General features: G+C 70.3%; 52 protein-coding genes and 1 tRNA gene (2 of these 53 cut by a window edge). 46 read left to right on the top strand and 7 right to left on the bottom strand.

Annotated features, from left to right (window positions below; all coding sequences use genetic code 11):
* Together ABZ457_RS04415 and ABZ457_RS04410 are read left to right on the top strand one after the other, a co-directional pair.
* Positions 1-765 carry the 3' portion of an MFS transporter gene (locus ABZ457_RS04415; RefSeq protein WP_359153785.1) on the top strand. 693 nt of this gene lie to the left of the window's left edge, so 765 of the gene's 1,458 nt are visible here — the last part of the coding sequence; its start codon lies off the left edge, out of view; its stop codon occupies positions 763-765.
* Between the two features lie 413 nt (positions 766-1,178).
* Complete coding sequence (locus tag ABZ457_RS04410; RefSeq protein ID WP_359153718.1) at positions 1,179-2,234, top strand: UDP-N-acetylmuramate dehydrogenase; 1,056 nt, start codon at positions 1,179-1,181, stop codon at positions 2,232-2,234.
* 13 nt (positions 2,235-2,247) lie between these two features.
* Here the strand turns inward: ABZ457_RS04410 and ABZ457_RS04405 are convergent, their stop codons facing one another.
* Together ABZ457_RS04405 and ABZ457_RS04400 are read right to left on the bottom strand one after the other, a co-directional pair.
* Entirely contained in the window at positions 2,248-3,285 is a 1,038-nt protein-coding gene (locus tag ABZ457_RS04405) for an adenosine deaminase (protein WP_359153716.1), read from the bottom strand.
* Positions 3,286-3,452: 167 nt separating this feature from the next.
* Positions 3,453-4,679, bottom strand: coding sequence for a pyridoxal phosphate-dependent aminotransferase (locus ABZ457_RS04400; RefSeq protein ID WP_359153714.1), 1,227 nt, complete (start codon positions 4,677-4,679; stop codon positions 3,453-3,455).
* A 218-nt stretch (positions 4,680-4,897) separates the two neighbouring features.
* Here ABZ457_RS04400 and ABZ457_RS04395 point away from each other — a divergent pair.
* The 15 genes from ABZ457_RS04395 (at position 4,898) to ABZ457_RS04325 (ending at position 23,774) form a co-directional block, all read left to right on the top strand.
* A tRNA-Trp gene (locus ABZ457_RS04395) sits at positions 4,898-4,970 on the top strand.
* Positions 4,971-5,079: 109 nt separating this feature from the next.
* Positions 5,080-5,364, top strand: a complete 285-nt coding sequence (gene secE / locus ABZ457_RS04390; RefSeq protein ID WP_359153712.1) for a preprotein translocase subunit SecE — start codon at positions 5,080-5,082, stop codon at positions 5,362-5,364.
* A gap of 74 nt (positions 5,365-5,438) precedes the next feature.
* The gene (gene nusG / locus ABZ457_RS04385) at positions 5,439-6,341 is read left to right on the top strand and encodes a transcription termination/antitermination protein NusG (protein ID WP_359153710.1); all 903 of its coding nucleotides are present in this window, start codon (positions 5,439-5,441) and stop codon (positions 6,339-6,341) included.
* 182 nt (positions 6,342-6,523) lie between these two features.
* Positions 6,524-6,958, top strand: a complete 435-nt coding sequence (gene rplK / locus ABZ457_RS04380; protein WP_018847523.1) for a 50S ribosomal protein L11 — start codon at positions 6,524-6,526, stop codon at positions 6,956-6,958.
* 104 nt (positions 6,959-7,062) lie between these two features.
* Complete coding sequence (gene rplA / locus ABZ457_RS04375) at positions 7,063-7,791, top strand: 50S ribosomal protein L1 (protein WP_359153707.1); 729 nt, start codon at positions 7,063-7,065, stop codon at positions 7,789-7,791.
* A 152-nt stretch (positions 7,792-7,943) separates the two neighbouring features.
* Entirely contained in the window at positions 7,944-8,930 is a 987-nt protein-coding gene (locus tag ABZ457_RS04370; RefSeq protein ID WP_359153705.1) for a hypothetical protein, read from the top strand.
* A gap of 308 nt (positions 8,931-9,238) precedes the next feature.
* The gene (gene rplJ / locus ABZ457_RS04365; RefSeq protein ID WP_018847520.1) at positions 9,239-9,772 is read left to right on the top strand and encodes a 50S ribosomal protein L10; all 534 of its coding nucleotides are present in this window, start codon (positions 9,239-9,241) and stop codon (positions 9,770-9,772) included.
* A gap of 111 nt (positions 9,773-9,883) precedes the next feature.
* Positions 9,884-10,270 carry a 50S ribosomal protein L7/L12 gene (gene rplL / locus ABZ457_RS04360; protein ID WP_018847519.1) on the top strand — a complete coding sequence of 129 codons (387 nt, stop codon included), beginning with the start codon at positions 9,884-9,886 and terminating at the stop codon, positions 10,268-10,270.
* Between the two features lie 552 nt (positions 10,271-10,822).
* The gene (rpoB, locus tag ABZ457_RS04355; RefSeq protein ID WP_359153702.1) at positions 10,823-14,308 is read left to right on the top strand and encodes a DNA-directed RNA polymerase subunit beta; all 3,486 of its coding nucleotides are present in this window, start codon (positions 10,823-10,825) and stop codon (positions 14,306-14,308) included.
* Positions 14,309-14,430: 122 nt separating this feature from the next.
* Complete coding sequence (locus tag ABZ457_RS04350; protein WP_359153700.1) at positions 14,431-18,333, top strand: DNA-directed RNA polymerase subunit beta'; 3,903 nt, start codon at positions 14,431-14,433, stop codon at positions 18,331-18,333.
* Positions 18,334-18,605: 272 nt separating this feature from the next.
* Positions 18,606-18,977 (top strand): 30S ribosomal protein S12, encoded by a 372-nt coding sequence (rpsL, locus tag ABZ457_RS04345; RefSeq protein WP_003948652.1) that lies wholly within the window; start codon positions 18,606-18,608, stop codon positions 18,975-18,977.
* A 2-nt stretch (positions 18,978-18,979) separates the two neighbouring features.
* Entirely contained in the window at positions 18,980-19,450 is a 471-nt protein-coding gene (gene rpsG / locus ABZ457_RS04340; RefSeq protein WP_006347241.1) for a 30S ribosomal protein S7, read from the top strand.
* 39 nt (positions 19,451-19,489) lie between these two features.
* Complete coding sequence (fusA, locus tag ABZ457_RS04335) at positions 19,490-21,616, top strand: elongation factor G (protein WP_359153697.1); 2,127 nt, start codon at positions 19,490-19,492, stop codon at positions 21,614-21,616.
* Positions 21,617-21,769: 153 nt separating this feature from the next.
* Positions 21,770-22,963 carry an elongation factor Tu gene (gene tuf / locus ABZ457_RS04330; protein WP_359153695.1) on the top strand — a complete coding sequence of 398 codons (1,194 nt, stop codon included), beginning with the start codon at positions 21,770-21,772 and terminating at the stop codon, positions 22,961-22,963.
* Between the two features lie 100 nt (positions 22,964-23,063).
* A complete protein-coding gene (locus ABZ457_RS04325) occupies positions 23,064-23,774 on the top strand; it encodes a response regulator transcription factor (protein ID WP_359153693.1) in 711 nt (236 codons plus the stop codon).
* 189 nt (positions 23,775-23,963) lie between these two features.
* Here ABZ457_RS04325 and ABZ457_RS04320 read toward each other — a convergent pair whose 3' ends face one another.
* From ABZ457_RS04320 to ABZ457_RS04310, 3 genes are all read right to left on the bottom strand, one after another.
* Positions 23,964-24,686 carry a trypsin-like serine protease gene (locus ABZ457_RS04320; RefSeq protein WP_359153691.1) on the bottom strand — a complete coding sequence of 241 codons (723 nt, stop codon included), beginning with the start codon at positions 24,684-24,686 and terminating at the stop codon, positions 23,964-23,966.
* Positions 24,687-24,962: 276 nt separating this feature from the next.
* On the bottom strand, positions 24,963-27,089 hold the full coding sequence (locus ABZ457_RS04315; protein ID WP_359153783.1) for a PIG-L family deacetylase: 2,127 nt from the start codon (positions 27,087-27,089) through the stop codon (positions 24,963-24,965).
* Between the two features lie 766 nt (positions 27,090-27,855).
* Positions 27,856-29,022, bottom strand: coding sequence for a histidine kinase (locus tag ABZ457_RS04310; protein ID WP_359153689.1), 1,167 nt, complete (start codon positions 29,020-29,022; stop codon positions 27,856-27,858).
* 411 nt (positions 29,023-29,433) lie between these two features.
* On the opposite strand from ABZ457_RS04310, the gene ABZ457_RS04305 reads away from it, so the two are divergent.
* The 3 genes from ABZ457_RS04305 (at position 29,434) to ABZ457_RS04295 (ending at position 38,703) form a co-directional block, all read left to right on the top strand.
* Positions 29,434-35,637 carry an RHS repeat-associated core domain-containing protein gene (locus ABZ457_RS04305; protein WP_359153781.1) on the top strand — a complete coding sequence of 2,068 codons (6,204 nt, stop codon included), beginning with the start codon at positions 29,434-29,436 and terminating at the stop codon, positions 35,635-35,637.
* Between the two features lie 34 nt (positions 35,638-35,671).
* A complete protein-coding gene (locus tag ABZ457_RS04300) occupies positions 35,672-35,848 on the top strand; it encodes a hypothetical protein (protein ID WP_359153687.1) in 177 nt (58 codons plus the stop codon).
* A gap of 260 nt (positions 35,849-36,108) precedes the next feature.
* Positions 36,109-38,703, top strand: a complete 2,595-nt coding sequence (locus tag ABZ457_RS04295) for an N-acetylmuramoyl-L-alanine amidase (RefSeq protein WP_359153685.1) — start codon at positions 36,109-36,111, stop codon at positions 38,701-38,703.
* 49 nt (positions 38,704-38,752) lie between these two features.
* Here the strand turns inward: ABZ457_RS04295 and ABZ457_RS04290 are convergent, their stop codons facing one another.
* Both ABZ457_RS04290 and ABZ457_RS04285 read right to left on the bottom strand, forming a co-directional pair.
* Positions 38,753-41,251, bottom strand: a complete 2,499-nt coding sequence (locus tag ABZ457_RS04290) for an RNA repair domain-containing protein (RefSeq protein ID WP_359153683.1) — start codon at positions 41,249-41,251, stop codon at positions 38,753-38,755.
* 2 nt (positions 41,252-41,253) lie between these two features.
* The gene (locus ABZ457_RS04285) at positions 41,254-42,969 is read right to left on the bottom strand and encodes an RNA ligase family protein (RefSeq protein ID WP_359153681.1); all 1,716 of its coding nucleotides are present in this window, start codon (positions 42,967-42,969) and stop codon (positions 41,254-41,256) included.
* A gap of 149 nt (positions 42,970-43,118) precedes the next feature.
* Between ABZ457_RS04285 and ABZ457_RS04280 the strand changes: the two genes are divergently transcribed.
* From ABZ457_RS04280 to infA, 26 genes are all read left to right on the top strand, one after another.
* Positions 43,119-43,838 (top strand): YoaK family protein, encoded by a 720-nt coding sequence (locus tag ABZ457_RS04280; RefSeq protein WP_359153679.1) that lies wholly within the window; start codon positions 43,119-43,121, stop codon positions 43,836-43,838.
* Positions 43,839-44,292: 454 nt separating this feature from the next.
* Positions 44,293-44,601, top strand: coding sequence for a 30S ribosomal protein S10 (rpsJ, locus tag ABZ457_RS04275; RefSeq protein ID WP_003948644.1), 309 nt, complete (start codon positions 44,293-44,295; stop codon positions 44,599-44,601).
* Positions 44,602-44,615: 14 nt separating this feature from the next.
* Positions 44,616-45,260 carry a 50S ribosomal protein L3 gene (gene rplC / locus ABZ457_RS04270; RefSeq protein ID WP_018847505.1) on the top strand — a complete coding sequence of 215 codons (645 nt, stop codon included), beginning with the start codon at positions 44,616-44,618 and terminating at the stop codon, positions 45,258-45,260.
* Positions 45,261-45,268: 8 nt separating this feature from the next.
* Positions 45,269-45,922 (top strand): 50S ribosomal protein L4, encoded by a 654-nt coding sequence (rplD, locus tag ABZ457_RS04265; protein ID WP_018847504.1) that lies wholly within the window; start codon positions 45,269-45,271, stop codon positions 45,920-45,922.
* Positions 45,922-46,245: a 50S ribosomal protein L23 gene (rplW, locus tag ABZ457_RS04260; RefSeq protein ID WP_359153676.1), complete on the top strand. Its 324-nt coding sequence runs from the start codon at positions 45,922-45,924 to the stop codon at positions 46,243-46,245. The genes rplD and rplW overlap by 1 nt, the downstream gene beginning before the upstream one ends.
* Before the next feature lie 42 nt (positions 46,246-46,287).
* Positions 46,288-47,124 carry a 50S ribosomal protein L2 gene (gene rplB / locus ABZ457_RS04255; protein ID WP_018847502.1) on the top strand — a complete coding sequence of 279 codons (837 nt, stop codon included), beginning with the start codon at positions 46,288-46,290 and terminating at the stop codon, positions 47,122-47,124.
* A 12-nt stretch (positions 47,125-47,136) separates the two neighbouring features.
* Positions 47,137-47,418, top strand: coding sequence for a 30S ribosomal protein S19 (rpsS, locus tag ABZ457_RS04250; RefSeq protein ID WP_017949661.1), 282 nt, complete (start codon positions 47,137-47,139; stop codon positions 47,416-47,418).
* A 42-nt stretch (positions 47,419-47,460) separates the two neighbouring features.
* Positions 47,461-47,808: a 50S ribosomal protein L22 gene (gene rplV, locus ABZ457_RS04245; RefSeq protein ID WP_026277599.1), complete on the top strand. Its 348-nt coding sequence runs from the start codon at positions 47,461-47,463 to the stop codon at positions 47,806-47,808.
* Entirely contained in the window at positions 47,808-48,638 is an 831-nt protein-coding gene (rpsC, locus tag ABZ457_RS04240; RefSeq protein ID WP_018847500.1) for a 30S ribosomal protein S3, read from the top strand. Before rplV ends, rpsC begins: the two co-directional genes overlap by 1 nt.
* 5 nt (positions 48,639-48,643) lie before the next feature.
* A complete protein-coding gene (gene rplP / locus ABZ457_RS04235; RefSeq protein WP_005313579.1) occupies positions 48,644-49,063 on the top strand; it encodes a 50S ribosomal protein L16 in 420 nt (139 codons plus the stop codon).
* Positions 49,063-49,287 carry a 50S ribosomal protein L29 gene (gene rpmC / locus ABZ457_RS04230; RefSeq protein WP_017949657.1) on the top strand — a complete coding sequence of 75 codons (225 nt, stop codon included), beginning with the start codon at positions 49,063-49,065 and terminating at the stop codon, positions 49,285-49,287. The genes rplP and rpmC overlap by 1 nt, the downstream gene beginning before the upstream one ends.
* On the top strand, positions 49,287-49,571 hold the full coding sequence (gene rpsQ, locus ABZ457_RS04225; RefSeq protein ID WP_018847499.1) for a 30S ribosomal protein S17: 285 nt from the start codon (positions 49,287-49,289) through the stop codon (positions 49,569-49,571). The genes rpmC and rpsQ overlap by 1 nt, the downstream gene beginning before the upstream one ends.
* Positions 49,572-49,677: 106 nt before the next feature.
* Positions 49,678-50,046 carry a 50S ribosomal protein L14 gene (gene rplN / locus ABZ457_RS04220; protein ID WP_003956455.1) on the top strand — a complete coding sequence of 123 codons (369 nt, stop codon included), beginning with the start codon at positions 49,678-49,680 and terminating at the stop codon, positions 50,044-50,046.
* Positions 50,047-50,048: 2 nt separating this feature from the next.
* Positions 50,049-50,372 (top strand): 50S ribosomal protein L24, encoded by a 324-nt coding sequence (rplX, locus tag ABZ457_RS04215; RefSeq protein ID WP_018847498.1) that lies wholly within the window; start codon positions 50,049-50,051, stop codon positions 50,370-50,372.
* A complete protein-coding gene (rplE, locus tag ABZ457_RS04210; protein WP_018847497.1) occupies positions 50,372-50,929 on the top strand; it encodes a 50S ribosomal protein L5 in 558 nt (185 codons plus the stop codon). Before rplX ends, rplE begins: the two co-directional genes overlap by 1 nt.
* 5 nt (positions 50,930-50,934) lie before the next feature.
* A complete protein-coding gene (locus ABZ457_RS04205; protein WP_003956452.1) occupies positions 50,935-51,120 on the top strand; it encodes a type Z 30S ribosomal protein S14 in 186 nt (61 codons plus the stop codon).
* A gap of 210 nt (positions 51,121-51,330) precedes the next feature.
* Positions 51,331-51,729, top strand: coding sequence for a 30S ribosomal protein S8 (rpsH, locus tag ABZ457_RS04200; RefSeq protein WP_018847496.1), 399 nt, complete (start codon positions 51,331-51,333; stop codon positions 51,727-51,729).
* Positions 51,730-51,750: 21 nt separating this feature from the next.
* Complete coding sequence (gene rplF / locus ABZ457_RS04195; RefSeq protein WP_019888764.1) at positions 51,751-52,290, top strand: 50S ribosomal protein L6; 540 nt, start codon at positions 51,751-51,753, stop codon at positions 52,288-52,290.
* A 3-nt stretch (positions 52,291-52,293) separates the two neighbouring features.
* Positions 52,294-52,677 carry a 50S ribosomal protein L18 gene (gene rplR / locus ABZ457_RS04190; protein ID WP_018847494.1) on the top strand — a complete coding sequence of 128 codons (384 nt, stop codon included), beginning with the start codon at positions 52,294-52,296 and terminating at the stop codon, positions 52,675-52,677.
* Positions 52,678-52,722: 45 nt separating this feature from the next.
* On the top strand, positions 52,723-53,328 hold the full coding sequence (gene rpsE, locus ABZ457_RS04185) for a 30S ribosomal protein S5 (protein WP_018847493.1): 606 nt from the start codon (positions 52,723-52,725) through the stop codon (positions 53,326-53,328).
* A complete protein-coding gene (rpmD, locus tag ABZ457_RS04180) occupies positions 53,328-53,510 on the top strand; it encodes a 50S ribosomal protein L30 (RefSeq protein ID WP_005313525.1) in 183 nt (60 codons plus the stop codon). Before rpsE ends, rpmD begins: the two co-directional genes overlap by 1 nt.
* Before the next feature lies 1 nt (position 53,511).
* Positions 53,512-53,967 (top strand): 50S ribosomal protein L15, encoded by a 456-nt coding sequence (gene rplO, locus ABZ457_RS04175; RefSeq protein WP_018847492.1) that lies wholly within the window; start codon positions 53,512-53,514, stop codon positions 53,965-53,967.
* Between the two features lie 223 nt (positions 53,968-54,190).
* Positions 54,191-55,510, top strand: coding sequence for a preprotein translocase subunit SecY (gene secY, locus ABZ457_RS04170; RefSeq protein ID WP_359153667.1), 1,320 nt, complete (start codon positions 54,191-54,193; stop codon positions 55,508-55,510).
* Entirely contained in the window at positions 55,510-56,169 is a 660-nt protein-coding gene (locus ABZ457_RS04165) for an adenylate kinase (RefSeq protein WP_359153665.1), read from the top strand. The genes secY and ABZ457_RS04165 overlap by 1 nt, the downstream gene beginning before the upstream one ends.
* Before the next feature lie 112 nt (positions 56,170-56,281).
* Positions 56,282-57,124, top strand: coding sequence for a type I methionyl aminopeptidase (gene map, locus ABZ457_RS04160; RefSeq protein WP_359153663.1), 843 nt, complete (start codon positions 56,282-56,284; stop codon positions 57,122-57,124).
* A gap of 190 nt (positions 57,125-57,314) precedes the next feature.
* Positions 57,315-57,321: the start of a translation initiation factor IF-1 gene (gene infA / locus ABZ457_RS04155; RefSeq protein WP_003956442.1), read on the top strand. The gene runs 215 nt beyond the window's last position; 7 of the gene's 222 nt are visible here — the first part of the coding sequence; the start codon lies at positions 57,315-57,317; its stop codon lies off the right edge, out of view.

Here is a 57,321-nt window from a genome sequence, read left to right as displayed (position 1 = left end):
GGCACCGTCCTCCTCCTCGCGTACGGGTGGCACGGCACCGTGGCCCGCGCGCCGATGCTGCCGATGCGGCTCTTCCGCGACCGCGGCTTCTTCGGCATCAACATCGCCAGCCTGCTGATGTTCCTGGGCATGTTCGGCTCGATCTTCCTGCTGAGCCAGTTCCTTCAGGGCGTCCTGGGCTACTCGCCCACCGAGGCGGGGCTGCGGATGCTGCCCTGGACGGGGATGCCGCTGCTGGTCGCGCCCTTCGCGGGCTGGCTCTCCGACCGGATCGGCGGCCGCCCGGTGGTCGCCACCGGACTCGCCTTCCAGGCGCTGGGGCTCGCCCTGTTCGCGATCGTCCTGGAGCCCGGCGTCTCCTACGCGGCGCAGCTGCCCGGCCTGATCCTCGGCGGCATCGGCATGGCGCTCTACTTCGCCCCGGCGGCCAGCGTGGTGATGTCCAGCGTCCGCCCCGCCGAACAGGGCATCGCCTCCGGCGCCAACAACGCCCTGCGCGAGGTCGGCGGCGCGCTCGGCGTCGCGGTGATGGGCGCGGTGTTCGCCGCGCGGGGCGGCTACGAGACCCCGCAGACCTTCAGCGACGGCACCGTCCCCGCGCTGTGGACGGGCGCGGCGGTGGTGGCCGTCGCCGCGCTGGTGGCCCTGCTGATCCCGGGCCGCCGGGCGGCGGCGGGCACGCATCCCGCCGAGCACGCGGCCGCGCCCGGGGCCCCGGCCGCGGCCGCGGCTCCGGAGCGGCCGGCCCGCTCGGCGGCCGTCTGAGCCCGGGGGCGCGCCCGGCCTGCCGCGCCCGTCCCGGGTTCCGCGCCGGGCCCGGCCGCGGCCCCGCCGGGCTCGCCCGGACCGGGCACGCCCGGGGCTCGGCCCGGGGGCCGTCGGGCCCTGGCGAGACCGCCTGCCCCGGACCGGCACGGGAGGCTGTGGTCCGGCGACGGCCGGCCGCGCTCCGGTCCCTCGCCCGCGCCGCTGGACCGGCCCCGGACTGGGTCCTGGGTACATGCCCCCTCCCGGGCTCCGGCATGTGCGGGGCCCCGCCCGCCCAGGGGCCCTGCCCGGACGCCCGGCCACGGTCCGCGCGGCCCACCCCCGGGCTCCCGCTCCGGGGCCGGGGGCGGGTCGACCGCCCCCCGCCCCGCGGCCCGGGGCTGGGCCGCGCGGACCGTAGTCTTGTCCCCGTGCAGGTACTCCACGACGCCCCCCTCGCCCCCCTGACCACCTTCCGGCTCGGCGGGCCCGCCGCGCGGTTGGTGGTCGCCACCACCGACGACGAGGTCGTCGCCGCGGTCAGGGAGGCGGACGACGCCGGGACGCCGTTGCTGATCATCGGCGGCGGCAGCAACCTCGTCATCGGCGACAAGGGCTTCGACGGCACCGCCCTGCGCATCGCCACCACCGGCTTCGCCCTCGACGGCACCCGGCTGGAGCTGGCCGCGGGCGAGGTCTGGACCGACGCCGTCACCCGCACCGTCGAGGCCGGTCTCGCCGGTGTCGAGTGCCTCGCCGGCATCCCCGGCTCCGCCGGCGCCACGCCCATCCAGAACGTCGGCGCCTACGGCCAGGAGGTCTCCGAGACCGTCACGGAGGTCGTCGCCTACGACCGCGTGGCCCGCGAGACCGTGACCCTCTCCAACGAGGAGTGCGCCTTCTCCTACCGGCACAGCCGCTTCAAGGAGCACCCCGAGCGCTATGTCGTCCTGCGCGTCCGCTTCGGGCTGGAGGACGCGGGCGGGCTCTCCGCCCCCCTGCGCTACGCGGAGACCGCGCGCGCCCTCGGCGTCGGGACGGGCGAGCGTGTCCCGGTCGGCGACGCCCGCGCCAAGGTCCTCGCGCTGCGCGCCGGCAAGGGCATGGTCCTCGACCCCGAGGACCACGACACCTGGTCGGCCGGGTCCTTCTTCACCAACCCGATCCTGGACGCCGCCGCGTACGCCGTCTTCCTCGACCGGGTCCGCGACCGCCTCGGCGACGGCGTCGCCCCGCCCGCGTACCCCGCGGGGGACGGGCTGACCAAGACCTCCGCCGCCTGGCTGATCGACAAGGCCGGCTTCACCAAGGGCTACGGCAACGGGCCCGCCCGGATCTCCGGCAAGCACACCCTCGCCCTCACCAACCGGGGCGAGGCGACCACCGAGGACCTGCTGGCCCTCGCCCGCGAGGTGGTGGAGGGCGTGCGCGAGGCCTTCGGCGTCACCCTGGTCAACGAGCCCGTGACCGTCGGCGTCACCCTCTGACGGAACCGCCGGTTCAGGCCGGGACCGGCGCCGGCGCGGCCAGCCAGTCGTCCACGCCCGCCAGCAGCTTCGCCCGGACGTCCTCCGGCGCCGCCGACCCCCGCACCGACTGCCGGGCCAGCTCCGCCAGTTCCGCGTCCGTGAAGCCGTGGTGGGTCCGGGCCAGCTCGTACTGGGCGGCGAGCCGGGAGCCGAAGAGCAGGGGGTCGTCGGCGCCCAGGGCCATCGGGACCCCCGCGTCGTACAGGGTCCGCAGCGGCACGTCCTCCGGCTTCTCGTACACCCCGAGCGCCACGTTGGACGCCGGGCAGACCTCGCAGGTGATCTGGCGTTCGGCCAGCTTGCGCAGCAGCCGGGGGTCCTCCGCCGCGCGCACCCCGTGCCCGATCCGGGCCGCGTGCAGATCGTCGAGGCAGTCGCGCACCGAGGCCGGGCCGGTCAGCTCGCCGCCGTGCGGGGCCGCCAGCAGACCGCCCTCCCGGGCGATGGCGAAGGCGCGGTCGAAGTCCCGTGCCAGGCCCCGGCGCTCGTCGTTGGAGAGCCCGAAGCCGACGATGCCCCGGTCCGCGTAGCGCACGGCCAGCCGGGCCAGGGTCCGCGCGTCCAGCGGATGCTTCATCCGGTTCGCCGCGACCAGCACCCGCATCCCGAGGCCCGTCTCCCGGGAGGCGGAGTCCACCGCGTCGAGGATGATCTCCAGCGCCGGGATCAGCCCGCCCAGCCGGGGCGCGTACGAGGTCGGGTCCACCTGGATCTCCAGCCAGCCGGACCCGTCCCTGATGTCCTCCTCGGCCGCCTCGCGCACCAGGCGCACGATGTCCTCCGGCTCGCGCAGGCAGGACCGGGCCATGTCGTACAGCCGCTGGAAGCGGAACCAGCCCCGTTCGTCCGTGGCCCGCAGCTTCGGCGGCTCCCCGCCGGTCAGCGCCTCCGGCAGGTGGACGCCGTACTTGTCCGCGAGTTCGAGGAGGGTGGCGGGGCGCATGGACCCGGTGAAGTGCAGGTGCAGATGGGCCTTCGGGAGAAGAGAGAGATCGCGTACGTGCTCCATCGGTAGATCCTGCCTCAGCGGACGCCGGACCGGCAGGGGGTTTCCCCGATCGGGCGCTTGCCCGAACGCACGACGGACCCCGGCACCCCGCGCACCGGCCCCGGGGACGCGGACGGCGCCCGCCCCGGAGACCGGAACGGGCGCCGCCACCGCGCGGGGGCCGAGGGCTACGCCTTCGCCTCCGCCAGCAGCTTCTGGATCCGGGAGACGCCCTCGACCAGGTCCTCGTCGCCGAGCGCGTACGACAGGCGCAGATAGCCGGGGGTGCCGAACGCCTCGCCGGGCACGACCGCGACCTCGACCTCGTCCAGGATCAGCGCCGCCAGCTCCACGGAGGTCTCCGGGCGCTGCCCCCGGATCTCCTTGCCCAGCAGGCCCTTCACCGACGGATAGGCGTAGAACGCGCCCTCCGGGACCGGGCAGACGACGCCGTCGATCTCGTTGAGCATCTTCACGATCGTCTGGCGGCGGCGGTCGAACGCCTTCCGCATCTCCGCCACCGCGTCCAGGTCGCCCGAGACGGCGGCCAGCGCCGCGATCTGGGCGACGTTGGAGACATTGGAGGTGGCGTGCGACTGGAGGTTGGTCGCGGCCTTGACCACGTCCTTCGGGCCGATGATCCACCCCACGCGCCAGCCGGTCATCGCGTACGTCTTCGCCACGCCGTTGACGACGACGCACTTCTCGCGCAGCGCCGGGACCAGCTGCGGGAGGGAGGTGAAGCTCGCGTCGCCGTAGACCAGGTGCTCGTAGATCTCGTCGGTGAGGACCCACAGACCGTGCTCGGCCGCCCACTCGCCGATGGCCCGGGCGTCGGCCTCGCTGTAGACGGCGCCGGTCGGGTTGGACGGGGAGACGAAGAGGACGACCTTGGTCTTCTCCGTGCGCGCGGCCTCCAGCTGCTCCACCGAGACCCGGTAGCCGGTGGTCTCGTCGGCGACGACCTCGACCGGCACACCGCCCGCGAGGCGGATCGACTCGGGGTAGGTGGTCCAGTACGGCGCGGGGACGATGACCTCGTCGCCCGGGTCGAGGATCGCGGCGAACGCCTCGTAGATGGCCTGCTTGCCGCCGTTGGTCACCAGGATCTGCGCGGGGTCGACCTCGTAGCCGGAGTCCCGCAGGGTCTTCTCGGCGATCGCCTTCTTCAGCTCCGGCAGACCGCCGGCCGGGGTGTAGCGGTGGTACTTCGGGTTGCGGCACGCCTCGACGGCCGCCTCGACGATGTAGTCGGGCGTCGGGAAGTCGGGCTCACCCGCGCCGAAGCCGATCACCGGACGCCCGGCGGCCTTGAGGGCCTTGGCCTTGGCGTCCACGGCGAGGGTCGCGGACTCGGAGATCGCGCCGATGCGGGCGGAGACCCGGCGCTCGGTGGGAGAGGTTGCAGCGCTCATGCGGCCCATGCTCCCAGACCGCGAAGAGGCGCGGCACACAGGTTTCGAAGAGCGGACAAGAGTGGTCGGAAAGGGACCCCCGCCCCCGCCGCGCGGGATCGTGTTCGACGCCGGGCCTGCGACCACGTACACTCAACCGTCGTTGGCCTTCACCAGCCACATCCACACCGGGCACTTAGTGCATCCGGCCGGATGCGGTAGGTTGGGGGACGCAACAAAGGGTCGTAGCTCAATTGGTAGAGCACTGGTCTCCAAAACCAGCGGTTGGGGGTTCAAGTCCCTCCGGCCCTGCTACACACACCTATCGCCAGGATGTGTGCGCATGTACGTACTTCCATGCATAGCCGTGCGGCTCCACCGGGCGCGGCACGGCCACGACCCGGGAATCAGGTGAGAGATCGTGACGGACGCCGTGGGCTCCATCGACATGCCTGATGCCGAGGACGAGTCGCCGGACTCGAAGAAGCCCCGCAAGGGTGGCAAGCGCGGCAAGAAGGGCCCGCTCGGCCGCCTCGGGCTGTTCTACCGCCAGATCGTCGCGGAACTGCGGAAGGTCGTCTGGCCGACGCGCAGTCAGCTCACGACCTACACCACCGTGGTGATCATCTTCGTTGTCATCATGATCGGCTTCGTGCTCGTGATTGACTTTGGCTTCCAGGAAGCAGTCAAGTACGTCTTCGGCTGATCCGCGGAGGGCGCCGGCACTCGGCGCCCCTTTCGCATGTTCCACCCATCTGTATCCAGGAAGAAGCAGCCACCGTGTCTGACCCGAACCTGAACGACGCCGCACAGTCCGGCGAGAGCTTCGAGTCCCGCGAGGACGAGCTCGACATCGTCGAGGCGTCGGACGCGGTGGAGCCGGACCAGGCCGAGGCCGCCGATCTCGCCGCGGGCGAGCCGGCCGAGGAGGCCGCGCTGCACGTCGAGGACGAGGCCGGCACCGAGCTCGCGGACGCCGAAGAAGCCGCCGAGGCCGTGGAAGCCGAGGCCGACGCGGAGGCCGAGGTCGAGGAGACCGAGGCGGACGCGGAGCCCGAGGCCCCGGTCGACCCGGTCGCCGCGCTCCGCGACGAACTGCGTGGCCTGCCCGGCGAGTGGTACGTCATCCACACCTACGCGGGCTACGAGAAGCGCGTGAAGGCCAACCTGGAGCAGCGCGCCGTCTCGCTCAACGTCGAGGACTTCATCTACCAGGCCGAGGTCCCCGAGGAAGAGATCGTCCAGATCAAGAACGGCGAGCGCAAGAACGTCCGGCAGAACAAGCTGCCCGGCTATGTGCTCGTCCGCATGGACCTGACGAACGAGTCCTGGGGCGTCGTCCGCAACACCCCCGGTGTCACCGGCTTCGTGGGCAACGCCTACGACCCGTATCCGCTGACCCTGGACGAGATCGTGAAGATGCTCGCCCCGGAGGCCGAGGAGAAGGCGGCCCGCGAGGCGGCCGAGGCCGAGGGCAAGCCGGCGCCCGCCCGCAAGGTCGAGGTGCAGGTGCTGGACTTCGAGGTCGGCGACTCGGTCACCGTCACCGACGGCCCGTTCGCGACCCTCCAGGCCACGATCAACGAGATCAACGCCGACTCGAAGAAGGTCAAGGGCCTTGTCGAGATCTTCGGCCGCGAGACCCCGGTCGAGCTGAGCTTCGACCAGATCCAGAAGAACTGAGTCTTCAGAACTGAGTCTTTCTGGACGCAACGCTTCCGAACAGGTCAGACCCCCTGCTGAAGGCGGTCTGACCTGCTCGGTTTTTGGCCGCGCATCGATACCCGTTATCGTTGTGCGGTATGCCTCCATCCGGATGATCGGTTGGCAGGCGGATCACTCTCACTAGGACCCGGAGAGAGCACATGCCTCCCAAGAAGAAGAAGGTCACGGGGCTCATCAAGCTCCAGATCCAGGCCGGCGCGGCCAACCCGGCTCCGCCGGTCGGCCCCGCGCTCGGTCAGCACGGCGTCAACATCATGGAGTTCTGCAAGGCCTACAACGCCGCGACCGAGTCGCAGCGTGGCATGGTCGTGCCGGTGGAGATCACGGTCTACGAGGACCGTTCCTTCACCTTCGTGACCAAGACTCCGCCGGCCGCCAAGCTGATCCTCAAGGCCGCGGGTGTGAACAAGGGCTCCAGCGAGCCGCACAAGACCAAGGTCGGCAAGCTGACGCGGGACCAGATCCGCGACATCGCCAGCACCAAGATGCCGGACCTGAGCGCCAACGACCTCGACGCCGCCGAGAAGATCATCGCCGGCACCGCCCGTTCCATGGGCATCACGGTCGAGGGCTGACGCTCCCCGTTCACCCCCTCAGTGGCAGGGCCGGCGCGGCCCGGACCACGACTCCACACCTGCCAAGCGGCGACGCCGCCTGGTGTTACTCCACAGGAGAAGCAGTGAAGCGCAGCAAGGCCCTCCGCGGCGCGGACGCCAAGATCGACCGGGAGCGGAACTACGCCCCGCTCGAGGCCGTCCGTCTCGCCAAGGACACCGCCACCACCAAGTTCGACGGCACCGTCGAGGTCGCCTTCCGCCTGGGCGTCGACCCGCGCAAGGCCGACCAGATGGTCCGCGGCACCGTCAACCTTCCGCACGGCACCGGCAAGACCGCCCGGGTCCTGGTCTTCGCGACCGGTGACCGTGCTGCGGCCGCGGAAGCCGCTGGCGCCGACATCGTCGGCTCCGACGAACTGATCGACGAGATCTCCAAGGGCCAGCGCCTGAACGAGTTCGACGCGGTCGTCGCCACCCCGGACCTCATGGGCAAGGTCGGCCGCCTCGGCCGCGTGCTCGGTCCGCGTGGCCTGATGCCGAACCCGAAGACCGGCACCGTCACCATGGACGTCGCCAAGGCCGTCAACGAGATCAAGGGCGGCAAGATCGAGTTCCGCGTCGACAAGCACTCGAACCTGCACTTCATCATCGGCAAGGTCTCCTTCGACGAGACGAAGCTGGTCGAGAACTACGCGGCGGCGCTGGAGGAGATCCTCCGTCTGAAGCCGTCTGCCGCCAAGGGCCGCTACATCAAGAAGGCGACCCTGACCACGACGATGGGCCCCGGCATCCCGCTGGACTCCAACCGCACCCGCAACCTCCTCGTCGAGGAGGACCCGGCCGCCGTCTGAGAGTTGACGGCAGCCGCGGGTGACCGCGTCTGAACACACCCGCCCCCACGGCCCGTTCGGGTCGTGGGGGCGGGTTTTTCGTGACGTGTGGTGTCGGCGGCACGGGTTACCGTTCAAGAGAGAGCAAAAAGACGAACAGGGGTGGGATCACGATGTCGGCAATCAGGCGCACAGGTGTTCGGCGGGCGGGGCTCGGGCGGATAGGCGTCTCGGTGGCGGTGCTCGCGGTGGTCGCGGGCGCCGCGGGCTGTCAGGGCGGCGACGAGAACGCGGCGGGGGTCCCGGCGGCCACGGGCAAGCTCCAGTCCCGCGAGGCGGCCACCAAGACCCTCAAGGCGGCCTACGAGCGCACCGCGGAGGCCAAGTCGGCGAAGGTCAGCATGAAGATGAGCATGCCGGCCGGTATCCCGGGTGCCGACGTGGGCGACATGCGCATCAGCGGCGTCATGGGCTGGGACCCGGCCCTGATGGACATGACGGTCGAGGGGGACGCCTTCGAGGCCGAGCCGGACGGTCCGCAGAAGATGCGGATGGTCATGCGCGACGACGTCATGTACATGGACATGGGGGCGGCCGCCGCGGCCGAGATGGACGGCAAGCGCTGGATGAAGATGGACCTCGGCGCCATCGCGGAGCAGGCCGGGGACGAAGAGCTCAAGAAGCAGATGACCGGCGGCCTGGAGAACATGAACCAGGACCCGGCCCAGCAGCTCGCCCTCCTGCTGGACTCGCCGAACCTCAAGCACGTCGGCCCGCAGAAGGTCAACGGCGTGGACACCCAGCACTACAAGGGCTCGCTGACCCTCCAGGAGATGATCGACGCCAACGAGTCCCTGGTCCTCTCCGACGAGGAGCGCAAGACGCTCCTGGAGGGCGCCGAGAAGGCCGGCATCGAGGGCTACGACGTCGAGGTGTGGGTGGACGAGAAGGGCTACCCGTCCCGGATGGACGTGGGCATCAACAGCGCGCAGGGCGAGATCTCCCTGGTGGCCGACTACACGGACTACGGCGCCAAGGCCGAGGTCGAGGCCCCGCCGGCGAGCGACACCGTCGACCTGATGGAGATGCTCGGCGACCTGGAGGGCGCGCTCAAGGAGGGCGCCGGGGGCCCCGAGGAGGGCGCGGACCCGGCGGTCTGACGACCTGTCCCATGAGCCTGCCGTGAGCCGGATCCGGCCCTCCGGGGCCGGATTTGCCTCGCGGGGAACCGTTCCCGTACTCTTCCGGGGAAGCCAAAGACCGCTGGTCGTTGCCGTGCTCTCCTTCCGGAGATCCGGTGGCCGAAGGATCCGCTCAGCAGCGGACGACCCGCGCAGGTGACTCTGGAGAGAGCTCCCGGACGGTTCCGTCCGGTCGAGCGAAGCCCCGTGCGCCTGCGCCCGGGGCGTTTCGTTTTGTTCAGCCCCTTCTGAGCGGTCCTCATCACCCGGAAGGAGGCCGACGCTCTATGGCAAGGCCCGACAAGGCTGCCGCGGTGGCCGAGCTCGCGGAGCAGTTCCGCAGCTCGAACGCCGCCGTGCTGACCGAGTACCGGGGTCTCACCGTGGCACAGCTCAAGGAGCTGCGCCGTTCCCTCGGTGAGAACACCCAGTACGCCGTGGTGAAGAACACGCTGACCAAGATTGCGGCCCGTGAGGCCGGGATCGACTCGCTCGAGGACCAGCTTTTCGCCGGTCCGACGGCGGTCGCCTTCGTCACCGGTGACCCGGTGGAGTCGGCGAAGGGTCTTCGTGACTTCGCCAAGGACAACCCCAACCTGATCATCAAGGGCGGTGTCCTTGAGGGTAAGGCGCTGTCCGCCGATGACATCAAGAAGCTCGCGGACCTCGAGTCCCGCGAGGTTCTGCTCAGCAAGCTGGCGGGTGCCATGAAGGGCAAGCAGTCCCAGACTGCCGCGCTCTTCCAGGCGCTTCCCTCGAAGTTCGTCCGCACCGCGGAGGCGCTTCGTGCCAAGCAGGCCGAGCAGGGCGGTGCCGAGTAATTCGGCTCGCGCATTGACCGCCGCTCGCTGAGCGACGGTCGCAGCGGGCCGAAAGTACGCCCGCCTCACCAGTACCCCCGGCACCAGCCGAATAGTGGAAGGACCGCCATCATGGCGAAGCTCTCTCAGGAAGACCTGCTCGCGCAGTTCGAGGAGATGACCCTCATCGAGCTCTCCGAGTTCGTGAAGGCGTTCGAGGAGAAGTTCGACGTCACCGCCGCCGCCCCGGTCGCCGTGGCCGGCGTCGCGGGCCCGGGTGCCCCGGCCGCCGAGGCCGTCGAGGAGAAGGACGAGTTCGACGTCATCCTCACCGGCGCCGGCGACAAGAAGATCCAGGTCATCAAGGTCGTGCGTGAGCTGACCTCCCTGGGTCTGAAGGAGGCCAAGGACCTCGTCGACGGCACCCCGAAGCCGGTCCTCGAGAAGGCCAACAAGGAAGCCGCTGACAAGGCGAAGGAGGCCCTTGAGGCCGCCGGCGCCTCCGTCGAGGTCAAGTGACCTCGCGAGTCCGCTGACTCCCGCGTGTAACGCGCGCGCACTGAAGGGCGATCACCCAATGGGTGGTCGCCCTTCGGCGTGCCCGGGGCGGGTGCCTTGAACCCGGCCCGGCGGCAGGTATGGTGATCTTCGCCGTGCGCCCCTCACGGCGGCCCGCGGGGCTCCCGGAGCAGCAGCTCAGGGACAGGGGGCCTTGACGAACCGCACGCAGCGCGCAATTCTCAGGACGCGTCGTCACAACGATCCGTATCCGAGGCATGGATCGGCGACCGAACGGGCAGTATCGATGTGCGCCTCACGGCGCACGGGGTTCGCGGAGATGAGAACAACGAGGGTCTCGAGGGTCTCGAAAACCCGCACTGGACATCAGTGTGCCAAGTGGCTACACTGACCCTTTGCGCTGCCTGTTAGCTGCCTCCTGCCCGTCACCAGGGGCATGCCCATACCTGAGCATCGGTTGAAGAATCCCCTTTGAGCTGGGATTCCTCCCTCCGTGCACAGGATGGGACCGGTACGCGCGTAGTGAGTCCGAGCCCTCGGAAGGACCCCCTCTTGGCCGCCTCGCGCAACGCCTCGACCGCGAATACGAACAACGGCGCCAGCACCGCCCCGCTGCGCATCTCCTTTGCAAAGATCAAGGAGCCCCTCGAGGTTCCGAACCTCCTTGCGCTCCAGACCGAGAGCTTCGACTGGCTGCTCGGCAATGCCGCATGGAAGGCTCGTGTCGAGGCGGCTCTCGAAAGCGGACAGGACGTCCCCACGAAGTCCGGTCTGGAGGAGATCTTCGAGGAGATCTCCCCGATCGAGGACTTCTCCGGGTCGATGTCGCTGACCTTCCGCGACCACCGCTTCGAGCCCCCGAAGAACTCCATCGACGAGTGCAAGGACCGCGACTTCACGTACGCGGCCCCGCTCTTCGTCACCGCCGAGTTCACGAACAACGAGACCGGCGAGATCAAGTCCCAGACGGTCTTCATGGGCGACTTCCCGCTCATGACCAACAAGGGCACCTTCGTGATCAACGGCACCGAGCGTGTCGTGGTCTCGCAGCTCGTGCGCTCGCCGGGCGTCTACTTCGACTCCTCCATCGACAAGACGTCCGACAAGGACATCTTCACCGCCAAGATCATCCCGTCCCGGGGTGCCTGGCTGGAGATGGAGATCGACAAGCGCGACATGGTCGGTGTCCGCATCGACCGCAAGCGCAAGCAGTCCGTCACCGTCCTCCTCAAGGCGCTCGGCTGGACGACCGAGCAGATCCTGGAGGAGTTCGGCGAGTACGAGTCCATGCGCGCCACCCTGGAGAAGGACCACACCCAGGGCCAGGACGACGCGCTGCTCGACATCTACCGCAAGCTCCGTCCGGGCGAGCCGCCGACCCGTGAGGCCGCTCAGACGCTGCTGGAGAACCTCTACTTCAACCCGAAGCGCTACGACCTCGCCAAGGTCGGCCGCTACAAGGTGAACAAGAAGCTCGGCGCGGACGAGCCGCTGGACGCCGGCGTGCTCACCACCGACGACGTCATCGCGACCATCAAGTACCTGGTCAAGCTGCACGCCGGTGAGACCGAGACGGTCGGCGAGAACGGCACCCAGATCGTCGTCGAGACCGACGACATCGACCACTTCGGCAACCGCCGTCTGCGCAACGTCGGCGAGCTCATCCAGAACCAGGTCCGCACGGGTCTGGCGCGGATGGAGCGCGTCGTGCGCGAGCGCATGACCACGCAGGACGTCGAGGCGATCACGCCGCAGACCCTGATCAACATCCGGCCGGTCGTCGCCTCCATCAAGGAGTTCTTCGGCACCAGCCAGCTGTCGCAGTTCATGGACCAGAACAACCCGCTGTCGGGTCTCACCCACAAGCGCCGCCTGTCGGCGCTCGGTCCGGGTGGTCTCTCCCGTGAGCGGGCCGGCTTCGAGGTCCGTGACGTGCACCCCTCGCACTACGGCCGCATGTGCCCGATCGAGACCCCCGAAGGCCCGAACATCGGTCTGATCGGCTCGCTCGCCTCCTACGGCCGGGTCAACGCCTTCGGTTTCGTCGAGACCCCGTACCGCAAGGTCACCGACGGCCAGGTCACCGACGAGGTCGACTACCTGACCGCCGACGAGGAGGACCGCTTCGTCATCGCCCAGGCGAACGCGACCCTCAACGACGACCTGCGCTTCACCGAGTCCCGCATCCTGGTCCGCCGCCGCGGCGGCGAGGTCGACTACGTGCCCCCGGCCGAGGTCGACTACATGGACGTCTCGCCGCGCCAGATGGTGTCGGTCGCGACCGCCATGATCCCGTTCCTGGAGCACGACGACGCCAACCGCGCCCTCATGGGCGCGAACATGATGCGCCAGGCCGTTCCGCTCATCAAGGCGGAGGCGCCGCTCGTCGGCACCGGCATGGAGTACCGCTGCGCCACCGACGCCGGTGACGTCATCAAGGCGGAGAAGGACGGTGTGATCCAGGAGGTCTCGGCCGACTACATCACCGTCGCCAACGACGACGGCACGTACACCACGTACCGCGTCGCCAAGTTCTCCCGCTCCAACCAGGGCACCTCCGTCAACCAGAAGGTGATCGTCTCCGAGGGCGACCGCGTCATCGAGGGCCAGGTCCTCGCCGACGGTCCCGCCACGGAGAACGGCGAGATGGCGCTCGGCAAGAACCTGCTCGTCGCGTTCATGCCGTGGGAGGGCCACAACTACGAGGACGCGATCATCCTGTCGCAGCGCCTCGTGCAGGACGACGTCCTCTCCTCGATCCACATCGAGGAGCACGAGGTCGACGCCCGTGACACCAAGCTGGGCCCCGAGGAGATCACCCGGGACATCCCGAACGTCTCCGAGGAGGTCCTCGCCGACCTCGACGAGCGCGGCATCATCCGCATCGGTGCCGAGGTCGTCGCCGGCGACATCCTGGTCGGCAAGGTCACGCCCAAGGGCGAGACCGAGCTGACCCCGGAGGAGCGCCTGCTCCGCGCGATCTTCGGTGAGAAGGCGCGCGAGGTCCGCGACACCTCGCTGAAGGTGCCGCACGGCGAGACCGGCAAGGTCATCGGCGTGCGCGTCTTCGACCGCGAGGAGGGCGACGAGCTGCCCCCGGGCGTCAACCAGCTCGTCCGCGTCTACGTGGCCCAGAAGCGCAAGATCACCGACGGTGACAAGCTCGCCGGCCGCCACGGCAACAAGGGCGTCATCTCCAAGATCCTGCCGATCGAGGACATGCCGTTCCTGGAGGACGGCACCCCGGTGGACATCATCCTCAACCCGCTGGGTGTCCCGTCCCGAATGAACCCGGGACAGGTCCTGGAGATCCACCTCGGCTGGCTCGCCAGCCGCGGCTGGGACGTCTCCGGCCTCGCGGACGAGTGGGCGCAGCGCCTCCAGGCGATCGGCGCCGACGACGTCGCCCCCGGCACCAACGTCGCGACCCCGGTCTTCGACGGTGCCCGCGAGGACGAGCTGGCCGGCCTGCTCCAGCACACCATCCCCAACCGGGACGGTGAGCGGATGGTGCTGCCGACCGGTAAGGCCCGGCTGTTCGACGGCCGCTCCGGCGAGCCGTTCCCGGACCCGATCTCCGTCGGGTACATGTACATCCTCAAGCTCCACCACCTGGTCGACGACAAGCTCCACGCCCGTTCGACCGGTCCGTACTCGATGATCACCCAGCAGCCGCTGGGTGGTAAGGCCCAGTTCGGTGGCCAGCGATTCGGCGAGATGGAGGTGTGGGCGCTGGAGGCGTACGGCGCCGCCTACGCGCTCCAGGAGCTGCTGACGATCAAGTCCGACGACGTGACCGGCCGCGTGAAGGTCTACGAGGCCATCGTCAAGGGCGAGAACATCCCCGAGCCCGGCATTCCCGAGTCCTTCAAGGTGCTCATCAAGGAAATGCAGTCGCTCTGCCTCAACGTGGAGGTGCTGTCCTCGGACGGCATGTCCATCGAGATGCGCGACACGGACGAGGACGTCTTCCGCGCTGCGGAGGAGCTCGGTATCGACCTGTCCCGGCGCGAGCCGAGCAGCGTCGAAGAGGTCTGACGGGCCCGGCGGGGGAGCCATCCGGCTCCCCCGCTGTCCCCGGGACCGTACAGACCACTGATACAGAGCCCGTTTTCCGCTGACGCGGAGGGCACAACCCCGAAAGAGGGATTGACGAAAAAGTGCTCGACGTCAACTTCTTCGACGAGCTGCGGATCGGCCTGGCCACCGCGGACGACATCCGGACCTGGTCCCACGGCGAGGTCAAGAAGCCGGAGACCATCAACTACCGCACCCTGAAGCCCGAGAAGGACGGACTCTTCTGCGAGAAGATCTTCGGTCCGACCCGGGACTGGGAGTGCTACTGCGGCAAGTACAAGCGCGTCCGCTTCAAGGGCATCATCTGTGAGCGCTGTGGCGTCGAGGTCACCCGCGCCAAGGTGCGCCGCGAGCGGATGGGCCACATCGAGCTGGCCGCTCCCGTCACCCACATCTGGTACTTCAAGGGCGTCCCGTCCCGGCTGGGCTACCTGCTGGACCTGGCCCCGAAGGACCTTGAGAAGGTCATCTACTTCGCCGCGTACATGATCACGTACGTGGACGAGGAGCGCCGCACGCGCGATCTGCCGTCGCTGGAGGCCCATGTCTCCGTCGAGCGCCAGCAGATCGAGAACCGCCGCGACGCCGACCTGGAGGCCCGCGCCAAGAAGCTCGAGACGGACCTCGCCGAGCTGGAGGCCGAGGGCGCCAAGGCCGATGTGCGCCGCAAGGTGCGCGAGGGCGCCGAGCGCGAGATGAAGCAGCTCCGCGACCGCGCCCAGCGCGAGATCGACCGCCTCGACGAGGTGTGGAACCGCTTCAAGAACCTCAAGGTCCAGGACCTGGAGGGCGACGAGCTGCTCTACCGCGAGCTGCGCGACCGCTTCGGCACCTACTTCGACGGCTCGATGGGCGCCGCCGCGCTGCAGAAGCGCCTGGAGTCCTTCGACCTCGACGAGGAGGCCGAGCGCCTCCGCGAGATCATCCGCACCGGCAAGGGCCAGAAGAAGACCCGTGCGCTCAAGCGCCTCAAGGTCGTCTCCGCCTTCCTGCAGACCAGCAACAGCCCCAAGGGCATGGTGCTGGACTGCGTCCCGGTGATCCCGCCGGACCTGCGTCCGATGGTGCAGCTCGACGGTGGCCGCTTCGCGACCTCCGACCTCAACGACCTGTACCGCCGTGTCATCAACCGCAACAACCGCCTGAAGCGGCTTCTCGACCTCGGCGCGCCCGAGATCATCGTGAACAACGAGAAGCGCATGCTCCAGGAGGCCGTCGACGCGCTCTTCGACAACGGCCGCCGCGGCCGCCCGGTGACGGGCCCCGGCAACCGTCCGCTGAAGTCGCTGTCCGACATGCTCAAGGGCAAGCAGGGCCGCTTCCGTCAGAACCTCCTCGGCAAGCGTGTGGACTACTCCGCGCGTTCCGTGATCGTCGTCGGTCCGCAGCTCAAGCTGCACCAGTGCGGTCTGCCGAAGGCGATGGCGCTGGAGCTGTTCAAGCCGTTCGTGATGAAGCGCCTGGTCGACCTGAACCACGCGCAGAACATCAAGTCGGCCAAGCGCATGGTCGAGCGCGGCCGCACCGTGGTGTACGACGTCCTCGAAGAGGTCATCGCCGAGCACCCGGTGCTGCTGAACCGTGCGCCCACGCTGCACCGCCTCGGCATCCAGGCCTTCGAGCCGCAGCTGGTCGAGGGCAAGGCCATCCAGATCCACCCGCTCGTCTGCACCGCGTTCAACGCGGACTTCGACGGTGACCAGATGGCCGTCCACCTGCCGCTCTCCGCGGAGGCGCAGGCCGAGGCCCGCATCCTGATGCTGTCCTCGAACAACATCCTCAAGCCGGCCGACGGCCGTCCGGTCACCATGCCCACCCAGGACATGGTGCTCGGCCTCTTCTTCCTCACCACGGACGAGGAGGAGCGCGAGGTCAAGGGCGAGGGCCGGTCCTTCGGCTCCACCGCCGAGGCGATCATGGCCTTCGACGCCCGCGAGCTCTCGCTCCAGGCGAAGGTCGACATCCGCTTCCCGGTGGGCACCATCCCGCCGCGCGGCTGGACCCCGCCGGCTCCCGAGGACGGGGAGGACGACAACTGGCAGCCCGGTGACAGCTTCCGGCTGAACACCACGCTCGGCCGTGCCCTCTTCAACGAGCTGCTGCCCGAGGACTACCCGTTCGTCGACTACTCGGTGGGCAAGAAGCAGCTCTCCGAGATCGTCAACGACCTCGCCGAGCGCTACCCCAAGGTCATCGTGGCGGCGACGCTCGACAACCTGAAGGCGTCCGGCTTCTACTGGGCGACCCGTTCCGGTGTCACCGTCGCCATCTCCGACGTCGTCGTTCCCGAGGCGAAGAAGGAGATCGTCGCGGGCTACGAGGCCCAGGACGAGACGGTCCAGAAGCAGTACGAGCGCGGTCTGATCACCAAGGACGAGCGCACGCAGGAGCTCATCGCGATCTGGACCAAGGCGACCAACGAGGTCGCCGAGGCGATGAACGCGAACTTCCCGAAGACCAACCCCATCTTCATGATGGTCAACTCGGGTGCGCGCGGAAACATGATGCAGATGCGCCAGATCGCCGGTATGCGCGGTCTGGTGTCGAACGCCAAGAACGAGACCATCCCGCGTCCGATCAAGGCGTCCTTCCGCGAGGGCCTGTCCGTGCTGGAGTACTTCATCTCCACGCACGGTGCCCGTAAGGGTCTGGCGGACACCGCCCTGCGTACCGCCGACTCGGGTTACCTGACCCGTCGTCTGGTGGACGTCTCGCAGGACGTGATCATCCGCGAGGAGGACTGCGGCACCGAGCGCGGCCTCAAGCTGCGGATCGCCGCCAAGGACTCCGAGGGTGTCCTGCGCAAGGCGGAGGACGTCGAGACCTCCGTGTACGCGCGGATGCTCGCCGAGGACGTCGTGGTGGACGGCAAGGTCATCGCGCCGGCCAACGTCGACCTCGGTGACGTGCTCATCGACCAGCTGGTCGCGGCCGGTGTCGAGGAGGTCAAGACCCGCTCGGTCCTGACCTGCGAGTCGGCGGTCGGCACCTGTGCCTTCTGCTACGGCCGTTCGCTGGCCACCGGCAAGCTGGTCGACATCGGTGAGGCGGTCGGCATCATCGCCGCCCAGTCCATCGGTGAGCCCGGTACCCAGCTGACGATGCGTACCTTCCACACCGGTGGTGTGGCCGGTGACGACATCACCCAGGGTCTGCCGCGTGTCGTCGAGCTCTTCGAGGCCCGTACCCCGAAGGGTGTCGCCCCGATCTCCGAGGCCGCCGGCCGCGTGCGGATCGAGGAGACCGAGAAGACCAAGAAGATCGTGGTCACGCCGGACGACGGCAGCGACGAGACGGCCTACCCGATCTCGAAGCGCGCCAAGCTGAAGGTCCGCGAGGGCGACCACGTCCAGGTCGGCGAGCCGCTGGCCTTCGGTGCGACCAACCCGCACGACGTGCTGCGCATCCTCGGCCAGCGCGCGGTCCAGGTCCACCTGGTCGGCGAGGTCCAGAAGGTCTACAACTCGCAGGGTGTGTCGATCCACGACAAGCACATCGAGATCATCATCCGGCAGATGCTCCGCCGGGTGACGATCATCGAGTCCGGCGACGCGGAGCTGCTGCCGGGCGAGCTGGTCGAGCGCTCGAAGTTCGAGACCGAGAACCGTCGTGTGGTCACCGAGGGCGGTCACCCCGCCTCCGGCCGTCCGCAGCTGATGGGTATCACCAAGGCGTCGCTGGCCACCGAGTCCTGGCTGTCGGCGGCGTCCTTCCAGGAGACGACCAGGGTCCTGACCGACGCGGCGATCAACGCCAAGTCGGACTCCCTGATCGGCCTCAAGGAGAACGTCATCATCGGTAAGCTCATCCCGGCCGGTACGGGCCTGTCCCGCTACCGCAACATCCGGGTCGAGCCGACCGAGGAGGCCAAGGCCGCGATGTACTCGGCCGTCGGCTACGACGACATCGACTACTCGCCGTTCGGCACCGGCTCCGGCCAGGCCGTCCCGCTGGAGGACTACGACTACGGTCCGTACAACCAGTAAGGCGTAGGGCAGCGAAGGGCGGTCATCCCACGGGGTGGCCGCCCTTTGTTTTGACCGATGTCCGTACGGTAGGTACGCTCAGACCTTGTGCCTGGGGTGTCCCTGGGCTCGTGTGCGTGTCTACAGCCGCACCGCGAGTCCCGATTCGGACGCCGTAATCTGCGCCCTTTCCCGCCTTCGGCGGGGGTCCGCAGTATTCGACACACCCGACCGCGTGGGTCGGCGACGTTCCAGGTTAGCTTCACTGACGGCACACAGAAACCGGAGAAGTAGTGCCTACGATCCAGCAGCTGGTCCGCAAGGGCCGGCAGGACAAGGTCGAGAAGAACAAGACGCCCGCACTCGAGGGTTCGCCCCAGCGCCGTGGCGTCTGCACGCGTGTGTTCACGACCACCCCGAAGAAGCCGAACTCGGCCCTCCGCAAGGTCGCGCGTGTGCGTCTGACCTCCGGTATCGAGGTCACGGCCTACATCCCGGGTGAGGGACACAACCTGCAGGAGCACTCCATCGTGCTCGTGCGTGGTGGCCGTGTGAAGGACCTGCCTGGTGTTCGCTACAAGATCATCCGCGGTTCGCTCGACACCCAGGGTGTCAAGAACCGCAAGCAGGCCCGCAGCCGCTACGGCGCCAAGAAGGAGAAGTAAGAATGCCTCGTAAGGGCCCCGCCCCGAAGCGCCCGGTCATCATCGACCCGGTTTACGGTTCTCCTCTGGTGACCTCGCTCATCAACAAGATCCTGCTGAACGGCAAGCGTTCCACCGCCGAGCGGATCGTCTACGGCGCCATGGAGGGTCTTCGTGAGAAGACCGGCGCCGACCCCGTCATCACGCTGAAGCGCGCGCTCGAGAACGTCAAGCCGTCTCTCGAGGTCAAGTCCCGCCGCGTCGGTGGCGCCACCTACCAGGTGCCGATCGAGGTCAAGCCCGGTCGCGCCTCGACCCTCGCGCTCCGCTGGGTCGTCGGCTACTCCCGCGCCCGCCGCGAGAAGACGATGACCGAGCGCCTGATGAACGAGCTGCTCGACGCCTCCAACGGTCTCGGCGCCTCGGTCAAGAAGCGCGAGGACACGCACAAGATGGCCGAGTCCAACAAGGCCTTCGCGCACTACCGCTGGTAGTCGCAACCCACATCGAGACCGAGAGAAGACTGAAGCCTTATGGCTACCACTTCGCTTGACCTGGCCAAGGTGCGCAACATCGGCATCATGGCCCACATCGACGCGGGCAAGACGACGACCACCGAGCGCATCCTGTTCTACACCGGTGTCAGCTACAAGATCGGTGAGGTCCACGACGGCGCCGCCACGATGGACTGGATGGAGCAGGAGCAGGAGCGCGGCATCACCATCACGTCCGCCGCGACGACCTGTCACTGGCCGCTCGAGGACGTCGACCACACCATCAACATCATCGACACCCCGGGTCACGTCGACTTCACCGTCGAGGTGGAGCGTTCGCTCCGCGTCCTCGACGGCGCCGTGACGGTGTTCGACGGTGTGGCCGGTGTGGAGCCGCAGTCCGAGACGGTGTGGCGTCAGGCCGACCGTTACGGCGTGCCCCGCATCTGCTTCGTCAACAAGCTCGACCGCACCGGCGCCGAGTTCCACCGCTGTGTCGACATGATCAAGGACCGCCTCGGCGCGACCCCGATCGTGATGCAGCTCCCGATCGGTGCCGAGGCCGACTTCAAGGGCGTCATCGACCTCGTTCGTATGAAGGCCCTGGTCTGGTCCGCCGAGGCGGCCAAGGGCGAGATGTACGACACCGTCGAGATCCCGGCGACGCACGCCGAGGCGGCCGAGGAGTGGCGCGGCAAGCTGCTTGAGGCCGTCGCGGAGAACGACGAGGAGATGATGGAGCTGTACCTCGAGGGCACCGAGCCCACCGAGGAGCAGCTGCACGAGGCGATCCGTCGCATCACCATCGCCTCCGGCGTCTCCACCGGCACCACCGTCACCCCGGTGTTCTGCGGTACCGCGTTCAAGAACAAGGGCGTCCAGCCCCTGCTCGACGCCGTCGTGCGCTACCTCCCCTCGCCGCTCGACGTCGAGGCCATCGAGGGCCACGACGTGAAGGACCCCGAGCTGGTCGTGAAGCGCAAGCCGTCCGACGACGAGCCGCTGTCGGCCCTCGCGTTCAAGATCATGAGCGACCCGCACCTCGGCAAGCTCACCTTCGTCCGGATCTACTCCGGTCGCCTGGAGTCCGGCACCGCGGTGCTGAACTCCGTCAAGGGCAAGAAGGAGCGCATCGGCAAGATCTACCGCATGCACGCCAACAAGCGTGAGGAGATCGAGTCGGTGGGCGCCGGCGACATCGTCGCCGTCATGGGCCTGAAGCAGACCACCACCGGTGAGACGCTCTCCGACGACAAGGCCCCGGTGATCCTGGAGTCCATGGACTTCCCGGCGCCGGTCATCCAGGTCGCGATCGAGCCCAAGTCCAAGGGCGACCAGGAGAAGCTGGGTGTCGCCATCCAGCGTCTCGCGGAGGAGGACCCCTCCTTCCAGGTTCACTCGGACGAGGAGACCGGCCAGACCATCATCGGCGGTATGGGCGAGCTGCACCTTGAGGTGCTGGTCGACCGCATGCGCCGTGAGTTCAAGGTCGAGGCCAACGTCGGCAAGCCGCAGGTGGCCTACCGCGAGACGATCCGCAAGGCCGTCGAGCGCGTGGACTACACGCACAAGAAGCAGACCGGTGGTACGGGCCAGTTCGCCAAGGTCCAGATCGGCATCGAGCCGATCGAGGGCGGCGACGCGTCCTACGAGTTCGTCAACAAGGTCACCGGTGGCCGCATCCCCAAGGAGTACATCCCCTCGGTGGACGCGGGTGCTCAGGAGGCCATGCAGTTCGGCATCCTGGCCGGCTACGAGATGACCGGCGTGCGCATCATCCTCCACGACGGTGCGTACCACGAGGTCGACTCCTCCGAGCTCGCCTTCAAGATCGCCGGTTCGCAGGCCTTCAAGGAGGCCGCCCGCAAGGCCAGCCCCGTGCTGCTCGAGCCGATGATGGCCGTCGAGGTCACCACGCCCGAGGACTACATGGGTGAGGTCATCGGCGACATCAACTCCCGCCGTGGGCAGATCCAGTCCATGGAGGAGCGTCACAGCGCCCGGATCGTCAAGGGTCTGGTGCCGCTCTCGGAGATGTTCGGCTACGTCGGAGACCTCCGCAGCAAGACCTCGGGTCGCGCAAGCTACTCGATGCAGTTCGACTCCTACGCCGAGGTTCCCCGGAACGTCGCCGAGGAGATCATCGCGAAGGCCAAGGGCGAGTAACTCACCCGAGTTCCACGCTTTAGGCTTGACACCGTCCGCCGGGGGTTCGCCCCGATACCTTCAGGGGTGTGAACCCCGGCGGCCGGCTTCCCAGCAAAGATCACCTGGCGCCGATGAGTAAGGCGTACAGAACCACTCCACAGGAGGACCCCAGTGGCGAAGGCGAAGTTCGAGCGGACTAAGCCGCACGTCAACATCGGCACCATCGGTCACATCGACCACGGTAAGACGACCCTCACGGCCGCCATTACCAAGGTGCTGCACGACGCGTACCCGGACCTGAACGAGGCCTCGGCCTTCGACCAGATCGACAAGGCTCCTGAGGAGCGCCAGCGCGGTATCACCATCTCCATCGCGCACGTCGAGTACCAGACCGAGTCGCGTCACTACGCGCACGTCGACTGCCCCGGTCACGCGGACTACATCAAGAACATGATCACGGGTGCGGCGCAGATGGACGGCGCCATCCTCGTGGTCGCCGCCACCGACGGCCCGATGCCGCAGACCAAGGAGCACGTGCTCCTGGCCCGCCAGGTCGGCGTTCCGTACATCGTCGTCGCCCTGAACAAGGCCGACATGGTGGACGACGAGGAGATCCTGGAGCTCGTCGAGCTCGAGGTGCGTGAGCTCCTCTCCGAGTACGAGTTCCCGGGCGACGACGTTCCCGTCGTCAAGGTCTCGGCGCTCAAGGCGCTCGAGGGCGACAAGGAGTGGGGCCAGTCGGTCCTGAACCTGATGGCCGCCGTCGACGAGGCGATCCCGCAGCCCGAGCGTGACGTCGACAAGCCGTTCCTGATGCCGATCGAGGACGTCTTCACGATCACCGGTCGTGGCACCGTCGTCACCGGTCGTATCGAGCGTGGTGTCCTCAAGGTCAACGAGACCGTCGACATCGTCGGTATCAAGACCGAGAAGACCACCACCACGGTCACCGGCATCGAGATGTTCCGCAAGCTGCTCGACGAGGGCCAGGCCGGTGAGAACGTCGGTCTGCTCCTCCGTGGCATCAAGCGCGAGGACGTCGAGCGCGGCCAGGTCATCATCAAGCCCGGTTCGGTCACCCCGCACACCGAGTTCGAGGCCCAGGCCTACATCCTGTCGAAGGACGAGGGTGGCCGTCACACCCCGTTCTTCAACAACTACCGCCCGCAGTTCTACTTCCGTACCACGGACGTGACCGGCGTCGTGACCCTCCCCGAGGGCACCGAGATGGTCATGCCGGGCGACAACACCACCATGACCGTCGAGCTGATCCAGCCCGTCGCCATGGAGGAGGGCCTCAAGTTCGCCATCCGTGAGGGTGGCCGGACCGTGGGCGCCGGCCAGGTCACCAAGATCACCAAGTAAGTCCTGGTGGTTTGACCTGGTAGCTCGCTGAGCTGCACGAAGGGCCCCGCACCACTCGGTGCGGGGCCCTTCGCCGTCCTGGGAGGGGGAGGGGAGTGGGATGCGGGACGGGGAGACGCCGGGGGGCGGGACGTCGCGGGCGGCGCCCGGCGGGGCGTCGGAGGTGGTGGCCGTCGGCGCGGTGCCGTCGGGCATCGCGGTGTCGTCGGACATCGGGGTGCTGGTGGTCGAGGACCACGCCGTGGTGCGGTCCGGGCTGGCGGCGCTGCTCGACGGGGAGCTGGGGATTCGGGTGGTCGGGGAGGCCGCCGACGGGGCCGCGGCGCTGGCGGAGGCCGGGCGGCTGCGGCCGGAGGTCGTCCTGCTGGACATCGACCTGCCCGTGCTGGACGGGATCTCGGTGGCCGCGCGGCTGACCGGGGCGGGGTACGGCTGCCGGATTCTGATGCTCACCGCGCTGGACCGGCCCGGGCATCTGGCGCGGGCGCTGGCCGCCGGGGCGTCCGGCTATCTGCTGAAGAGCGCCACCCCGGCGGAGACCGCGGACGCGGTGCGCCGGGTCGCCGGCGGCGGGCGGGCGGTCGACCCGCGGATGCGGGAGGACCCCCGGGGGCGGCCCAGCCCGCTGACCGAGCGGGAGGCGGAGGTGCTGCGGCTCGCCGCGTCGGGCGCGCATGCGCGGGAGGTGGCGGCGGAGCTGTTCCTCAGCGTGGGGACGGTGCGCAACCGGCTCTCGGCGGCGGTGAGCAAGCTGCACGCGCGGACGCTGGTGGACGCGGTGCGGATCGCCGAGCGGTACGGGTGGTTGTAGCGCGTTCCGGGGCGCGTGCTCCGGGCGGGGCGCGCGTTCCGGGGCGCGTGCTCTGCGCGGGCGTTGCGGAGGGCCCCGCACCGTCGCGCGGTGCGGGGCCCTCGTGTCGCCGGGAGGCGGGTGGTGCGGTGGTGCGGTGGTGCGGTGGTGCGAGTGGGGGTGCTGCGGATCAGTGGTCGGTCGGTGGGATCAGACGCCGGCGATCGACCGGATCCAGGAGCGGTAGGCCGTGACGTTGGTGTACGCCGTCGTCGTCTGGCGGTCGCTGGTGGAGGCGACGCCGACCTGGATGCCGTTGGCCATCATCGGGCCGCCGGAGTCACCGCCGGCGGTGATGCCGTTGCCGCGCCGGGCGCAGATCGCCGAGCCGCCGTAGGCGTCGCCGCAGCCGCCGGTGACCGTGACGTTCGCGACCTTCAGGTAGCGGGACTGGCAGTTGGCCTCGGAGCCGCACTGGGAGGTGGCGCCCCAGCCGTAGACCTGGACGCTCTGGCCGACGCTCACCGAGCCGGGCTGGCCCAGGCGGGAGTAGGTGGCCGACACGGAACGGTCGAGACGGACCAGCGCCAGGTCCGAGCTGTGCGTGTAGGTCTGGACGCCGTTGGCCACGGTGCCGCCGCTGTGCTGGTCCAGGCTGCCGATCCGGAACGACAGCCCGCCGCCGGTGACGCAGTGCCGGGCGGTGAGGATCCAGGTCGGCGCGATGATCGTCGCCGAACAGGTCTCTCTGCCGTTCGAGAAGAGCCGGGCGGCCCAGGGGCCGCTGGTGGCCTGGCCGCCGCCGATGATGGGCTGCGGGGCCTTGGTGGTCGGGGGCGCGGGCACCGGGGCCGCGGTGGCGGTGGGGGCGAGAAGGGTGAGGACGGAGATCACGGCTGCCACGAGCGCGGGCATGAGCCTTGATATGCGCAAGGTTCCTCGATTCGAAGGACACGCTGGGTGGGCGTGTATGTGTGGGGGTTGGCGGCCCCTGGGGGCCGCGTCCGCGCCGAACCCCCGCCCGAGGGGCGGAAGTTCGTCATGGACATGACCCAGAATTCCCGAGGAACGGTGAACGGGGTACTAACGCTTGGCCATAACACGGTGCTATACCCCCGGTGTTGACGCGCCGTCCCGCACGGTGGCGGCGGGCGGCGCGGGCGGTCCGGGCCGCTGGTGCAGTCGGCTCAGCCGGCCGGTCCGGGTGCCTCAGCCCGCCGTTCCCGCGCCCGGGCGCCAGGTCCACGGGTGGGCGTCCGGGCCGAGGGCGACGGCGGCGGGGGCGTCCCCGTCCGCGTACAGGGTGGGGGCGCCGAGCGCGGGCGCCCCGGCCGTACGCGTGGACCGCGTCCCGCCGTCGCGCAGCATCAGGCGCCCGGACAGGTCCTGCCCGAGGAGGACCGGGTCGCCGGGCCCGGAGACCGCCGCGGCCACCGGACCGTACCCGTCGAACGGAATCCGCGGCAGCGGGCGGCCGTCGAGCGCGGTACGGGTCAGCCGGAGGTCGGCCGAGCCCCGGGAGTCCCGCGGCCCGGCCTTTCGGTAGGGCCGCTCCTCGCGGTGGAGCAGTTCGACGGTGCCGTCCGCCGCGAGTACGGCCGCGGGCGCGTCGACCGCTCCGGGCAGCACCCCGGCCGGGCGGTGCTCCACCGGGCCGCCCGCCTCCCGCTGCCGCCAGTGGTGCACGGTGTCGTGCCCGGCCGCGAAGAGGTGGACGCGGCCGTCGGCGTCGACGAGCGCGGTCAGGCCGTCCTGGACCTCGCCGCCGCCGAGGTCCCGCCAGCCCTCCCAGTTCCCGGTCGCCCGCCGGACCCGGGTGCTGACGCCCTTGTCCGCGTTCCGCACGAAGAGATGGACCGTGCCGTCGTGGGTGGTGACGGCCACGGGCACGCCGATGCGCCGCCCGTGGTCGTCGCCGCGCTCCGGGTTGCCGAGACCCCGCCAGGCGAGGAAGGGCCCGCCGGGGGAGCGCTGTTCGAGGAGGACGATCTCCCGCGCGTTGTCCCCGCCGTGCCCGCTGAGGGCGGCGAAGCGCAGCCCGAACAGCAGCTGCCGGCCGTCGGGCAGCGCGGTCGCGCCCAGGACGGGGGCGAGGGGGCCGCCGCCCAGGTCCTCCGGCGCGCCCCAGCGCCCGCTGCCCGCGCCGGTCTCCCGCCAGCGGACCGCGCGGAGGCCCAGCACGCCGTAGGCGGCGAGCCGGTCGCCGGGGTGGGGGCCGCCGGGGCCGGGCCGTTCGTCAGGGCCGGGCCGGGCGGTCGCGGGATCGGTGGTAGCGGGCTGGGCGTTGGCAGGTTCGGCGGACCCGGACCCGGCGCGCTGTGCGTCCTCGGGCTGGGGCTCGGCGCGCTGTGCGTCTTCGGGCTGGGGCTCGGCGCGCTCGGGCCCGGGCGCGGGCTCGGTGGTCACGACGAGGCGTGGGCCGGGGTGGCGGTGGCGGGTGGAGCGGACCCAGCCCTTCCTGTTGGTGAGCGGCCGCCCCTGGCCGACGTTGTAGTCCCCGCAGCCCGCCGCGTTCCCGCACTCCCAGGCCGGGGAGCCGCCGTAGGCGAGGAGGGGCGCCGCCTTCTCGCGCTGGACGGGCTCGGGTAGGTTCTTCGGCCAGTGCCGGTGGTAGTAGCCGCGGAAGGCGGTGGCGGCGAACGCGGGTACCTCGCCCCCGTCCCGCGTCGCCTCCGCGACCCAGGCGATCATCGCGGCCCAGCCGAAGCAGGCGACCGCGGTGTGGTCGGCGTGGTCCGAGTAGCCGCGCTGCTCGCTGTCCTTGCGCCGGGTCCTCTCGTCGCTGAACTGGAGGTCCGGGTCCGGGTCGAGGGTGTGCACGACGGTCGGGCGGTAGCGCTCCATCAGTCCGACGAGAACGTCCACCAGCTCGTCGTAGTCGTAGCTGCCGGCCCGGCGCACCGGGGCGCCGGTGGCGACCACGGTGGGCAGGGCGAGGGCCCGGTCGTGCCAGAGGCTGGGCAGGCCCGGACGGTTGCCGCGGGCGGTGTGCATGGCCAGGTTGAGATGGATCAGCTCGACCCGGCGGGCGCCGTTCGCCAGGGTGTTGATCTCGGCGCGCAGATCACGGCGGAGGGTGGCGACGCCCTGCTGCCAGGGCGTGAACCGGTCCAGGCCGAGGAGTTCCGCGTACGCCTGGCGCAGGCCCTGGTGGCGGGCGGAGGAGTAGGCGGCCTTGTCGGGGGTCGCCTCGGTGGTGCCGGGGACGTGGTTGCGGCCGTCGTGCTCGCCCGCCGTGACGTACACGCAGACGAGGGGGACGCCCGCGTCCAGCAGCAGGCGGGCGTCCGGGTTCATGAAGTACAGGTCGTCGTCCGGGTGGGCGAGTATCTGCATCACCTGCGCCCGGCGGGAGCCGGATATCGGGATGCCGGGCGCCGGGTCGGCGACCGGGCCCGAGCGGCGGGGCGCCGGTACGGAGCAGGCGCCGAGCACGCCCGCGCCGGTGAGCGCGGCGAGGGCGGCGAGGACGCCGCGTCGGCGGGGGGCGCTTGGCGTGCCGGCGGCGGGCGTGGTGGTGGGCGCGCCCGTGGGCAGCGCGTGGCCGTGGCGGTGTCCGTCGTTCACTTGTCGCGCTCCCCGTCCGCGTCCCCCGCGCGGCGGACGGGCGCGTGTGCGTGCCCGTGACCGCGTGCGGTGATCTCCCCGTGGGCCGCCCCTCGGCCCTCCCCGTGTGCGGAACGGCCGTGACCGGCCGGGCGGAAGACCCTGGTCGGGGGCCTGTCGCCGGCCTGCTGCTCCGCGCACGGGAAGACGGGGGCGGGGGGTGCGGGGTTGCCTCGGGGTGGGTGGGGGTTGCACGGGGGTGCGGGCCATGTGTGTCGGCGCGACGTGTGTCCGGGGAGGCGGGCCGGGGGAGGTTGATCCGGACCACATGTGCGGGGCCGATGTGTGCCTGGACCACGTGTGCCGGGCCTCTGTGTGTCCGCGCGAGGCGGGTCCGGGGCCACACATGCCCGGGCCACATGGGCGTGGGCCACATGTCTCCGGCCCCATGTGCCCGGGCCACACGGGCGTGGCCCACGCGTGGCCAGCCCACATGTGCCCGGCCCTCATGGGCACCCCCGCCATATGCGCCCGGCCCCCCGCCCGGCCAGGGCCGTCAGCCCAAGGGCAGCGCCGCCGTCAACGTGAACTCGCGTTCCGCGTGGCCTGTGCGCAGCGTCCCGCCCAGTGCGATCACCCGGCCCCGGAGGCCCGCGATCCCCGTCCCGCGCCGACCCCCGCCCGCCCCGGAGGTCCCGCCGCCCCCGCCCTCCGGGACGCCGGAGGGCACGGCGATCGCGCCGTCGTTGCGCACGGTCAGCCGGACCTCCCCCTCCCCGGTGCTCAGCTCGATCGCGCAGTGCCCGGCGCGGCTGTGCTGGAGGACGTTGCCCACCGCCTCCCGCAGCACGGACCGCAGGCAGTCCGTCACCGCCCGGTCCGGCTCCACCCGGGCCGGCAGCGCGGTGCTCACCGCTATCCCGGAGGCCGTCAGCAGCCGCTGGGCGTGGGCGAACTCCTCGTCCAGCCGGACCCCGGACTGGGGCCCGCTGATCCGCCGGACGTCGTCCTGGGTCCGCCGCGCCAGGTCGACGGCCTCGGCCAGCGCGGCCCGGGCCGCCTCCGGGGGCGCGCCGGGCCGCAGTGCCGCCTCGCCCTGGACCGCGATCGCGGCGAGCGAGGAGCCGACCAGGTCGTGCAGGTCCTGCCGGATGCGCGCGAGGGTGCGCTGCTCGGCCAGCCGTGCCGCCTGCTCCCGACTGCCGTGCAACCGGGCCGAGAGCAGGGCGAGATGGGCGACGGCGAAGACGGTGCTGGCGGTGATCGCGGTGCTCAGCAGCACGCTCGTCGGCCCGCGCGTGGTGTCGATCACGCCGCTGTGGACGAGGACGGGCCCGCTCGCCCCCACGGCCAGGGCGAGGGGAATCGAGGTCGTCGGCGGCAGGATCAGCAGCACCGCGCCCGCGAGGAAGCCGAGCAGGCTCAGCCACGGATAGCGGAAGAGCACCAGCGGGAGGTAGGTGAGGGCGGCCTGCACCAGGAGCAGCGCCCAGCGCCAGCGCTGCGGCAGCCGGTAGGGCGGCGGCGCGTACTGGCCCAGGAGCACGGCGGGCATCAGCACCAGCACGGTCAGCCCGGTGACCATCGTGCGGCGGCCGAGCGGCGAGTCCGCCATGTCGAGCGCGGTCAGCCAGAGCGAACCGACCACCAGCACCACCAGCGCGCCGAGGGCCACGCGCGAGCCCGGGGGAGGTGTCGTGCCGCGCAGTGCTCCGAGCCGCATGCCGCTCTCGCTCCCGTCCGTCTGTCCGTCGGTCCGTCTGCTTGTCGGTCTGTCGGTCCGTCGGTCCGTCATGTGCCGTTGCCCGCAGTCGAACAGAGGGCACGGCGGTGCACCGGAATCGTAGGCTCCGGCCTCCCCCGCCACCGACCCGGCCGCCCGGTCACCGCTCCGGTCCCCGCCCCGCGGGCGGGCGCACCCGCGTGGGGAAGCTGTGCGCAGCTGGTGAAATCTTCACTCCCGCCGCCTGCGCCGCACTGCTTTGATCACGACTGTTCCATGTCCACGACAACGGAGAGTCACCAAGTGTCAGAGCACATACCCCGCTCCCGGACCCCCGAGGAGTGGGAGGGCGAGTCGGTCGCCCTGCGCCGGCGCAGACGCCTGCTGCCCCGGATCGCGGTCACGGCGGCCATGGTCATGGCCGCCGAGTCCGCCCTCGTCGTCGCCGCCACGGGCCAGGCCGTGGCCCTCACCCCCGAGCAGCCGCCGAAGGCCGCTGCCGCGCCCGCCGCGAAGGCGGTCACCGAGGCGGCGGACATCCCGTCGGCGAAGGTCGCGGCCCGGTTGTCCGGGAAGCGGGTGGAGGCGCTGTCCGAGCGGACCGAGACGTCCACGACCTGGGTGAACAAGGACGGCTCGCTGACCACCGAACTCGCCTCGGGCCCGGTGCGGTTCGAGGACGGGTCGGGCCAGTGGCGCGAGGTCGACGTCGAGCTGCGGGAGAGCGGCGGCGCGGTCGAGGCCGTGGCGCACCCCGAGGGTCTGCGGCTCGCGGGCAAGGGCGGTACGGTGCCGCGTTCGCTCGGCGAGGCCCGTACGGCCGGTGCCCGGGACCTGGTCACCCTCGGTGAGGGCGAGGAGCGGATCACCCTCCAGTGGAAGGGCGGTCTGCCCGCTCCGGTGCTGGACGGCACCCGGGCCACGTACCCGGAGGCGCTGCCGGGCGCGGACGTGGTCGTGGAGTCGACCCGTACCGGCTTCGAGCAGTTCGTCGAGATCCGGAAGAAGCCCGCCGAGGGGTACTCGTACACCCTCCCGCTGAAGGCGAAGGGCCTCACGGCGAAGGAGCAGCCGGACGGGAGCGTGCTGTTCACCGACCGGAAGAACCGCAAGCGCGCGGTGATGCCCGCGCCGGTGATGTGGGACGCGACCGTCGACAAGGTCTCCGGTGAGCACACCCGCCGGGTGCCGGTGGCGATGAAGGTCGTCCAGCGCAAGGGCTCGATCGACCTGGTGGTCACCCCGGACGCGGACTTCCTCGCCGACCCGGCCACGAAGTACCCGGTGACGGTGGACCCGTCGACCTCGGCGCTGTCGAACGTCTTCGACACCTACGTCCAGCAGGGCGAGACCCGGGACTGGTCGACCGATGTGGAGCTGGACCTCGGCAACCCGGGGACCACCAACAGCAACGGGACCCCGCGTACCGCGCGTTCGTTCATCTCCTGGAACACCTCCCCGATCGCGGACGCCCTGGTCTCCGGCGCCAAGCTGTCGCTGTGGAACTTCCACTCCGGCAACACCGACTGCAAGGCCCAGTCCTGGGAGGTCTGGTCGACGGGCGCCGCGTCCACGTCCTCCCGCTGGACCGCGCAGCCGGCCTGGACGGCGAAGAAGGCCACGTCCACCGAGACCAAGGGCAACCCGGGCTGCGCCTCGGCGCCGGACGGCTGGATCAACGCCGATGTGACCGCGCTCGCGCAGGAGTGGGCGTCGGCCAAGGCGACCCGCGGCCACATGGGTCTGCGCGCCACGAGCGAGACGACCGTGCCGCAGTGGAAGCGGGTCAACTCCGCCAACGCGGCCACCAATGTGCCCAAGCTGACGGTCACCTACAACTACCGGCCGAAGACCGGGACCAAGCAGGAGGCCGGGCCCCCGTTCTTCTCCTACAGCGGCGCGTACATGGTCAACACCCTGACGCCGACGCTGCGGGACACCTTCGTCGACGCCGACGGGGACAAGGTCAACGGCACCTTCCAGATCTTCGACAGCGCCACCGACACCCAGGTCGGCAGCCCGATCGTGTCGAAGTACGTGGCATCGGGGCAGGCCGCCTCGGTGACCGTGCCGGCCGGTGTGCTGGCCGAGGGGAAGACGTACAAGTTCCGTACCAGCCCCTACGACGGCACGCACTACAACACCGGTTGGTCGGCGTGGAAGACCTTCACCGTCGACACCAGGGCGCCGTCCGCCCCGACGAAGATCGTCTCCACGGACTACCCGACCGGGCAGTGGGTCAAGGGCGAGGGTCAGCCGGGCACCTTCACCGTGACCCCGCCGGCCGGGACCGACCACAACTGGCTGGAGTGGTCGCTCGACGGCGTGACCTGGACCAAGGTCGCCACCGGTGGCGCCTCGGCCGCCAAGGCCATCTCCGTCACCCCGCCCAGGAACGGCAGCCACACCCTCCAGGTGCGGTCCGTGGACAAGGCGGACAACAAGTCGGAGGCGGCCGAGTACGTCTTCCACGCCGGTTCGGGCGGCTTCGTCCAGCCTGCGGAGGGTGAGCGCACCGCGCGGCGGCTGCCGCTGGTCGCCGAGGCCGAGGCCGGCAAGTACAACGCCGTGGCCTTCTCCTGGCGCCGCTCCGAGGCCGACCCCTGGGTGCCGATCCCCGTCGGCGACGTCACCTCCGGCGGCACCGCGCTGACCGCCTGGCCCGTTCCGCTGACGGGTGGGAAGAACGCCCCGCTGGTGTGGAACGCGACGAGCACCGTCGACCCCGACGGCACCGTCCAGATCAAGGCCGACTTCACCGGTCCCGCCGGTGCCGCGAGCAGCACGGCGCCGCTGACCACGGTCGTGGACCGCAACGCGGACGGCGCGGCGACGGAGGACATCGGGCCCGGCTCGCTCAACCTGCTGACCGGCAACTACACCCTCTCCGCGACGGACGTCTCGCTCTTCGGCCTCTCGGTGTCCCGCACCGCGGCCTCGCGCACCCCGAACCGGGGCGCGGCCGAGGAGGGCCAGGCGGCGATCTTCGGCAAGGAGTGGGTCTCCGGCACCGCGGTGGAGCTGACCGACTCCGACTACAGCCACATCCGCCGGATCTCCGACACCGCGGTCGACGTGGTGCTGGAGGAGGGCGACGCGATCCACTTCACCGCCAACGCGGCGAAGACCGCGTGGATCCCCGAGCCCGGCTCCGAGGACCTGACCCTCAAGGGCAGCCTCTCCGGCACCCTGACCCTCTCCGACACCGAGGGCACGGTCACCACCTTCGCCAAGGCCGACGCGGCCGCCACCACCTGGCAGGTCTCCTCCACCCTTCTCGACGGGCTCACCGACTCGACCACCAAGGTGGTGTCCGAGGTGGTCACCGTCGACGGCAAGAAGCTGGCCCGCCCCAAGCGGGTCATCGCGCCGACCTCGGCGGCCACCACCGCGACCTGCGAGACCACGCCGTCCACCAAGGGCTGCAAGGTCCTGGAGTTCGTCTACGCGTCCGCCACCACGGCCACCGGCACCGAGACCAACGAGCAGTTCGGCGACTTCGCCGGGCAGGTGAAGGAGATCCGCGTCTGGACCACCTCCCCGGGGGCCTCCGCCGCGACCGCCACCGCCGTCGCCACCTACCGCTACGACGCCAACGGCAGCCTGCGCCAGCAGTGGGACCCGCGGCTCGGCCAGGACACCCAGACCCAGTACGCCTACTGGGGCGGCCGGGTCACCTGGCACCAGCAGCAGGGCGGCCTGCCGTACACCTTCACCTACGGCAACGCCGGTGCCGGCACCGCGCCCGGCGACGGCATGCTGCTGAAGGTGTCGCGGCCCGCCCTCAAGCAGGGCACCGCCGACACGGTCGAGGGCGATGCCGTCACCGCCGTCGTCTACGGTGTGCCGCTGAACGGGGCCAAGGCGCCGTACGCCATGGGCGCCGCGGCCGTCGCCGGCTGGGGCCAGCTCGACGCCCCGACGGACGCCACCGCGGTCTTCCCGGCGGACGCCGTGCCGGCCTCCCACGACGGGGCCGATCTGGCCTCCTCCGGGTACCGGCGCGCCACGGTGACCTATCTGAACGCCTCGGGCCGTACGGTCAACACCGCGACGCCCGGCGGGCACATCGCCACCACCGAGTACGACCGCTTCGGCAACACCGTCCGCGAACTGAGCGCGGGCAACCGGGCCCTGGCGCTCGGCGCGACCGACGCGGAGCGGGAGCAGCTCACCGACCTGGGCATCATCGGCCGTTCGGCGGCCGAGCGCGCCCATCTGCTGTCCACCACCTCCGTCTACAACGAGAACGGCACCCGGGAGCTGGAGGAGTTCGGCCCGCTGCGCCGGGTCGACCTGACCGAGAGCCTCAAGGAGGGCAGCACGGTCCTGGTCCCGGCCGGCACCTCGGTCCCGGCCCGCGCCTGGACCGTCAAGGAGTACGACGAGGGCCGTCCGACCGACGGCTCGGCAACGGTCAAGGACCAGGTCACGCTGACCGTCACCGGTGCCCGGGTCCGCGACTACTACTCGGTGATGGGCGAGAAGCGGGTCGAGACCACGCAGTACGACTGGGCCAAGGGCCTGCCGACGCTCACCACCAAGGACGCCGGCGGTCTCGCCCTGACCACCACCACGGGGTACGACGCGCAGGGCCGGATCACCTCCCATGTGCTCCCGGGCGGCACCGGAAGCGACGCCGCGACCCGGATCACCGAGTACTGGTCCGCGACGGGCACCGGCTGGTGCAAGGGGCGGCCCGAGTGGGCGGACAGCGTCTGCTGGACCGGGCCCGGCGGTGACATCACCGGCGGCGGTTCCCAGCCGGCGAAGCTCGTGAACACGACCACGGAGTACGACCGCTGGGGCGGCCCGGCCACCGTCACCGACGAGGTCGGCGGCGTGTACCGGACCACCACGACGACGTACGACGGCGCGGGCCGGGCCGTCACCTCGAAGACCGCGGGCGGCATCGGCCAGGCGGTCCCGGAGTCGACCACCGAGTACGACCCGGCCACCGGCCAGGTCACCAAGATCGTCTCGCCGACCGGCGGCACCATCACCAAGGCGTACGACAAGCTCGGCCGCCAGATCGCGTACACCGACGCCGACGGGGGCGTGACCAAGACCGAGTACGACCTGCTCGACCGCCCGGTCAAGGTCACCGACAGCGCCCCGTCCACGGTCACGTTCACCTACGACCACACCGCCGAGCCGCGCGGTCTGGCCACCCGGACCACGGACTCCGTGGCCGGCGCCTTCCAGACCTCCTACGACGCGGACGGCTCCGTCAGCACCGAGAAGTTGCCCGGCGGCTACACGCTGGACGTCACGGAGGACAGCACCGGGTCCACCGTCTCGCGGATCTACACCCGGGACTCCGACGGCGCCGCCGTCTACAGCGACCGGGTGAGCGAGTCCGTGCACGGGCAGGTCACGAGCCACCAGGGCTGGTCCAGCCAGACCTACGGCTACGACCGCGCGGGCCGGCTGACCGGTGTCGACGACACCGTGGGCGAGGTCTGCACCCGTCGCGCGTACACCTTCGACAAGCGCACCAACCGCACATCCCTGACCACCGCCACGGCGGCCCCCGGCGCCGCGTGCGCCTCGACGGGAGGCACCACCACCACCCATACCTACGACAGCGCCGACCGCCTCGTCGACTCCGGCTACACCTACGACGCCTTCGGCCGCACCACGGCCCTGCCGGGCAGCACGGTCGGCTACTACGCCAACGACCTGGTCCACCAGCAGACGGCGGGCGACCGGCGCCAGACCTGGACCCTGGACGCGAACCACCGCTTCCGGGCCTTCAGGACCGAGACGGGCTCCGGTTCCACCTGGACCCCGACCTCGTCGAAGCTCAACCACTACGACGGCGACGGCGACAACCCCCGCTGGATCGTCGAGGACACCGCCACCGGGGCACTGACCCGCAACGTCGAGTCGGCCTCCGGCGACCTGGCGGCGACCACGTCCAAGACCGGTGACACGGTCCTGCACCTGACCACCGTCCACGGCGACATCGCCCTCCAACTCCCGCTCACCGGGGGCCAGGCGCCCGTCGCCCTGGACTCTGACGAGTACGGCAACCCCCGCCAGGGCCAGGAGCCCACCCGCTACAACTGGCTGGGCGCCAAGCAGCGCTCCACCGAGACCCTCACGGGCCTCACCCTCATGGGCGTCCGGCTCTACAACCCGGTCACCGGGCGTTTCCTGTCGGTCGACCCGGTGTACGGGGGCGGCGACAACCGCTACGGCTATCCCGGGGACCCGGTCAACCAGTTCGACCTGGACGGGAAGAGCTGGTGGAGCAGGACCAAGAGGTTCGTCAAGCGGAACCGGGTGATCATCGCCTCGTTCAGCGCCGGTGTCGCGTGCGGCATCGTGACCGCGGGTGTCGCGGCGGGGGCCTGCGCGGTCATCGCCGGTGGCCTGGCCGGTGCCGGGGCCAAGTGGTACGGGAACCGGAAGGCCTCTCGTCGTGACATCGCGGTGGCCGGCGTCAAGGGAATGATGGGGTACGGGGGCGGTGGCATGGCCATCGGCTCCATCGCGCGCCCCTGGCTGAGAAAGGGCGTATCCCGGTGGGCCACCAAGCGCTATCCCTCGACCGGCAGGCATGCCAAGCCCACGCCGAGGTCCCACAAGAAGCCCTGGTGGCGTCGTTGACGGAGATCCGGAGCGGTAAGGAGGAAGGACTGTCATGAAGGAAGCCGACCCGAGGAAGAACTCCCTCGCGTTGTTCGTCCTCGGCTGCCTGGCGCTCGTGTCCGGCGTGGTGGTGTCGCTGACCGTCGGCCGGGCCGACGGCGCGTCAATCCTCGGCTGCTCCGGACTGATCATGGGCGCCGCCTGGATTGTCGAGCGGCGATCCGAATGACCTCGCGTTAGCGAGGTGCTCGTTCACGAGGCGGTTGCCTTCGCGTCCACGTCGGTGTGGCCGCGAGGGCGACCGCCCTCGGGGTGCGCCGACCCCGGCTCGCTGAGCCGATCAGGTGTCAACTCGGCGTGACGCGTGACGCGTTGAAAGCGCTCTCCCGTACGATGCCGCCGTTGATCCTTTGAATCGATGTCATGTTCGACCAACAGGGGTGGGCACCAGACGTGAGACCGGTACGGGTACGCGGAGCGGCGACGGCCGTGGCGCTCGGGGCCGTGGTGGCCCTGAGCGTGCAGGGGGTGGCGGCCGGCGGGCCGCTGACGGAGACGGGGCGGGCCGCGGGCCCGTACGAGGCCGCCGCGGTCGCGGTGAACGGGCAGGACGGGCAGGACGGCCAGGACGGGCCGGTCCGGAGCCGGGTGCACCGGCTGGCGCTGGCCGGGACCGGCGAGGGCCGGGCCGCGCTCGCGAAGCGCGGGACCGAGGAGTTCGGCCTCCTCGGCGTCTCGTGGAACGACGACCGCACGGCGCCGGACGGCCTGATCCAGGCCCGTACCCGCAGCGCGGAGACCGGCGCGTGGTCCGACTGGATCGAGCTGGAGCCGTACAAGCCGGGCCTCGACGGCGACCGGCCCGGCGCGCGCGGTGCCACCGAGCCCGTATGGGTCGGGGCCTCCGACGGCGCCGAGGTGCGGGTGAACGATCCCTCCGGCGAGCTGCCCGCCGGGCTCCGGCTGGACCTGGTCGACCCGGGCACGGCCGAGGCCCCCGCCACCGCGCGCACCGCCGCCCGCACGGGCGCCGCGTCCGACGCCGTCGACCCCGGCCCGCCCTCCACCGTCCCCCAGCCGCCCGTGGTGAACCGCGCCGGCTGGGGCGCCGACGAGAGCCTGAACACCGAGGGCCCGATCTACCTGCCGGAGAACAACCCGGTGAAGGCCGTCTTCGTGCACCACACGACCGACGGCGCCTACGACTGCGCCCAGTCCGCGGCCGTCGTCCGGGCCATGCACGTCTACCACGTGAAGACCAACGGCTGGCGCGACCTCGGCTACAACTTCCTCGTCGACAAGTGCGGCACGGTCTTCGAGGGCCGGCAGGGCGGCATCGACCAGCCGGTGATGGGCGCCCACACCTACGGCTTCAACGCCGAGTCCAGCAGCGTCGCGATCATCGGCGACTACACCTCCGCCGAGGCGCCGGACGCGGCGCTGACCGCGGCCGCCCGGATCGCCGCGTACAAGCTGGGCCAGTACGGCGGCGACCCGGCCGGGACCGTGTCGCTGGTCGCGGGCGCGACCCAGAAGAACTACGCGGGGCGGCAGTTCACCGCCGGGCAGTCGTACACCTTCGACCGGATCTCCGGCCACCGGGACGGCTTCAACACCGAATGCCCGGGCATGAAGCTGTACCCGCAGCTGCCCGCGCTGCGCACCCTGGCCGCCGGCCCCGTGCAGAACCTCGCGCTCACCTCGGTCGGCGGCGCCGCCGTCCCGGCCGAGGGCGGGTACGAGAGCCCCGGCCCGGTGACCCTCAACTGGTCAACCAGCACGCCGAGTTCCCTGATCAACCGGTTCGAGGTGCTGGTGGACGGCGCGCCCGTCGCCACCGCGGCCCCCGGCGCCCGCAGCACCACGGCCACGGTTCCGGCCGGCACCCACCAGGTCGCCGTGCGGGCCGTGCACCAGTCGGGACGCGCGGCCGCGACCGCCCCCGTCACGGTCGCCGTCCCGCACCCCAAGACCTTCGTCCCCGTCACGCCCGAGCGGCTGATGGACACCCGGTCCGGCCTCGGCGTGCCCAAGGCGAAGATCGGGCCCGGGGGCGTGGTCACCCTCCAGGTCACCGGCACCGGCGGGGTCCCGGCCACCGGCGTGGGCGCCGTGGTGCTGAACGTGACGGCGACGCGGGTCACCGGCGGCAGCAGCTACGTCTCGGTCTACCCCAACGGCACCACCCGCACCGCCGCGTCCAACCTCAACGTGGCGGAGGGCCGGAGCGTCGCCAACCTCGTCGTCGTGCCCGTGGTCAACGGGAAGGTCGACTTCTACAACAACGCCCACAGCATCGACCTTCTCGCCGACATCACGGGCTACTACACGACCGGCGCCACCGGCTCCCGGCACGTCAACCACGGTCCGCTGCGGGTGATGGACAGCCGCAGCGGGCTCGGAGTGCCCAAGGCGAAGGTCGGCCCCGCGCAGGTCGTCACCCTCCAGGTCACCGGGGTGAACGGCGTCCCGGCCGAGGGCGTCACCGCCGTGGTGCTCAATGTGACGGCGACGGGCGCGACGAGCGCCGGCTATGTCTCGGCCTACCCGAACGGCACGCCCCGCACGGCCGCGTCCACCCTCAACACCATCGCCGGGCGCACCGTGCCCAACCTGGTGATCGTGCCGGTGGTCAACGGGAAGGTCGACTTCTACAACAACGCGGGCAGCGTCGACCTCCTCGCGGACATCACCGGCTACTACACCGCCGCGGGCGAGGGCGCCCGGCACTACAACGCCGGGCCGAAGCGCCTGATGGACACCCGGACCGGGCTCGGCGTCCCGAAGGCCAAGGTCGGCGCGCGCGGGGTGGTCACCCTCCAGGTCGCGGGCGTCGAGGGGGTGCCGGCGAACGCGGGCGCGGTGGTGCTGAACGTGACGGCCACGCGCGTCACGGGCACCAGCTACATCTCGGTCTACCCGGACGGGACGACGCGCACCTCCGCGTCGAACCTGAACGTGGTGGAAGGGGTCACGGTGCCGAACCTGGTGATCGTGCCCGTCGTCAACGGCCGGGTCAGCTTCTACAACAACGCGGCGAGCGTCGACCTGATCGCGGACATCACGGGCTACTTCGCGCCGTGACCGCGGCGGTGGCCGACGTGGTGTGAGGCGGCGGCGGGGCCCGTCCCGCTCAGCGCAGGACCGGGACCCCGCCGCCGTCCGCGTACGCCAGCGTCACACCGGGCAGCCCCCGCAGCCGCTCCCGGCCCACCCGGGCGACGACCTCCGGACCCGGCGGGGAGTGGCCGAGGCCGATCGCCCAGCGGGTCTCCGGGCCGGACGCGAAGGGGCGCGGCCAGGCGTGGGCGGCCGGGGCCGCCTCCGCCAGATCCGTGAGCACGGCCCGCATCCGGCCGCGCACCCGCCCCTCGTCCGCGCCGGGCCCGGCGGTCAGCACGGCCCAGGCCGCGTGCCGCCGGTGCAGCGGGGGAGGGGTGAGCAGGGCCCCGGCCGGCCGCCCGGCCTCCAGCAGTTCCCAGCCGCGGAACAGCTCCACCGTGAGCAGGTCCCGCATCCCGGCCGTGACCTGGTCCGAACAGGGACGCACCGGAGCGGACGGGGTCAGGACGGTGACGGGGAGGCCGGTGGGGGCGGGCGCGCCGCCCAGGGACACGGGCTCGCGCCAGTCCCAGGCGGCCCAGGTCGCGAAGAAGCGCCGCAGCAACTCCTCCGTGGTCAGCCCGCCGGTTCCGGCCGAGGTCCCGGTTCCGGACCCGGTGGCGGCCCGGGTTCCGGCCCCGGTGGCGGCCCGGGTTCCGGGCCCGGCTCCGGCCTCGGCCCGGGTTCCGTCCCCGGCTCCGGTGGCGAACCCGGCCAGGGGTTCGGGGCCTTCCCCGGCCCCCGCGCCGGCCCCGGTCTCGCGGACGGTGCGGGCCGCCAGGACGCACCAGGCCAGGCCCGGGAGCCCGCCGAACGGTGCCGAGTCCAGACCACGGGCCCGCGCCCACGCCTTGACCCCGGCCGCGAGGCGGGCGAACTCCCCGACGCGGCCGGACACGGAGGCGAGGAGCGCGTCCGCGTCGGTGACCGCGCTCAGCGCGACGGCCGCCGCCTCGCCCGGTTCCGCCCGCCGGGCCACCGCCTCGCCGGGGTCCACGGCGCCCGTGGCGACGACCGCCAGGTCGACGCGCAGCCCCTCCACCGTGAACCGCAGCCCGGGCACCCGTGCCCCGACGACCTCCCGCACGGTCCTCGCGTCGGGGAGCCCGTCCGCGATCCGCCGCAGCAGAACGGCCGGTCCGGGGGCGCCCGGTACCGCCGCGACCAGGTCCAGATCGGCGCCGGGCAGCGCGCAGCCCAGCCGCCGGGAGCCGACGAGGTGCACGGCGCCGTCCCGGAGCACCTCCGCGACGCGCGCGGCGACGCGCTCGGCCCGCCGGGTCTCGCCGTCCGGCGCCGGTCCGGGGAGGGGGACCTCGTTCCCCTCTTCGCTCTCGTCGGGGTCCTCCGGGCCGGGGCGGGCCAGGTCCGCCACCACGCCGTAGTGGTCGGAGATGTACAGCCCGTCCGGCGAGGGGGAGTCCCCGGCCAGCCGCGCGCTCCGCACCGCCAGGGCCGCCGACCGCAGCAGCACCCGGTCCAGCCGCCCGGCCCGGCCGGTCAGCGAGGAGACGGCCGCCAGCGGGTTGACGCGCGGGTCGAAGGTCGGGGTCGCGTCCGAGGGGCCGTGCGCCTCGGTCCACGCGTCACGCATCGCGAGGGCCGTCTGCGGGGTGTCCGTGCCGTCGTTGACGTCGCCGGCCAGCACGACGTCCCCCTCCATGGCGGCCAACGCCTGCGCGACCAGGCCCAGTTCGCGGACGCGGCGGCCCGCCCCGTCGTCCGAGTGGTCGCTGCTCAGATGCGTCGCCGCGACGACGAGGGGCACCGGGCCCCCGGGCCCGGCGGCGGCCGTCTCCACGACGAAGGCGGTGACGGCCTTGTGCGGGCCGAGCACCAGGTGCCCCGCCTCCCGCACCGGCAGCCGGCTGAGCAGCAGCAGCCCGCACTCCTCGACGTCCCGGCCGCGCGGTCCGTCGCTCACCGTCCAGCCGTCGCGGACCCACGGCTCGCGCAGCAGCATCGCCAGCAGCTCCGGTTCGGCCTCCTGGAGGGCGATCACATCCGCCTCCGCCGCCCGCAGCGCGGCGAGCAGCAGCGGCCGGCGGCGGGCGGTGTCGATGCGGTCGGCGTCGTAGCGGTCCCACAGGGTGTTCCAGGTCAGCACCCGGACCCGGTCGCCCGCCGCCGAGCCCACCCGGACCCGGTCGCCCGCCGCCGGGCCCACCCGGACCCGGTCGCCCGCCGCGCTTCCGCCGCGTGCGTCCGGGGCCGGGGCCCAGGCCGTGCCGTCCCACGCGTACGGCACCCGGGCCGCGAAGTGCGGGGCCCGCAGCCGGCGCGCCTCGCGGACCCGGCCCGCCTCCGTCTCGTCGATCCGGTCGGTGCCGGTGCCCCGGTCCCACAGGACCTCGCCGTCCGCCTCGAAGAAGAGCACCCGGTGCCAGGGGATGTCCCCGCCGGGCACGAAGGAGGGGAACGGGACGCGTTTGGGCGCGGCCGCCCGCTGGTGGACGCCGATGACGAAGCGGCCCGGGTCGAAGCGGGCGTCCCACCGCACCCGGTGGTAGATCTCCTCGCTGGTGCGCATCCTCAGACCTCCTCCTCGACCGTGCCGCTCGCGCCGATGTACCAGGTCCGGTGGGCCTCGCCGGGGTACGGCGGACCGAACCGGCGGAGCTGGTCCGACAGCACCCGCGGCGGCACCGGGTGCTCCCGGACGGCGTTGCGGCGGTGCAGCTCCTCCTCGCCGACGAGGAGGACGGCATGGGTGACCAGGGCGCCCCGGCGGTCGGCGGACCGGCGCACCAGAGAGCGCTGCCGCCGGTTGAGGGAGGTCGCGTCCCAGACCACCGTGCCTCCGGCGGCCAGGGCCTCGTCCAGCCGGCCGAGGGCCTCGCGGAGCACGTCCGCGTTGGCCTGCTGGTCGGCGCGGGAGCCGCGGGCCTGCCGCAGCTCGTCGAGGGAGACATACGCGTCGACGCCCGGCAGCCCGCGCGCGAAGGTGCTCTTGCCGCTGCCGGCCGGGCCCACCGTCTGGACCAGCCGGGGGAAGTCGCCGTCCCGCCACCGCCAGGTCGCGGCGACGGCCTCCTCGGCGGTGCGGATCCGGCCGTCCGCGTGGGCGGCCAGGGCCTCGGCGCGGCAGCGGGCGGCGGCCTCGGGGGACAGGTCCGCGAAGACCTCGTCCAGGCCGGTGAGCGGGTGGGCCTCGGCCGCGTGCAGCGCGGACCACTCCACCTGCTCCCGTGCCTCCCCGGTCACGGCGGTCGCGAGGGCCACGGCGTGCAGCGCGTCGGTGCCGACCGCCCGGCCCATGCGCAGCAGACCGGCGCGCCGGTCCTCGTCGGGGTGGGGGCGGTGCAGGGCGGGGTGCAGTCCGACGAGGTCGGCGATCCGGCGGGCCCGGGGGAGACCCAGCACCGGGGCGAGGCGGGGTCCGAGGGCGGCCCGGCGGGCGCGGTGGAAGAGGGCGGCGAGGACGGCCTCCAGCCGCTCGTCGCCGAGGAGCCCGCCCGCGTCCAGCCGGCCGACGGCGGCGGGGCCGGGTCCGGTCGCCGGGCCGGTGGCGGATCCGGGTGCCGGGTCGGTTACCGGGTCGGCCCCGGTGGGCTCGTCGCCGCCGAAGAGCCCGGTCAGCGCCTCCGTGTCCGCCGGGGCGCCCGAACGCACCGCCCACAGGGGCGCGTTCGGGCCGAGGCCGTTGGGGACGACGGCGCTGTGCATCCAGTGCGTGTCCGTACGGACGTGCCCCGGCCGCACCCACTTGGCGACCCGCAGGCCGAACTCCTCCGCCGCGAAGCCGTCCGCCGTCCGTACCACGTACCCCTCCTGGCGCTCCGGGTCGAGGGCCAGGGCGCGCAGGGCCCGCTCGTCGAAGGTCCCCCGCCACAGCACCCGCGGCACGGGGACGCCCGCGCCGCGCAGGAACGCGGTCGTCCGGTCCCAGTCGAGGCAGCGACCGTGCGCGTCCCACACGGAGAAGCCGTAGAAGTAGGAGTCGAGACTGTCGTACGCGAGGGAGTGGCGGGCGTACATGTTCTCCCCGCACACACGCCAGCCCGCGGGAATGGTGTGCCCGATACGGCCCTGGAGGGCCTTCACCCAGGCCCGCGAGGGGTGGTGCGCCGAGTCCAGCGAGCGCGCGTGCAGCCCGTCGGCGTAGAGGGTGGTGTTCTCGCCGTCCAGCTTCTCGGTGACCACCACCTCCCGGCCGCGCAGCCCGGCGAGATCGGTGGTCCGCAGATCGTCCGGGGTGGCCCCGGGCGACCAGGGCAGATGCCGGGTCCGTGGATAGTGCGTACGCATGGTGACCGCTCCCCCGTGATTGGCGCCTGCCACCGTCACCCTAGGTGCGCGGCGAGCGGCGCTTCGAGGGATTTACGGGTGTGCGCCACCGGGGTGAGGCGGGGTCGGCGGTCACGGCCGGGCGCCGGGGCCGCCCCTATCGTCCCGGTATGAAACCCAGGCCCGGACCGGTGCTGACCTCCGTGATGGTGTTGCTCACCCTGACCACCGGGATGATCGAGGCGGTCTCGTTCCTCACCCTCGGCCCCGTCTTCGCGGCCGTCCAGACGGGCAGCCTGCTGCTCCTGGGGTTCGCGATCGCGGGTGCGCCGGGCATCTCGGCGGTGGTCTCGGGGGTCTCCCTCGCCGGGTTCGCCTTCGGCGCGATCGTCGGCTCGCACTTCCAGTCGGCGATCGACGCGCGCGAGCGGCGCTGGTTCGACACGGCCCTGGTGGTGGAGGGGGTCCTGCTGTGGGTGGCGGCCGTGGTGATCTGGCGGGCCGGCATCGAGGGTCCGGGCGGACCTGTGGACGGCCGGCACCTTGCGGCGATCGCGATGGTGGCGTGCGCGATGGGGGTGCGCAATGTGACCTCACTGCGGGTCCAGGTCCCCGACGTCCCGACGACGGTGGCGACCCGGGCCCTCACCGGTCTGCTGATCGCACTGCCCCCGCTGGCGGCGGACAGCAGGGTGGGCGGCGGCCTGAGCAGGGAGGCCCGCCGGATCGCCTCCATCGCCGCCATGTTCGCCGGCGCCCTCCTCGCCGCCTGGCTCCTGGAACGCGCCGTCCCCCCGGCCGCCGTCCTCGCCGTCCCGGCGACCCTGATCCTGGCCCTCGGCCTGGCCCTCCTCGCCTTCCCCCGCGAACGCACCTCCGTCCCGGGCTGACGGCCTCAGCCCGCCGGGACCCGCGCCCACCCCCCGCGCGCCGGGGTTTGACACGCAACCCCCGCGGGGTAATCTCTACGGCTCGATTGGCCAGGCGGCCGAGCCGTATGGCAGACTATCGGGGTTGCTCGGTTGAGTGCCGATGCTGCGCGCCTCCCGCCGGGGGGACCGGAAGCGAGTCCCACAGTACTCGTCGCCCCATGCTGTGCACCGTGAGGTGCAGGGGCGGACGTACGGGAATCTTCCGGGAAGTGTCAGCGGGGTACCGGCCAGGCGCCCGGTGGGAGCTCTTCCCCTGGTTCCGCGGTCCTCGGGCCCGCACCCCCTTGGTTGGGAAATCCTTCGGGAGATCTTCGTAGAGGGGCTGCGACACGCCCGACCGCGTGGGTCGGAGAAGAGAGCACGACCCTCCGGGTTCCAGAGCGTTGACGAGAGACAGGACTACGAAGTAGCCATGGCGGGACAGAAGATCCGCATCCGGCTCAAGGCCTACGACCACGAGGTCATCGACTCCTCGGCGAAGAAGATCGTCGAGACGGTGACCCGCACTGGTGCGTCGGTCGCGGGCCCGGTGCCGCTGCCCACTGAGAAGAACGTGTACTGCGTCATCAAGTCGCCGCACAAGTACAAGGACTCGCGCGAGCACTTCGAGATGCGCACGCACAAGCGCCTGATCGACATCCTCGACCCGACGCCCAAGACCGTTGACTCGCTGATGCGCCTGGACCTTCCGGCCGGCGTCGACATCGAGATCAAGCTCTGAGAGGCGCGGAAGAGATGGCAAAGCAGATCAAGGGCGTCCTGGGCGAGAAGCTCGGCATGACCCAGGTCTGGGACGAGAACAACCGTGTCGTCCCGGTGACCGTCGTCAAGGCCGGGCCCTGTGTCGTTACCCAGGTCCGTACGAACGACAACGACGGCTACGAGTCGGTCCAGATCGCCTTCGGCGAGATCGACCCGCGCAAGGTGAACAAGCCCCTCAAGGGCCACTTCGCCAAGGCCGACGTGACCCCGCGCCGCCACCTGGTGGAGCTCCGTACCTCCGACGCCAGCGAGTACACGCTCGGCCAGGAGATCACCGCCGAGGTGTTCGAGTCCGGCGTCAAGGTCGACGTCACGGGCAAGAGCAAGGGCAAGGGCTTCGCCGGTGTCATGAAGCGTCACAACTTCAAGGGCCTCGGCGCCGGTCACGGCACCCAGCGCAAGCACCGCTCCCCCGGTTCCATCGGTGGCTGCGCCACCCCGGGCCGTGTGTTCAAGGGCCTCCGCATGGCGGGCCGCATGGGCAACGAGCGGGTCACCACCCAGAACCTGACCGTTCACGCCGTTGACGCGGAGAAGGGCCTGCTGCTCATCAAGGGCGCGGTTCCTGGTCCGAACGGCGGCCTCGTCCTGGTCCGTACCGCGGCCAAGGGGGCCTGAGGTAACCGATGAGCACCATTGACATCCTTTCGCCGGCAGGCGACAAGGCCGGGACCGTCGAGCTCCCCGCGGAGATCTTCGACGCCAAGGTCAGCGTTCCGCTGATCCACCAGGTCGTCGTCGCGCAGCTGGCCGCTGCCCGCCAGGGCACGCACAAGACCAAGACCCGCGGCGAGGTCCGTGGTGGCGGCAAGAAGCCGTACCGCCAGAAGGGCACCGGCCGCGCCCGTCAGGGTTCGACCCGCGCTCCGCAGTTCGCCGGCGGTGGCGTCGTCCACGGCCCCGTGCCGCGTGACTACTCGCAGCGGACCCCGAAGAAGATGAAGGCCGCCGCCCTGCGCGGTGCCCTCACCGACCGGGCCCGCCACTCGCGGATCCACGTCGTCTCCGGCGTGGTCGAGGGCACGGCCTCCACGAAGGCCGCCAAGTCCCTGCTGGGCAAGATCTCGGAGCGCAAGAACCTGCTCCTGGTCGCCGAGCGCTCGGACGAGGCCGCGTGGCTGTCCGCCCGCAACCTGCCCCAGGTCCACATCCTGGAGCCGGGCCAGCTGAACACGTACGACGTGCTCGTCTCCGACGACGTGGTCTTCACCCAGGCCGCCTTCGAGTCCTTCGTGTCCGGCCCCAAGGCCGCCAACGACACCGAAGGGAGCGAGGCCTGATGTCCGAGGCCACGATCACCAGCAAGACCTTCTTCGACCCGCGCGACATCCTCGTGAAGCCGGTCGTGTCGGAGAAGAGCTACGCGCTGCTGGACGAGAACAAGTACACGTTCGTCGTCGACCCGCGTGCCAACAAGACCCAGATCCGGCAGGCCGTCGAGGCGGTCTTCCAGGTCAAGGTCACCGGGGTCAACACGATCAACCGCCAGGGCAAGCGCAAGCGCACCCGCACCGGTTTCGGCAAGCGTGCCAACACCAAGCGCGCCATCGTGACCCTTGCCGAGGGCGACCGTATCGACATCTTCGGCGGTCCGACCGCCTGACGGGCGGTCTGGATCGTCCGAATATCGGACGAGGACTGAGAAATGGGTATCCGCAAGTACAAGCCGACGACTCCGGGCCGTCGTGGCTCCAGCGTCGCCGACTTCGTCGAGATCACGCGGTCCACGCCGGAGAAGTCGCTGGTCCGCCCCCTGCACAGCAAGGGCGGCCGTAACAACACCGGTCGTGTGACCGTCCGTCACCAGGGCGGTGGCCACAAGCGCGCCTACCGCGTGATCGACTTCCGTCGTCACGACAAGGACGGCGTGCCGGCCAAGGTCGCTCACATCGAGTACGACCCCAACCGCACCGCGCGCATCGCGCTGCTCCACTACGTGGACGGCGAGAAGCGCTACATCATCGCGCCGCGTGGCCTGAACCAGGGCGACCGCGTCGAGAACGGCCCCGGGGCCGACATCAAGCCCGGCAACAACCTGGCGCTGCGCAACATCCCGGTCGGTACGACCATCCACGCCATCGAGCTGCGGCCCGGCGGCGGCGCGAAGTTCGCCCGCTCCGCGGGTGCCTCCGTGCAGCTGCTGGCGAAGGAGGGCCAGATGGCCCACCTGCGCATGCCGTCCGGTGAGATCCGTCTGGTCGACGTCCGCTGCCGCGCCACCATCGGCGAGGTCGGCAACGCCGAGCAGTCGAACATCAACTGGGGCAAGGCCGGCCGCAAGCGCTGGCTGGGCGTCCGCCCGACCGTTCGCGGTGTGGCGATGAACCCGGTTGACCACCCGCACGGTGGTGGTGAGGGCAAGACCTCCGGTGGTCGCCACCCGGTCTCCCCGTGGGGTCAGAAGGAGGGTCGTACTCGTTCTCCCAAGAAGGCGAGCAACAAGTACATCGTCCGCCGCCGCAAGACGAACAAGAAGCGCTAGGAGCGGGTTCAGATGCCGCGCAGTCTCAAGAAGGGGCCCTTCGTCGACGACCACCTGATCAAGAAGGTGGACGCCCAGAACGAAGCCGGCACCAAGAACGTCATCAAGACCTGGTCCCGTCGCTCGATGATCGTCCCGGCCATGCTGGGCCACACGATCGCGGTGCACAACGGCAAGACCCATGTCCCGGTGTTCGTCACCGAGTCCATGGTCGGCCACAAGCTCGGCGAGTTCTCGCCGACTCGCACCTTCCGCGGCCACGTCAAGGACGACCGGAAGTCGAAGCGCCGCTAACGCGGGGTGGAACGACTCATGACTTACATCGAAGGGACAACCATGGAAGCCAGGGCCCAGGCGCGGTACATCCGCGTCACGCCCATGAAGGCCCGCCGCGTGGTGGACCTCATCCGTGGCATGGACGCCACGGAGGCTCAGGCGGTCCTGCGTTTCGCCCCGCAGGCCGCGAGCGTGCCGGTGAAGAAGGTGCTGGACAGCGCCATCGCCAACGCCGCGCACAACTACGACCACACGGACGCCTCCTCGCTGGTGATCAGCGAGGCGTACGTGGACGAGGGCCCGACCCTGAAGCGGTTCCGTCCGCGTGCCCAGGGCCGTGCCTACCGGATCCGTAAGCGGACCAGCCACATCACCGTGGTCGTCAGCAGCAAGGAAGGAACCCGGTAATGGGCCAGAAGGTAAACCCGCACGGGTTCCGGCTCGGTATCACCACGGACTTCAAGTCCCGCTGGTACGCCGACAAGCTGTACAAGGACTACGTCAAGGAAGACGTCGCCATCCGCCGGATGATGACGTCCGGCATGGAGCGCGCCGGCATCTCCAAGGTCGAGATCGAGCGCACCCGTGACCGTGTGCGGGTGGACATCCACACCGCGCGTCCGGGCATCGTCATCGGCCGCCGTGGCGCCGAGGCCGACCGCATCCGCGGCGACCTCGAGAAGCTCACCGGCAAGCAGGTGCAGCTCAACATCCTCGAGGTCAAGAACCCCGAGGTCGACGCTCAGCTCGTGGCCCAGGCCGTGGCCGAGCAGCTGTCCTCCCGCGTCTCCTTCCGCCGTGCCATGCGCAAGAGCATGCAGTCGGCGATGAAGGCCGGCGCCAAGGGCATCAAGATCCAGTGCGGTGGCCGTCTCGGCGGCGCCGAGATGTCCCGCTCGGAGTTCTACCGCGAGGGCCGTGTGCCGCTGCACACGCTCCGCGCGAACGTCGAGTACGGCTTCTTCGAGGCCAAGACGACCTTCGGCCGCATCGGCGTGAAGGTCTGGATCTACAAGGGCGACGTCAAGAACATCGCCGAGGTCCGCGCCGAGAACGCTGCTGCCCGCGCCGGCAACCGCCCGGCCCGTGGCGGCGCCGACCGTCCGGCCGGTCGCGGCCGCGGTGGCGAGCGTGGCGGTCGCGGTCGCAAGCCGCAGCAGGCTCAGGCTGCCGAGGCCCCCAAGGCCGAGGCTCCCGCCGCCGCTCCGGCTGCTGAGAGCACCGGAACGGAGGCCTGACCGACATGCTGATCCCCCGTAGGGTCAAGCACCGCAAGCAGCACCACCCCAAGCGCCGCGGTATGGCCAAGGGTGGTACCACGGTCGCGTTCGGCGAGTACGGCATCCAGGCCATGACGCCGGCGTACGTGACCAACCGCCAGATCGAGGCGGCTCGTATCGCGATGACCCGCCACATCAAGCGTGGCGGCAAGGTCTGGATCAACATCTACCCGGACCGTCCGCTGACGAAGAAGCCCGCCGAGACCCGCATGGGTTCCGGTAAGGGTTCGCCCGAGTGGTGGGTGGCGAACGTGCACCCGGGCCGGGTCATGTTCGAGCTGTCCTACCCGAACGAGAAGATTGCGCGTGAGGCTCTGACTCGTGCGGCGCACAAGCTGCCGATGAAGTGCCGGATCGTCAAGCGCGAGGCAGGTGAAGCGTGATGTCGGCCGGTACCAAGGCGTCCGAGCTGCGCGAGCTGGGCAACGAGGAGCTTGTTGCCAAGCTCCGCGAGGCCAAGGAAGAGCTGTTCAACCTCCGCTTCCAGGCGGCGACGGGCCAGCTCGAGAACCACGGCCGGCTGAAGGCCGTCCGCAAGGACATCGCCCGGATCTACACCCTGATGCGTGAGCGTGAGCTGGGCATCGAGACGGTGGAGAGCGCCTGATGAGCGAGAACAACGTGACCGAGAACAAGACCGCGCGCAACGCCCGCAAGACCCGTGAGGGTCTGGTCGTCAGCGACAAGATGGACAAGACCGTCGTCGTCGCCGTCGAGGACCGCGTCAAGCACGCGCTGTACGGCAAGGTCATCCGCCGTACCAACAAGCTCAAGGCCCACGACGAGCAGAACGCTGCCGGCATCGGCGACCGCGTCCTCCTGATGGAGACGCGGAAGCTGTCCGCCACCAAGCACTGGCGCGTCGTCGAGATCCTCGAGAAGGCCAAGTAATCGCTCGAAGGGGTAACCCTTCGAGTTCGTTCCGCCAGGCTCGGCGGGGGTTCGCTCCACGAGGAGCGGCCCCCGCCGGGAACCGGCAGACAATCAGGAGATAGACGTGATCCAGCAGGAGTCGCGGCTGCGCGTCGCCGACAACACTGGTGCCAAGGAGATCCTTTGCATCCGTGTTCTCGGTGGTTCCGGCCGCCGCTACGCGGGCATCGGTGACGTCATCGTCGCCACCGTCAAGGACGCGATCCCCGGTGGCAACGTGAAGAAGGGTGACGTCGTCAAGGCGGTCATCGTTCGCACCGTCAAGGAGCGCCGCCGCCAGGACGGCTCGTACATCCGCTTCGACGAGAACGCCGCCGTCATTCTGAAGAACGACGGCGACCCTCGCGGCACCCGTATCTTCGGCCCGGTCGGCCGTGAGCTGCGCGAGAAGAAGTTCATGAAGATCATCTCGCTCGCGCCGGAGGTGCTGTAAGCATGAAGATCAAGAAGGGCGACCTGGTCCAGGTCATCACCGGTAAGGACAAGGGCAAGCAGGGCAAGGTCATCGCGGCCTTCCCCCGTGAGGACCGTGTCCTGGTCGAGGGTGTCAACCGGGTCAAGAAGCACACCAAGGCCGGTCAGACCGCTCGCGGTTCGCAGACCGGCGGGATCGTGACGACCGAGGCCCCCGTCCACGTGAGCAACGTTCAGCTCGTCGTGGAGAAGGACGGCAAGAAGGTCGTGACCCGCGTCGGTTACCGCTTCGACGACGAGGGCAACAAGATCCGCGTTGCCAAGCGGACGGGTGAGGACATCTGATGGCGACCACCACCACTCCGCGTCTGAAGACGAAGTACCGCGAGGAGATCGCGGGCAAGCTGCGTGAGGAGTTCTCCTACGAGAACGTCATGCAGGTTCCCGGCCTCGTCAAGATCGTGGTCAACATGGGTGTGGGCGACGCCGCCCGCGACTCCAAGCTGATCGACGGCGCGATTCGCGACCTCACCACGATCACCGGTCAGAAGCCGGCCGTCACCAAGGCCCGCAAGTCCATCGCGCAGTTCAAGCTGCGTGAGGGTCAGCCGATCGGTGCCCACGTCACGCTCCGTGGCGACCGCATGTGGGAGTTCCTGGACCGCACCCTGTCGCTCGCGCTCCCGCGCATCCGCGACTTCCGCGGTCTGTCCCCCAAGCAGTTCGACGGCCGTGGCAACTACACCTTCGGTCTCACGGAGCAGGTCATGTTCCACGAGATCGACCAGGACAAGATCGACCGCGTCCGGGGTATGGACATCACCGTGGTCACCACGGCGACCAACGACGACGAGGGCCGTGCCCTTCTGCGTCACCTCGGCTTCCCGTTCAAGGAGGCGTGAGCGAGATGGCGAAGAAGGCTCTGATTGCCAAGGCTGCTCGTAAGCCCAAGTTCGGTGTGCGTGCCTACACCCGCTGCCAGCGCTGTGGCCGCCCGCACTCCGTGTACCGCAAGTTCGGCCTGTGCCGCGTGTGCCTCCGTGAGATGGCTCACCGTGGCGAGCTGCCGGGCGTGACCAAGAGCTCCTGGTAATCCCCCAGTTGGGATGACCGGAGTCTCTCGGTAAGCAGTGGGTCGGCGGAAGGCCCTCCCTCACATGCCGTAGGCTTGTGGGGTTGGGCGTCCGCCGCCCGTCACGACTTACTACGCCGTAGGTCCCCGCGCCGCACCCGTCCCGCCCCTGTGTGGGGAGAGGGATGGCGCATACAGGAAACCCCGGCGAGAGAGGCCGAAGGCCAATTCATGACCATGACTGATCCGATCGCAGACATGCTGACGCGTCTGCGTAACGCGAACTCGGCGTACCACGACTCCGTGGCCATGCCGCACAGCAAGATCAAGTCGCACATCGCCGAGATCCTCCAGCAGGAGGGTTTCATCACCGGCTGGAAGGTCGAGGACGCCGAGGTCGGCAAGAACCTCGTCCTGGAGCTGAAGTTCGGCCCGAACCGTGAGCGTTCGATCGCCGGCATCAAGCGCATCTCCAAGCCGGGTCTGCGTGTTTACGCGAAGTCCACCAACCTGCCGAAGGTCCTCGGCGGCCTGGGCGTGGCGATCATCTCCACGTCCCACGGTCTCCTGACCGGCCAGCAGGCGCAGAAGAAGGGCGTGGGTGGGGAAGTCCTCGCCTACGTCTGGTAGTCGGGAACGGAGGAATAGCTCATGTCGCGTATCGGCAAGCTCCCCATCCAGGTTCCCGCCGGTGTGGACGTCACCATCGACGGCCGTACGGTCACCGTGAAGGGCTCCAAGGGCTCCCTCACGCACACCGTTGCCGCGCCGATCGAGATTGTGAAGGGCGAGGACGGCGTTCTCAACGTCACCCGTCCCAACGACGAGCGTCAGAACAAGGCCCTGCACGGCCTGTCCCGCACGCTGGTGGCGAACATGATCACCGGCGTGACCCAGGGATACACCAAGGCGCTCGAGATCAGCGGTGTCGGTTACCGCGTCGCAGCCAAGGGCTCCAACCTGGAGTTCCAGCTCGGTTACAGCCACCCGATCCTGGTGGAGGCCCCCGAGGGGATCTCCTTCAAGGTCGAGTCGCCGACCAAGTTCTCGGTCGAGGGCATCGACAAGCAGAAGGTCGGCGAGGTCGCCGCGAACATCCGCAAGCTGCGGAAGCCCGACCCGTACAAGGCCAAGGGCGTCAAGTACGCGGGCGAGGTCATCCGCCGCAAGGTCGGAAAGGCGGGTAAGTAAGCCATGGCATACGGCACGAAGATCGCTAAGGGCGACGCCTACAAGCGCGCCGCGAAGCAGCGCCGTCACATCCGCATCCGCAAGAACGTGTCGGGTACGGCGGAGCGTCCGCGCCTCGTCGTGACGCGCTCGAACCGGAACATCGTCGCCCAGGTCATCGACGACCTGAAGGGTCACACCCTGGCGTCGGCGTCCACCCTGGACGCTTCGATCCGCGGTGGCGAGGGCGACAAGTCCGCGCAGGCCAAGCAGGTCGGCGCCCTGGTCGCCGAGCGCGCCAAGGCCGCCGGTGTCGAGGCCGTCGTGTTCGACCGTGGTGGCAACAGGTACGCCGGGCGCATTGCCGCTCTGGCTGACGCCGCCCGCGAGGCCGGGCTGAAGTTCTGAGCCCCGGTTCCGGGACTAACGGACGTAACAGAGAGAGGTAATCCAATGGCTGGACCCCAGCGCCGCGGAAGCGGTGCCGGTGGCGGCGAGCGGCGGGACCGGAAGGGTCGCGACGGTGGCGCCGCCGCCGCCGAGAAGACCGCGTACGTTGAGCGCGTTGTCGCGATCAACCGCGTCGCCAAGGTTGTGAAGGGTGGTCGTCGCTTCAGCTTCACCGCGCTGGTCGTGGTGGGCGACGGTGACGGCACCGTGGGTGTCGGTTACGGCAAGGCCAAGGAGGTGCCGGCCGCCATCGCCAAGGGTGTGGAGGAGGCCAAGAAGCACTTCTTCAAGGTCCCCCGTATCCAGGGCACCATCCCGCACCCGATCCAGGGTGAGAAGGCTGCCGGCGTCGTCCTGCTCAAGCCCGCCGCCCCCGGTACCGGTGTTATCGCCGGTGGCCCGGTGCGTGCCGTGCTGGAGTGCGCGGGCGTGCACGACATCCTGTCGAAGTCGCTCGGCTCGGACAACGCGATCAACATCGTTCACGCGACCGTGGCGGCCCTCAAGGGCCTGCAGCGTCCCGAGGAGATCGCGGCCCGCCGCGGTCTGCCCCTTGAGGACGTCGCCCCCGCGGCCCTGCTGCGTGCGCGTGCGGGAGCGGGTGCGTAATGGCCCGTCTCAAGATCACGCAGACCAAGTCGTACATCGGCAGCAAGCAGAACCACCGCGACACCCTGCGTTCGCTCGGGCTCAAGCGCCTGAACGACGTGGTCGTCAAGGAGGACCGCCCCGAGTTCCGCGGCATGGTGCACACCGTCCGCCACCTCGTGACGGTCGAGGAGGTCGACTGACATGGCGGAGCAGAACCCGCTGAAGGTCCACAACCTCCGTCCCGCCCCGGGCGCCAAGACCGCCAAGACCCGTGTGGGTCGTGGTGAGGCGTCGAAGGGTAAGACGGCCGGTCGTGGTACAAAGGGCACCAAGGCCCGTTACCAGGTTCCGGAGCGCTTCGAGGGTGGGCAGATGCCCCTCCACATGCGCCTCCCGAAGCTCAAGGGCTTCAAGAACCCGTTCCGCACCGAGTTCCAGGTCGTGAACCTGGACAAGCTCGCGGCCCTGTACCCGCAGGGTGGCGAGGTCACCGTGGCCGACCTGGTCGCCAAGGGTGCCGTGCGCAAGAACCAGCTCGTCAAGGTCCTGGGCCAGGGCGAGATCTCCGTGGCGCTGCAGGTGACGGTCGACGCCGTCTCCGGCTCCGCCAAGGAGAAGATCACCGCCGCGGGCGGTACCGTCACCGAACTCGTCTGAGACGAGCCGATGGCCTGAAACGCGACCGGGGATGCCTCCCAAAAGGGGCATCCCCGGTTGGTCGTTCCTAGGGGGGCATGGTCGCCGGTAAGGTGGCGTGCACTGTTAACTTCAGTCCGGTGTGCCTCGGGAGGCCCACCGGGCGCGTTTGCCCTGATTCGTATTCGTCGAACCTCAAGACCGTCACCTCTGACGCAGTAGCGCGGGGGTCGCAGGAGGCACCGTGCTCACCGCGTTCGCCCGGGCGTTCAAGACGCCCGACCTGCGCAAGAAGCTGCTCTTTACCCTTGGCATCATCGTGCTGTACCGGCTCGGCGCGCACATCCCCGTGCCCGGTGTCAGCTATCAGAACGTCCAGATCTGTGTGGAACAGGCGTCCAAGAACGGCGGCAGTCTGCTGGGTCTCGTCGATCTGTTCAGCGGCGGCGCTCTCCTCCAGATCACCATCTTCGCGCTCGGCGTGATGCCGTACATCACGGCGAGCATCATCCTCCAGCTCCTGACCGTGGTGATCCCGCGGCTCGAAGCGCTGAAGAAGGAGGGGCAGTCCGGTACCGCGAAGATCACGCAGTACACGCGTTACCTGACGATCGCCCTCGCCGTCCTCCAGGGCACCGGCCTGGTGGCCACCGCCCGCAGCGGCGCGCTCTTCAGCGGCTGCCGGGTGGCCAACGAGATCGTGCCCGACCGCTCGATCTTCACCACGGTCATCATGGTCGTCACCATGACCGCCGGAACCGCCGTCGTGATGTGGCTCGGTGAGCTCGTCACCGACCGCGGCATCGGCAACGGCATGTCGATCCTCATGTTCATCTCGATCGCCGCCGGCTTCCCGGGCGCCCTGTGGGCCATCAAGAAGAGCGGCAACCTGGCGGGTGGCTGGATCGAGTTCGGCACGGTCATCCTGATCGGCTTCGCCATGGTGGGCCTCGTCGTCTTCGTCGAACAGGCCCAGCGCCGTATCCCGGTGCAGTACGCGAAGCGCATGATCGGCCGCAGGTCCTACGGCGGTACGTCCACGTACATCCCGCTCAAGGTGAACCAGGCGGGTGTGATTCCCGTCATCTTCGCTTCTTCGCTGCTCTACATCCCGGCCCTCGTCGCCCAGTTCTCCAGTGGCCAGTCCGGCTGGAAGACCTGGATCGAAGCCAACCTGGTGCAGCCCGACGGCCCGTTGTACATCTCGTTGTACTTCGTGCTGATCGTGTTCTTCGCGTTCTTCTATGTGGCGATCTCGTTCAACCCCGACGAAGTTGCCGACAACATGAAGAAGTATGGTGGGTTCATCCCGGGCATCCGGGCCGGTCGTCCTACTGCCGAGTACCTGAGCTACGTGCTCAACAGGATCACTTGGCCGGGCTCGCTGTACCTGGGTCTGATCGCTCTCGTGCCGACAGTGGCGTTGGCAGGCTTCGGCGGTGCCAATGCCAACTTCCCGTTCGGCGGCACCAGCATCCTCATCATCGTGGGTGTCGGTCTGGAGACCGTGAAGCAGATCGAGAGCCAGCTCCAGCAGCGTAATTACGAAGGGTTCCTCCGCTGATGCGAATCGTCCTCGTCGGACCGCCCGGTGCCGGGAAGGGAACGCAGGCTGCCTTCCTCGCGAAGAACCTGTCCATCCCGCACATCTCCACGGGCGACCTGTTCCGCGCCAACATCTCCCAGGGCACCGAACTTGGCAAGCAGGCCAAGGCGTACATGGACGCCGGCAACCTGGTGCCGGACGAGGTGACCATCGGGATGGCCAGGGACCGCATGGGTCAGTCCGACGCGGCGAACGGCTTCCTGCTGGACGGCTTCCCGCGCAACGTGGGCCAGGCCGAGGCGCTGGACGAGATGCTGAAGGGCGAGGGCGTCGAGCTGGACGCCGTCCTCGACCTGGAGGTCCCCGAGGACGAGGTGGTCAAGCGCATCGCCGGCCGCCGGGTGTGCCGCAACAACAGCGCGCACGTCTTCCACGTCGTCTACACCCCGCCGAAGTCCGAGGGCGTGTGCGACGAGTGCGGCGGCGAGCTGTACCAGCGCGACGACGACTCCGAGGAGACCGTCCGCAAGCGCCTGGAGGTCTACCACACCCAGACCGAGCCGATCATCGACTACTACCGGGCCCAGGGACTGGTCGTCACGATCTCGGCGCTCGGCCAGGTCGCCGATGTGACCGCCCGTGCCATGGAGGCCCTCCAGGTCGGCAAGGCCGCCTGAGCCTCCCGCACGAACCCCGATTCGGCCGCGGTGTCCCGAGGACGCCGCGGCCTTATCGTTGAGCAGGACCCCTGTACGTCCGCCGTCGTCCCCCCGAAAGGCCCCCGCCGCAATGGTGCAGATCAAGACCCCCGAGCAGATCGCGAAGATGCGCGAGGCGGGACTGGTCGTCGCGGCCATCCACGCGGCGACCCGTGAGGCGGCGGTCCCCGGCGCGACCACCCGCGACCTGGACGAGGTCGCCCGCAAGGTGATCTCCGACCACGGCGCCAAGTCGAACTTCCTCGGCTACGGCGGCTTCCCCGCCACGATCTGCACCTCGGTCAACGAGGTCGTCGTCCACGGCATCCCGGACGAGAAGACGGTCCTCAAGGACGGGGACATCATCTCGATCGACTGCGGCGCCATCGTGGACGGCTGGCACGGGGACGCGGCCTACACGGCCTTCGTCGGCACCGGTCACGCCCCGGAGCTGATCGAGCTCTCCCGGGTGACCGAGGAGTCGATGTGGGCCGGCATCGCGGCGATGAGGAACGGCAACCGGCTCGTCGACGTCTCCCGCGCGATCGAGACCTACATCCGCCGCCAGCCCCGCCCGGCGACCGGCAAGTACGGGATCATCGAGGACTACGGCGGCCACGGCATCGGCACCGAGATGCACATGGACCCGCACCTGCTGAACTACGTCTCCCGCAAGCGCGGACGCGGCCCCAAGCTGGTCCCCGGCTTCTGCCTGGCGATCGAGCCGATGGTCTCCCTCGGCACCCCGCACACCGAGGTCCTCGCCGACGACTGGACCGTGATCACCACCGACGGCACCTGGTCCTCGCACTGGGAGCACTCCGTGGCCCTGACCGAGGAGGGCCCCCTGGTGCTGACGTCCCCCGACGGCGGCCGGGCCAAGCTGGCCGAGCTGGGCGTCACCGCCGCCCCGGACCCCGCGGGCCGCGGCTGACGACCCCGGCCGGGCCCGCGGGGCCCGGCCGCACGGGCGACCGCCGCGTAACGATCACCGGCGGTGGGCATGCTTGACGGATTCGTCTTTTCGAAGGCCCTGACGTAGACTGATGCGTCGGCTCTCGTGTATCCGTGTGTCCGCACCCGGAACGAGGGTCGATCAAGGTAGCCGATTCGAAGGGCGTAGCGTGGCCA

Origin of the sequence: Streptomyces sp. NPDC005805, assembly GCF_040630445.1 — a bacterium.
Taxonomy (GTDB): domain Bacteria; phylum Actinomycetota; class Actinomycetes; order Streptomycetales; family Streptomycetaceae; genus Streptomyces.
This window is presented reverse-complemented; position numbering and strand designations above follow the sequence as displayed.

What these genes read in the sequence shown, in the direction of transcription:
- ABZ457_RS04405 (WP_359153716.1), bottom strand. Translation starts at nt 3,285, where the DNA reads ATGGAGCACGTACGCGATCTCTCTCTTCTCCCGAAGGCCCATCTGCAC.
- ABZ457_RS04400 (WP_359153714.1), bottom strand. Translation starts at nt 4,679, where the DNA reads ATGAGCGCTGCAACCTCTCCCACCGAGCGCCGGGTCTCCGCCCGCATC.
- rplK (WP_018847523.1), top strand. Translation starts at nt 6,524, where the DNA reads ATGCCTCCCAAGAAGAAGAAGGTCACGGGGCTCATCAAGCTCCAGATC.
- ABZ457_RS04370 (WP_359153705.1), top strand. Translation starts at nt 7,944, where the DNA reads ATGTCGGCAATCAGGCGCACAGGTGTTCGGCGGGCGGGGCTCGGGCGG.
- rplJ (WP_018847520.1), top strand. Translation starts at nt 9,239, where the DNA reads ATGGCAAGGCCCGACAAGGCTGCCGCGGTGGCCGAGCTCGCGGAGCAG.
- rplL (WP_018847519.1), top strand. Translation starts at nt 9,884, where the DNA reads ATGGCGAAGCTCTCTCAGGAAGACCTGCTCGCGCAGTTCGAGGAGATG.
- rpsG (WP_006347241.1), top strand. Translation starts at nt 18,980, where the DNA reads ATGCCTCGTAAGGGCCCCGCCCCGAAGCGCCCGGTCATCATCGACCCG.
- fusA (WP_359153697.1), top strand. Translation starts at nt 19,490, where the DNA reads ATGGCTACCACTTCGCTTGACCTGGCCAAGGTGCGCAACATCGGCATC.
- ABZ457_RS04325 (WP_359153693.1), top strand. Translation starts at nt 23,064, where the DNA reads ATGCGGGACGGGGAGACGCCGGGGGGCGGGACGTCGCGGGCGGCGCCC.
- ABZ457_RS04315 (WP_359153783.1), bottom strand. Translation starts at nt 27,089, where the DNA reads ATGCAGATACTCGCCCACCCGGACGACGACCTGTACTTCATGAACCCG.
- ABZ457_RS04310 (WP_359153689.1), bottom strand. Translation starts at nt 29,022, where the DNA reads ATGCGGCTCGGAGCACTGCGCGGCACGACACCTCCCCCGGGCTCGCGC.
- ABZ457_RS04305 (WP_359153781.1), top strand. Translation starts at nt 29,434, where the DNA reads ATGGTCATGGCCGCCGAGTCCGCCCTCGTCGTCGCCGCCACGGGCCAG.
- ABZ457_RS04300 (WP_359153687.1), top strand. Translation starts at nt 35,672, where the DNA reads ATGAAGGAAGCCGACCCGAGGAAGAACTCCCTCGCGTTGTTCGTCCTC.
- ABZ457_RS04290 (WP_359153683.1), bottom strand. Translation starts at nt 41,251, where the DNA reads ATGCGCACCAGCGAGGAGATCTACCACCGGGTGCGGTGGGACGCCCGC.
- ABZ457_RS04285 (WP_359153681.1), bottom strand. Translation starts at nt 42,969, where the DNA reads ATGCGTACGCACTATCCACGGACCCGGCATCTGCCCTGGTCGCCCGGG.
- ABZ457_RS04280 (WP_359153679.1), top strand. Translation starts at nt 43,119, where the DNA reads ATGAAACCCAGGCCCGGACCGGTGCTGACCTCCGTGATGGTGTTGCTC.
- rpsJ (WP_003948644.1), top strand. Translation starts at nt 44,293, where the DNA reads ATGGCGGGACAGAAGATCCGCATCCGGCTCAAGGCCTACGACCACGAG.
- rplC (WP_018847505.1), top strand. Translation starts at nt 44,616, where the DNA reads ATGGCAAAGCAGATCAAGGGCGTCCTGGGCGAGAAGCTCGGCATGACC.
- rplD (WP_018847504.1), top strand. Translation starts at nt 45,269, where the DNA reads ATGAGCACCATTGACATCCTTTCGCCGGCAGGCGACAAGGCCGGGACC.
- rplW (WP_359153676.1), top strand. Translation starts at nt 45,922, where the DNA reads ATGTCCGAGGCCACGATCACCAGCAAGACCTTCTTCGACCCGCGCGAC.
- rplB (WP_018847502.1), top strand. Translation starts at nt 46,288, where the DNA reads ATGGGTATCCGCAAGTACAAGCCGACGACTCCGGGCCGTCGTGGCTCC.
- rpsS (WP_017949661.1), top strand. Translation starts at nt 47,137, where the DNA reads ATGCCGCGCAGTCTCAAGAAGGGGCCCTTCGTCGACGACCACCTGATC.
- rplV (WP_026277599.1), top strand. Translation starts at nt 47,461, where the DNA reads ATGGAAGCCAGGGCCCAGGCGCGGTACATCCGCGTCACGCCCATGAAG.
- rpsC (WP_018847500.1), top strand. Translation starts at nt 47,808, where the DNA reads ATGGGCCAGAAGGTAAACCCGCACGGGTTCCGGCTCGGTATCACCACG.
- rplP (WP_005313579.1), top strand. Translation starts at nt 48,644, where the DNA reads ATGCTGATCCCCCGTAGGGTCAAGCACCGCAAGCAGCACCACCCCAAG.
- rpmC (WP_017949657.1), top strand. Translation starts at nt 49,063, where the DNA reads ATGTCGGCCGGTACCAAGGCGTCCGAGCTGCGCGAGCTGGGCAACGAG.
- rpsQ (WP_018847499.1), top strand. Translation starts at nt 49,287, where the DNA reads ATGAGCGAGAACAACGTGACCGAGAACAAGACCGCGCGCAACGCCCGC.
- rplX (WP_018847498.1), top strand. Translation starts at nt 50,049, where the DNA reads ATGAAGATCAAGAAGGGCGACCTGGTCCAGGTCATCACCGGTAAGGAC.
- rplE (WP_018847497.1), top strand. Translation starts at nt 50,372, where the DNA reads ATGGCGACCACCACCACTCCGCGTCTGAAGACGAAGTACCGCGAGGAG.
- ABZ457_RS04205 (WP_003956452.1), top strand. Translation starts at nt 50,935, where the DNA reads ATGGCGAAGAAGGCTCTGATTGCCAAGGCTGCTCGTAAGCCCAAGTTC.
- rpsH (WP_018847496.1), top strand. Translation starts at nt 51,331, where the DNA reads ATGACCATGACTGATCCGATCGCAGACATGCTGACGCGTCTGCGTAAC.
- rplF (WP_019888764.1), top strand. Translation starts at nt 51,751, where the DNA reads ATGTCGCGTATCGGCAAGCTCCCCATCCAGGTTCCCGCCGGTGTGGAC.
- rplR (WP_018847494.1), top strand. Translation starts at nt 52,294, where the DNA reads ATGGCATACGGCACGAAGATCGCTAAGGGCGACGCCTACAAGCGCGCC.
- rpsE (WP_018847493.1), top strand. Translation starts at nt 52,723, where the DNA reads ATGGCTGGACCCCAGCGCCGCGGAAGCGGTGCCGGTGGCGGCGAGCGG.
- rpmD (WP_005313525.1), top strand. Translation starts at nt 53,328, where the DNA reads ATGGCCCGTCTCAAGATCACGCAGACCAAGTCGTACATCGGCAGCAAG.
- rplO (WP_018847492.1), top strand. Translation starts at nt 53,512, where the DNA reads ATGGCGGAGCAGAACCCGCTGAAGGTCCACAACCTCCGTCCCGCCCCG.
- ABZ457_RS04165 (WP_359153665.1), top strand. Translation starts at nt 55,510, where the DNA reads ATGCGAATCGTCCTCGTCGGACCGCCCGGTGCCGGGAAGGGAACGCAG.
- map (WP_359153663.1), top strand. Translation starts at nt 56,282, where the DNA reads ATGGTGCAGATCAAGACCCCCGAGCAGATCGCGAAGATGCGCGAGGCG.